Annotated in this window: 52 protein-coding genes (2 of these 52 cut by a window edge); 23 read left to right on the forward strand and 29 right to left on the reverse strand. The window is 60.1% G+C overall.

Features of this window, described 5'->3' with window-relative positions; all coding sequences use genetic code 11:
- Positions 1-502, forward strand: partial view of an HdeD family acid-resistance protein gene (locus V1T76_RS00275; protein ID WP_330558635.1) — the 3' portion only. 62 nt of this gene lie to the left of the window's left edge; 502 of the gene's 564 nt are visible here — the last part of the coding sequence; its start codon lies beyond the left edge, outside the window; its stop codon occupies positions 500-502.
- Positions 503-606: 104 nt separating this feature from the next.
- Here V1T76_RS00275 and V1T76_RS00280 read toward each other — a convergent pair whose 3' ends face one another.
- The 10 genes from V1T76_RS00280 to katG all read right to left on the reverse strand — a co-directional run bounded on the left by V1T76_RS00280 (position 607) and on the right by katG (position 13,197).
- Entirely contained in the window at positions 607-1,344 is a 738-nt protein-coding gene (locus V1T76_RS00280) for an anti-sigma factor (protein ID WP_330558636.1), read from the reverse strand.
- Positions 1,341-1,889 (reverse strand): sigma-70 family RNA polymerase sigma factor, encoded by a 549-nt coding sequence (locus V1T76_RS00285; RefSeq protein WP_330559394.1) that lies wholly within the window; start codon positions 1,887-1,889, stop codon positions 1,341-1,343. The genes V1T76_RS00280 and V1T76_RS00285 overlap by 4 nt, the downstream gene beginning before the upstream one ends.
- Before the next feature lie 232 nt (positions 1,890-2,121).
- Positions 2,122-2,910 (reverse strand): DUF4394 domain-containing protein, encoded by a 789-nt coding sequence (locus V1T76_RS00290; protein WP_330558637.1) that lies wholly within the window; start codon positions 2,908-2,910, stop codon positions 2,122-2,124.
- Between the two features lie 220 nt (positions 2,911-3,130).
- The gene (locus V1T76_RS00295; RefSeq protein WP_330558638.1) at positions 3,131-3,835 is read right to left on the reverse strand and encodes a pseudouridine synthase; all 705 of its coding nucleotides are present in this window, start codon (positions 3,833-3,835) and stop codon (positions 3,131-3,133) included.
- Position 3,836: 1 nt separating this feature from the next.
- On the reverse strand, positions 3,837-4,880 hold the full coding sequence (locus V1T76_RS00300; protein ID WP_330558639.1) for a class I SAM-dependent methyltransferase: 1,044 nt from the start codon (positions 4,878-4,880) through the stop codon (positions 3,837-3,839).
- A 57-nt stretch (positions 4,881-4,937) separates the two neighbouring features.
- A complete protein-coding gene (locus V1T76_RS00305; protein ID WP_330558640.1) occupies positions 4,938-5,510 on the reverse strand; it encodes a GDYXXLXY domain-containing protein in 573 nt (190 codons plus the stop codon).
- Complete coding sequence (locus tag V1T76_RS00310) at positions 5,507-6,868, reverse strand: DUF2157 domain-containing protein (RefSeq protein ID WP_330558641.1); 1,362 nt, start codon at positions 6,866-6,868, stop codon at positions 5,507-5,509. Before V1T76_RS00310 ends, V1T76_RS00305 begins: the two co-directional genes overlap by 4 nt.
- A 468-nt stretch (positions 6,869-7,336) precedes the next feature.
- Positions 7,337-9,979 carry a DUF3141 domain-containing protein gene (locus tag V1T76_RS00315; RefSeq protein ID WP_330558642.1) on the reverse strand — a complete coding sequence of 881 codons (2,643 nt, stop codon included), beginning with the start codon at positions 9,977-9,979 and terminating at the stop codon, positions 7,337-7,339.
- 9 nt (positions 9,980-9,988) lie between these two features.
- Positions 9,989-10,753 carry an enoyl-ACP reductase FabI gene (fabI, locus tag V1T76_RS00320; RefSeq protein WP_330558643.1) on the reverse strand — a complete coding sequence of 255 codons (765 nt, stop codon included), beginning with the start codon at positions 10,751-10,753 and terminating at the stop codon, positions 9,989-9,991.
- Positions 10,754-11,025: 272 nt separating this feature from the next.
- Positions 11,026-13,197 (reverse strand): catalase/peroxidase HPI, encoded by a 2,172-nt coding sequence (gene katG / locus V1T76_RS00325; RefSeq protein ID WP_330558644.1) that lies wholly within the window; start codon positions 13,195-13,197, stop codon positions 11,026-11,028.
- A gap of 252 nt (positions 13,198-13,449) precedes the next feature.
- On the opposite strand from katG, the gene V1T76_RS00330 reads away from it, so the two are divergent.
- Positions 13,450-14,373 carry a hydrogen peroxide-inducible genes activator gene (locus V1T76_RS00330; protein WP_330558645.1) on the forward strand — a complete coding sequence of 308 codons (924 nt, stop codon included), beginning with the start codon at positions 13,450-13,452 and terminating at the stop codon, positions 14,371-14,373.
- A 17-nt stretch (positions 14,374-14,390) separates the two neighbouring features.
- Here the strand turns inward: V1T76_RS00330 and V1T76_RS00335 are convergent, their stop codons facing one another.
- From V1T76_RS00335 to V1T76_RS00345, 3 genes are all read right to left on the reverse strand, one after another.
- On the reverse strand, positions 14,391-15,569 hold the full coding sequence (locus tag V1T76_RS00335; RefSeq protein WP_330558646.1) for an MFS transporter: 1,179 nt from the start codon (positions 15,567-15,569) through the stop codon (positions 14,391-14,393).
- A gap of 402 nt (positions 15,570-15,971) precedes the next feature.
- Positions 15,972-16,637, reverse strand: coding sequence for a class I SAM-dependent methyltransferase (locus tag V1T76_RS00340; RefSeq protein ID WP_330558647.1), 666 nt, complete (start codon positions 16,635-16,637; stop codon positions 15,972-15,974).
- 146 nt (positions 16,638-16,783) lie between these two features.
- Entirely contained in the window at positions 16,784-16,930 is a 147-nt protein-coding gene (locus tag V1T76_RS00345; RefSeq protein ID WP_157140115.1) for a hypothetical protein, read from the reverse strand.
- 85 nt (positions 16,931-17,015) lie between these two features.
- On the opposite strand from V1T76_RS00345, the gene V1T76_RS00350 reads away from it, so the two are divergent.
- Positions 17,016-17,936 (forward strand): LysR family transcriptional regulator, encoded by a 921-nt coding sequence (locus tag V1T76_RS00350; protein WP_330558648.1) that lies wholly within the window; start codon positions 17,016-17,018, stop codon positions 17,934-17,936.
- 73 nt (positions 17,937-18,009) lie between these two features.
- On the opposite strand, the gene V1T76_RS00355 is transcribed toward V1T76_RS00350, so the two are convergent.
- Positions 18,010-18,918, reverse strand: a complete 909-nt coding sequence (locus tag V1T76_RS00355) for an alpha/beta hydrolase (RefSeq protein ID WP_330558649.1) — start codon at positions 18,916-18,918, stop codon at positions 18,010-18,012.
- A gap of 185 nt (positions 18,919-19,103) precedes the next feature.
- Entirely contained in the window at positions 19,104-19,517 is a 414-nt protein-coding gene (locus tag V1T76_RS00360; RefSeq protein ID WP_330558650.1) for a hypothetical protein, read from the reverse strand.
- Here V1T76_RS00360 and V1T76_RS00365 point away from each other — a divergent pair.
- From V1T76_RS00365 to V1T76_RS00380, 4 genes are all read left to right on the forward strand, one after another.
- Positions 19,507-20,211 carry a ParA family protein gene (locus tag V1T76_RS00365; protein ID WP_330558651.1) on the forward strand — a complete coding sequence of 235 codons (705 nt, stop codon included), beginning with the start codon at positions 19,507-19,509 and terminating at the stop codon, positions 20,209-20,211. The two genes, V1T76_RS00360 and V1T76_RS00365, sit on opposite strands and share 11 nt — an antisense overlap.
- Before the next feature lie 248 nt (positions 20,212-20,459).
- Positions 20,460-21,416 carry an HlyD family secretion protein gene (locus V1T76_RS00370; protein ID WP_330558652.1) on the forward strand — a complete coding sequence of 319 codons (957 nt, stop codon included), beginning with the start codon at positions 20,460-20,462 and terminating at the stop codon, positions 21,414-21,416.
- Positions 21,413-22,351, forward strand: a complete 939-nt coding sequence (locus V1T76_RS00375) for an ABC transporter ATP-binding protein (RefSeq protein WP_330558653.1) — start codon at positions 21,413-21,415, stop codon at positions 22,349-22,351. The genes V1T76_RS00370 and V1T76_RS00375 overlap by 4 nt, the downstream gene beginning before the upstream one ends.
- Entirely contained in the window at positions 22,348-23,496 is a 1,149-nt protein-coding gene (locus V1T76_RS00380; RefSeq protein ID WP_330558654.1) for an ABC transporter permease, read from the forward strand. Before V1T76_RS00375 ends, V1T76_RS00380 begins: the two co-directional genes overlap by 4 nt.
- Positions 23,497-23,744: 248 nt before the next feature.
- On the opposite strand, the gene V1T76_RS00385 is transcribed toward V1T76_RS00380, so the two are convergent.
- The 5 genes from V1T76_RS00385 to phnD all read right to left on the reverse strand — a co-directional run bounded on the left by V1T76_RS00385 (position 23,745) and on the right by phnD (position 28,380).
- Entirely contained in the window at positions 23,745-24,665 is a 921-nt protein-coding gene (locus tag V1T76_RS00385; protein WP_330558655.1) for a DMT family transporter, read from the reverse strand.
- Between the two features lie 311 nt (positions 24,666-24,976).
- Positions 24,977-25,774 carry a phosphonate ABC transporter, permease protein PhnE gene (gene phnE / locus V1T76_RS00390; RefSeq protein ID WP_330558656.1) on the reverse strand — a complete coding sequence of 266 codons (798 nt, stop codon included), beginning with the start codon at positions 25,772-25,774 and terminating at the stop codon, positions 24,977-24,979.
- Entirely contained in the window at positions 25,774-26,568 is a 795-nt protein-coding gene (gene phnE, locus V1T76_RS00395; RefSeq protein ID WP_330558657.1) for a phosphonate ABC transporter, permease protein PhnE, read from the reverse strand. The genes phnE (V1T76_RS00390) and phnE (V1T76_RS00395) overlap by 1 nt, the downstream gene beginning before the upstream one ends.
- Positions 26,565-27,338 (reverse strand): phosphonate ABC transporter ATP-binding protein, encoded by a 774-nt coding sequence (gene phnC, locus V1T76_RS00400; protein ID WP_006939395.1) that lies wholly within the window; start codon positions 27,336-27,338, stop codon positions 26,565-26,567. Before phnC ends, phnE (V1T76_RS00395) begins: the two co-directional genes overlap by 4 nt.
- 64 nt (positions 27,339-27,402) lie before the next feature.
- Positions 27,403-28,380 (reverse strand): phosphate/phosphite/phosphonate ABC transporter substrate-binding protein, encoded by a 978-nt coding sequence (gene phnD, locus V1T76_RS00405; protein ID WP_330558658.1) that lies wholly within the window; start codon positions 28,378-28,380, stop codon positions 27,403-27,405.
- A 231-nt stretch (positions 28,381-28,611) separates the two neighbouring features.
- Here phnD and V1T76_RS00410 point away from each other — a divergent pair, with 231 nt between their 5' ends.
- On the forward strand, positions 28,612-29,364 hold the full coding sequence (locus V1T76_RS00410) for a response regulator (RefSeq protein ID WP_330558659.1): 753 nt from the start codon (positions 28,612-28,614) through the stop codon (positions 29,362-29,364).
- Positions 29,361-31,883 carry an ATP-binding protein gene (locus tag V1T76_RS00415; RefSeq protein ID WP_330558660.1) on the forward strand — a complete coding sequence of 841 codons (2,523 nt, stop codon included), beginning with the start codon at positions 29,361-29,363 and terminating at the stop codon, positions 31,881-31,883. The genes V1T76_RS00410 and V1T76_RS00415 overlap by 4 nt, the downstream gene beginning before the upstream one ends.
- 35 nt (positions 31,884-31,918) lie before the next feature.
- On the opposite strand, the gene V1T76_RS00420 is transcribed toward V1T76_RS00415, so the two are convergent.
- Positions 31,919-32,572 carry a hypothetical protein gene (locus tag V1T76_RS00420; RefSeq protein WP_330558661.1) on the reverse strand — a complete coding sequence of 218 codons (654 nt, stop codon included), beginning with the start codon at positions 32,570-32,572 and terminating at the stop codon, positions 31,919-31,921.
- A 20-nt stretch (positions 32,573-32,592) separates the two neighbouring features.
- Here V1T76_RS00420 and minC point away from each other — a divergent pair, with 20 nt between their 5' ends.
- Genes minC through minE form a run of 3 tightly spaced genes read left to right on the forward strand, consistent with a single transcriptional unit; the run spans position 32,593 to position 34,564 of the window.
- Entirely contained in the window at positions 32,593-33,429 is an 837-nt protein-coding gene (minC, locus tag V1T76_RS00425; RefSeq protein ID WP_330558662.1) for a septum site-determining protein MinC, read from the forward strand.
- A 56-nt stretch (positions 33,430-33,485) separates the two neighbouring features.
- Positions 33,486-34,307: a septum site-determining protein MinD gene (gene minD, locus V1T76_RS00430; RefSeq protein ID WP_006939389.1), complete on the forward strand. Its 822-nt coding sequence runs from the start codon at positions 33,486-33,488 to the stop codon at positions 34,305-34,307.
- Entirely contained in the window at positions 34,304-34,564 is a 261-nt protein-coding gene (minE, locus tag V1T76_RS00435; protein WP_148584665.1) for a cell division topological specificity factor MinE, read from the forward strand. The genes minD and minE overlap by 4 nt, the downstream gene beginning before the upstream one ends.
- A gap of 35 nt (positions 34,565-34,599) precedes the next feature.
- Here minE and V1T76_RS00440 read toward each other — a convergent pair whose 3' ends face one another.
- Positions 34,600-36,072: a sensor domain-containing diguanylate cyclase gene (locus V1T76_RS00440; protein WP_330558663.1), complete on the reverse strand. Its 1,473-nt coding sequence runs from the start codon at positions 36,070-36,072 to the stop codon at positions 34,600-34,602.
- A gap of 400 nt (positions 36,073-36,472) precedes the next feature.
- Positions 36,473-38,074, reverse strand: a complete 1,602-nt coding sequence (locus V1T76_RS00445) for a peptide chain release factor 3 (RefSeq protein ID WP_330558664.1) — start codon at positions 38,072-38,074, stop codon at positions 36,473-36,475.
- 178 nt (positions 38,075-38,252) lie between these two features.
- Between V1T76_RS00445 and V1T76_RS00450 the strand changes: the two genes are divergently transcribed.
- Positions 38,253-38,807 (forward strand): DUF2585 domain-containing protein, encoded by a 555-nt coding sequence (locus V1T76_RS00450; RefSeq protein WP_330558666.1) that lies wholly within the window; start codon positions 38,253-38,255, stop codon positions 38,805-38,807.
- A gap of 169 nt (positions 38,808-38,976) precedes the next feature.
- On the opposite strand, the gene V1T76_RS00455 is transcribed toward V1T76_RS00450, so the two are convergent.
- Positions 38,977-40,011: a LacI family DNA-binding transcriptional regulator gene (locus V1T76_RS00455; RefSeq protein ID WP_330558667.1), complete on the reverse strand. Its 1,035-nt coding sequence runs from the start codon at positions 40,009-40,011 to the stop codon at positions 38,977-38,979.
- 202 nt (positions 40,012-40,213) lie between these two features.
- On the opposite strand from V1T76_RS00455, the gene V1T76_RS00460 reads away from it, so the two are divergent.
- The 10 genes from V1T76_RS00460 (at position 40,214) to V1T76_RS00505 (ending at position 52,060) form a co-directional block, all read left to right on the forward strand.
- Entirely contained in the window at positions 40,214-41,737 is a 1,524-nt protein-coding gene (locus V1T76_RS00460; protein WP_330558668.1) for a sugar ABC transporter ATP-binding protein, read from the forward strand.
- A gap of 2 nt (positions 41,738-41,739) precedes the next feature.
- Positions 41,740-42,756, forward strand: a complete 1,017-nt coding sequence (locus V1T76_RS00465; RefSeq protein ID WP_006939382.1) for an ABC transporter permease — start codon at positions 41,740-41,742, stop codon at positions 42,754-42,756.
- A 107-nt stretch (positions 42,757-42,863) separates the two neighbouring features.
- A complete protein-coding gene (locus tag V1T76_RS00470; RefSeq protein WP_040441259.1) occupies positions 42,864-43,820 on the forward strand; it encodes a substrate-binding domain-containing protein in 957 nt (318 codons plus the stop codon).
- Positions 43,821-43,910: 90 nt separating this feature from the next.
- Entirely contained in the window at positions 43,911-44,966 is a 1,056-nt protein-coding gene (locus tag V1T76_RS00475; RefSeq protein ID WP_330558669.1) for a sugar phosphate isomerase/epimerase family protein, read from the forward strand.
- Between the two features lie 236 nt (positions 44,967-45,202).
- Entirely contained in the window at positions 45,203-46,363 is a 1,161-nt protein-coding gene (locus tag V1T76_RS00480; RefSeq protein ID WP_330558670.1) for a Gfo/Idh/MocA family protein, read from the forward strand.
- A 406-nt stretch (positions 46,364-46,769) separates the two neighbouring features.
- Positions 46,770-47,723 carry a galactofuranose ABC transporter, galactofuranose-binding protein YtfQ gene (gene ytfQ / locus V1T76_RS00485; RefSeq protein WP_330558671.1) on the forward strand — a complete coding sequence of 318 codons (954 nt, stop codon included), beginning with the start codon at positions 46,770-46,772 and terminating at the stop codon, positions 47,721-47,723.
- A 77-nt stretch (positions 47,724-47,800) separates the two neighbouring features.
- Positions 47,801-49,315, forward strand: coding sequence for a sugar ABC transporter ATP-binding protein (locus V1T76_RS00490; protein ID WP_330558672.1), 1,515 nt, complete (start codon positions 47,801-47,803; stop codon positions 49,313-49,315).
- Complete coding sequence (locus V1T76_RS00495; protein WP_006939373.1) at positions 49,315-50,355, forward strand: ABC transporter permease; 1,041 nt, start codon at positions 49,315-49,317, stop codon at positions 50,353-50,355. The genes V1T76_RS00490 and V1T76_RS00495 overlap by 1 nt, the downstream gene beginning before the upstream one ends.
- On the forward strand, positions 50,355-51,344 hold the full coding sequence (yjfF, locus tag V1T76_RS00500; protein WP_040441257.1) for a galactofuranose ABC transporter, permease protein YjfF: 990 nt from the start codon (positions 50,355-50,357) through the stop codon (positions 51,342-51,344). Before V1T76_RS00495 ends, yjfF begins: the two co-directional genes overlap by 1 nt.
- Entirely contained in the window at positions 51,290-52,060 is a 771-nt protein-coding gene (locus tag V1T76_RS00505; RefSeq protein WP_208984105.1) for a FadR/GntR family transcriptional regulator, read from the forward strand. Before yjfF ends, V1T76_RS00505 begins: the two co-directional genes overlap by 55 nt.
- 188 nt (positions 52,061-52,248) lie before the next feature.
- Here V1T76_RS00505 and V1T76_RS00510 read toward each other — a convergent pair whose 3' ends face one another.
- The 5 genes in view from V1T76_RS00510 to mmsB are tightly spaced (at most 27 nt apart) and all read right to left on the reverse strand, a layout consistent with a single transcriptional unit that may run on beyond the window.
- Complete coding sequence (locus tag V1T76_RS00510; RefSeq protein WP_330558673.1) at positions 52,249-53,757, reverse strand: aldehyde dehydrogenase (NADP(+)); 1,509 nt, start codon at positions 53,755-53,757, stop codon at positions 52,249-52,251.
- A gap of 27 nt (positions 53,758-53,784) precedes the next feature.
- Positions 53,785-54,708 carry a Gfo/Idh/MocA family protein gene (locus V1T76_RS00515; RefSeq protein WP_330558674.1) on the reverse strand — a complete coding sequence of 308 codons (924 nt, stop codon included), beginning with the start codon at positions 54,706-54,708 and terminating at the stop codon, positions 53,785-53,787.
- Positions 54,708-56,450 (reverse strand): L-arabinonate dehydratase, encoded by a 1,743-nt coding sequence (gene araD, locus V1T76_RS00520; protein ID WP_330558675.1) that lies wholly within the window; start codon positions 56,448-56,450, stop codon positions 54,708-54,710. The genes V1T76_RS00515 and araD overlap by 1 nt, the downstream gene beginning before the upstream one ends.
- Before the next feature lie 3 nt (positions 56,451-56,453).
- Positions 56,454-57,449: an AraD1 family protein gene (araD1, locus tag V1T76_RS00525; protein WP_330558676.1), complete on the reverse strand. Its 996-nt coding sequence runs from the start codon at positions 57,447-57,449 to the stop codon at positions 56,454-56,456.
- Positions 57,450-57,453: 4 nt separating this feature from the next.
- A protein-coding gene (gene mmsB, locus V1T76_RS00530) for a multiple monosaccharide ABC transporter permease (RefSeq protein ID WP_330558677.1) crosses the window boundary here: on the reverse strand, positions 57,454-57,474 show its 3' end. Its footprint extends 1,224 nt past the window's final position; only the last 21 of its 1,245 coding nucleotides appear in the window; its start codon lies off the right edge, out of view; it ends in the stop codon at positions 57,454-57,456.

The raw sequence follows: 57,474 nt of genomic DNA on the forward strand, positions 1-57,474 counted from the left end.
GTTTCTGGCGCTTGGCATTGCGCTGGTCATAGGCGGCATCATCCTGATCGCCGCCCCATTGGCAACCTCGATTGCCGTGACGATCCTGATTGCGGCCGTGCTTTTCATCGGCGGCCTGGTTCAGATCTACCATGCCTTCAAGACTCACGGCACGGCCAGTTTCCTCTGGAACCTGATCACCGGCATCATCGCTGTGGTCGGTGGTATCGTGATTTACGTGAACCCGCTGGCAGGAACACTCGCGCTGACAGTGGTCATCGCAGCGATCTTCGTGGCACAGGGCATCAGCCAGATTCTGCTGGCATTCAAACTGAAGCCGCATGAAGGCTGGGTCTGGGTGCTGATCGCCGGTCTGGTGTCCCTTGCAGCGGGCGTCATGATCTGGCTGGAGCTACCGAGTTCCGCAGCCTGGGCGCTTGGGCTGCTGGCAGGCATTTCGGTGATGCTCAACGGCTGGAGCTACATCGCCATCGCCCTTGCGGCCAAGGCATCCAAGAACTGAAACCGCAAATTTGGCAAACAACCGACACCCGGCAAAAACCCATTTGCCGGGTGTTTTTTTGAAGTCTCTTGAACGCCCTCGGACGAAAGCTCTTGAGCTGAAGATCACCTGGGCTCTTTGGCGAGGCCCTTGCCGAGGATCGGTCCCGTGGGCAAGCCGGTTGGAGACCCGCCGGGCTGTTCGAAGGTGATTTCATAAAGCTGATCAGGCTTTGGCACCGGCAGACCGGCAGCTTGCAGGATCGTTTGTTTCGGCTCATCGAAGATGCCAATGGAAACAGGTGGTCCATCCGGATCGGGCTTGGTCCAGAGCTGCAGGATCGTGCCTGCCGGAACATCGGTCTCGCCGAGCAGTGTGACCTGGGTCGCATTGTTGTCGGCCCCCTCGATCATCGCAACCGGCTGACCGGCATCGTTGACAAGAACGGCGATCACCTGGGGCTCAACGCCCGTCATCACGTTCCAGACCAGCGCAATGGCCAAGAACAGGCTCGCCGCGAGGCTGGCCGCTGCGGTCCAGAGCAGGGGTCTGCTGCGTTTGTCTCTCTCGGATTTGAGATCCACCGGCGCCTCAGCGCGGCTGGCTGTAGCCTTGGTTGCGACAAGGCCGTCTTCCACGGCGTCCAGACGTTTCTCAACGCGGTGCCAGAGGCTGTCGGGCACGGCTTCACGGGGCGTCGCGGCGTCCAGCGCGGCGAACCGCTGACGGGCAAGTTCCACGAGAACGGCCAATTCCGGCTCCTTCATCAAGCGCTCTTCCACTTCGCGCTGTTCCTCCGGGTCACACAGGCCAATGACGAATTCGTCGGCAAGCTCGGCAAGGTCGCGGCGGGCTGTTCTCATGACATGCACTCCCGCAGGGACGAGAGGCCACGGCGCACCCATGCCTTTACCGTTCCAAGGGGGGCCGACAGCCGGCCGGCAATCTCGCCGTGGGTGTAGCCCCAGATATAGGACATCAGCACCGCACTACGCTTTTCGGTTTCCAGCCGCCCCAGACACCGGCGCAGTTCGCTGTCGTGACCCAGCATTTCCCAGGCATCGTTCAGGTCGCTGCCATCGATCTGGCGTTCCAGCTTGTCGTCATCGGTTGCCGTTTCCCGGGCCCCATCGCGCAACATGTTCAGGGTTCTGTTCCGCAGCACCGCATAGATCCAGGCCCGTCCGGATCCCTTGGCCGGATCGAACTGGGAAGCCTTGCGCCAGATCAGGACCAGCGCATCCTGCATTGCGTCTTCAGCAAGGTCCTGCCGGCGCAACATGCGCTTGGCAATGCCCAGCATCTTGGGGCCTTCCAGCTCCAGTATCTGCCGCAGGGCCTGCCGGTCCTTGCGTGCGCAGGCAGCCAGAAGGGCCGCGTGGTTCACTTCGCTTACGCTTTCCGGCATATCCAGCACGTTGGTCTCACTTCTTCATTCTCACCGGTCTCCTGACTGCTACGCATCAACAGCGTTGGCGGACCATATGCCTTGAAAAGGACCGGAGCAGCCCGGGGTGGATGGTCCAGGCTGCTCCGGCAATCGGCTTTGCGGTCCAGGTGGGAAAGGTCCGCAAAGCCCAGAGCATCTTTCTTTATGATTGGGCTGAAGATGCTCCTTTAGCTCGATGTGTGGATGGTCGTTACATTGCGGTCATGAAGGTGATGTCGCGCAGCGGCCATTCCAGACCACCCAGTTCCCAGCTACCCGTCACCTTGCCGTTTTCCAACGAAACGGTGTGCAGCCACGTGCCTGTTGCGAGCCAGGCCTTGTTGTTGCCTTCCGCATCTGTCGCGACATCGAAAGCGTAGGTTTCGGCAGCGTCCACACCCAGCTTGCCAACGGCCGCTAGCGTGCCGTCGTTCGGCGATGTCTGCCGGATAACCGCACCGATGGTCGCATCGATGTCATACATCGCCGTAGTGTCCGGCTGGCCGTAGGAATTGATGTAGGCGGCAGCCACGATGTTGGGCGTCTCCCCCGCATGCATGTCCTTTTCCTCAAAGGCCAGGCTGCCATCGACGGTCACCTTGCCGCTTTCGATATCGACCCGGTGGTTGGTCAGGCCGGTCATGAAGCGCAACTTGTTGGCCTTGGGGTTGAAGTCGACGATAACCGGCTGCCCGTCCTTCAGCGGCAGCATCTTGTCCATTTTTGAGATCACGGTTGCCGCACCGGTCTTCGGATCTATCTCGACGATTTCATGGGCGGCACTGACGCCGATGAGCTGCCCCGTCGCCGGCCGCAGGTCAATGCCGAGCAGGCTGTCGACACCGGAGACTTCCATCGTGTCGGTGACCTTTCCGGAATTGCTGTCGATAACCACCAGGGTCTTTTCACCGGCAAGACCGATCGCAGGGGTCGCGTGCGCAGCGCCAGCGGCAAGAACGAGGGCGGATGCAGTCAGAAGCGTACGTGCAAGAAGGGGCATTTCAGATCTCCGTCTTTCAAAGGCAGGAGGCATCGGATTGGCCTCACATCCCGGGAACACGGCAGATCGAAATTTGGATGCAACAGGAAAAAACTTTTTTGAAAATTCGTCGGTAGCGAGCGATGAATAACCCGCTAAATCTTTGATTTCATGTAACTAAAAGCAGAAACGTATTTTTGAGGAAATTGCGTATCAGGCAGCACAAAGTCCAAATGTGACCTCACCCGCCTTCAAAGATGCGCGTCTTTTCCTGTTCGGACAGCACTTTCCACTGACCCTCTTCAAGGCCTTCCAGACCGAGACCGCCGATATGGCTGCGGCTCAGATCGGTGACATGGTTGCCCGTTGCCGCAAACATGCGGCGGACCTGATGATACCGGCCTTCATGCAGGGTAAGGCGGGCATGGGTCTCGTCAATCACCTCAAGTTCCGCCGGCTTCAGCGGCTTGTCTTCGCTTTCCAGCATCATGTCGCCGGAAGCGAATAACGCCCCTTCGTCGCCCTTCATCGGACGGTCGAGTGCCACTTCGTAGATCTTGGGAACTTCGGACTTCGGCGAGATCACACGATGCAGGAACGTGCCGTCGTCGGTAAACAGCAGGGCACCGGATGTCTCCTTATCGAGACGGCCGATGGAGGACAGCACGGGTTTGCGCATGCGGAACCGGTCCGGCAGCAGGTCGTATACCAGCCGGCCCTGATCCTTGATGGAGCAGGTGTAGCCAAGCGGCTTGTTCATCAGGATAACGACGCCATGTGCGGGGTCGAGCGGCTCATCGTCGAAGAGAATGTCCTCGTGAGCAGTCTTGGCATCCGCTTTCAGCCGGTTGCCCTCGCGGTCGGTGACCCAACCGTTGCGGATGGCGACCTGCATTTCCTTCCGGCTTCCATAGCCGAGATTGGCAAGGAGTTTTACAAGGCGCATATTATCGACCTCCCTTGCCTTTGACCGCACGAATGACCTTGTAGCCGCCTTCATCGGCGAGCTGTTTCACGTCGGCGAAGACCTCGCCCAGCGTATACTCATAGGGAAGATGCCGGTTGGCGACCATGAAGAATTCACCGCCAGGGCGCAGCCCACGGGCCGCAGACCGAATGAAACCCTGACCGACGTCAGCGCGATCAGCTTTGCCGGCCTGGTGAAACGGCGGGTTGGAAACGATGAAGTCGTATGGTCCTTCGATCCCCTGGGTCACGTCCGACCAGATGCCGTTCATCGTTCTGAGGCCCTTGAAGGCGGCCAGGTTCTGTTCGGCCAAATCCAGTGCCCGTTTTTCCGCCTCGTATAGATCCATCGATGTGACCTTGGTGGCCTTCTCGAAGACCGCACGGGTCAGATACCCGAAGCCTGCGCCCAGATCAGCGCCCCTGCCCTTGAGCGTTGCCGGCACATGGTCCGCCAAGAGCTTGGAGGCCGGGTCGATCCTGTCCCAGGCGAAGATGCCAGGACGGCTGACGAATGCTCCGTCAAGCACAGGCCGCGGCACATCAAGCGTCAGCCATTCGGCAAGAAGAGCAGCGTTCAGGCTGTTATCGGACAACTCGCTCCAGACGACACGGCACTTGTTCTTGGTCATTTTCTCGGCGCTGCCCAGAAGATCCTGAACGTCGCTTTCCAGCGTCTTCGCACCTTCGGTGTTCGGCGCACAGGCGATGACGATGCCACCGGGCCGCGCCTTGGAAACCGCGCGGGCAAGCTGTGCTCTTGCTTCCTGCCGCTGGCGCCCCGGCAGAACGAGAACAGCGTCAAATCCGTCGGCTTCCGTTTCCGCATCAACCTTCAGTCCCGCCTTTTGCAGCGCATCCCTGTCTGGCGCGAAGCTCTGCTCGCAAACAAGGTCTGCGTCCGCAAGCGCTGCAAGCGCACGCCCTGCCCTTGCGCGCAGGAACAGGACGCGGCTCTTTTCAGTAAGCTCGACAGCCCCAGTTTCAAGAGGCAAGAGAAGAGTATCGAGCGCGGGATCGGACATGATGGTCTTTCAGACGGGTTTCGGTTGACGCGCTCTTACCGCCAGAATGGCCGGACGTCAAAAGATCGCGTCGGACCGGAAGGCCTTTCCATCGACCAGCAGGTTCACCGGCAAAGACCGGCCATCTTCGGTAACGACAACTTCCAGAAGAATGCGCGACCGATCCATGCTCTCGATCTCAAGCCCTTCGCCTTCCGGCAGGAAAAAGGCGTCAATGCCGTAGTCGACCCTTATCTCGTCCTCAAAAACGGCGCGAACGGTGCCTGCAATGGCCAGATCTCCGGCTTCGGCTCGTTCCTTCGCGATCAGCACCGGCACGGCAGCGCCCGCTTCTTCTGACTTCAGGCCGACGAAGATGCTGTCCCCCGACTTGACCTTGTCGGCGCCGGGCACCGTCCTGGAAAGGGCGCCGATCGCAAGGTTGATCACCACATAGTCGCCCCGCAGCAGGTCCCTGGGATCCACCGGCACCACGGCAAGCGGCACAGCGGTTCCGCTGTGCTGAACGGTTAACCTGTCGACGAGAGGGATTGATATGAGGCCAAGCTGGATCAGGGCCAGGAGAACCCAGAGCAGCCAGTTGCTGCGCGGCCGCTGTTGTGCGGAAGATGATGCGGTTGCCGTACTCATTGCTGCACCTCCCCTGGCACGTCAGGCTGACCAGGCGTTCGACCGCCGCGTCTCATCAGGCGCGCCAGCCAGAGTGCCATCCCAAGCAGCACAACACCGGCAACGAGGAAAAACAGGGACTGCCCCAAGAGGCTGCCGATGGTGACCTGTAGCAGCCAGAGAGCGACCGCTGTCAGGCCCAGGTAGGCACAAAGCATCCAGAACCTGTTGTTGTACCATGTCCCCAATGCACAAAAACCGATCAGCGCTGCCAGAACGAACGCGGCGAGTACGAGGATGTTGGCTGTCAGCACCGGCATTAGCACGGCCACCAGCGCCAGGCCTGTCGCCCCGAAAAGCGCCCCCGATTTGACGGTCTTGTAGGACAGCAACATTCCGGCGACCAGCAGAGCCAGGGCAACGGCGAGCGGCACCAGAGCCGGCAGTGCCGCAAGCCCCTTCAAGGCAGGTTCGTCTGAAACCTCGGGAACGAGAACCAGCGCCAGAACGATCAAGACGGAGAGAACAAGAATACCGACATCCTGAAGCGATCTTGCCATCAGCCAATGCCCATGACCGCGCATCGGCCGGTCGCTGGACCACTTCACAAAGAGATCGGCAACAGGATCGATCAACATCATCGCCGCTGCCATTCCGCCCGTCCCAGCCAGGAGCATGGCGATGATGACGTCGTCACCTGAATTCATGAGATCCGCCGTTTCACCGAACCAGCGGCCATAAGTCACCCAGAGCAGCGAAATCGCGGCCCAGCGCGAAATCCGCGCCGGATGAACGACCGGATGCGCAAAGATTGCCACCAGAAGGAGTAGCCCGATCAGATCTTCCAGGAGTGGCGTCGCTCCGAAATCGGAGCGCATGACCTGCCAGGTAATGGCAGCACCTGCTGCCACGATCAGCGATGTTTTCGAACCTGTCAGCCAGGCTGCGGCCAGCGCCCCCAGACAGACGAGGAAGGCGCCGCCGGGCCAGTCCGTGGGCAGGTGAAAGATCTGCCCGACCAGCGCCATACCTCCAAGGAAGACCAGTGTTGCAAAGCCTGTTGCAAGATCGGCAATGCCCTTGCGCCCTCTTGAGGCGGCTATGGCAGCCAGACCGTTGCTTGCCACGACAAGCAGCGCAATGCCGACAAGCTTCACGGACTTGGGGATCGCGCCCCAGTTTGCGGCAATGAATGCGAGCAGTGCCAGGGCCACGCAGACCATGCCTATTCCGGCAAGAGCCATAGGCAGGCGCGAACGACCGTCGTCCTGGTCCTGCTCCTTCAATATGGCCATTGCGTCGGCGGAACTCACCCAGCCCTTCTCGACCCAAAGTTCGAGGTCGTCCTTCAAGCGTTTCTTATAGGCCCAGTCGAACATGCGGCTCCGCCAATTGTCTTTTTGTTGTCCGGTCGCAGCAGGGTCACCTCTCTCCGGTCCCTTGAAGAAAAGGTCCGGAAGGCGCAGTCATCGGCCGGAATCCGGCACTTCAAACTGCGAACGGCTCTGCTTCTGACAAGAAGTAGGCATCCAGGTGGCGAACAGGAAGTTTCTGTTTCGCCGTCACATCCTGGAGCGTAGCGAAAAATCCAATGAAAACAGAGTTCGAAATTTTATCGCCGAATTTCCAGGCGCAAGCAGCGTTCCGGTACTTGAGAGCTGCCCCGATCTTGCTATGCTCAACGGACGAATTCGGCCGGTTGGAACTCGACTGACAACTGTGACGGATCGCCAGGATCAAGCCTTAGCCTGCTAAGCGAACGATCGCTTCAGATCAGAGCCAAACTCCAAAAAAAATTCCAGGGGGGCTCTGTGGGGGCGTCCGAGAGGCCCGGACGCCCCCTCTTATTATTCAGCCGATTCTTGCAGTTTCTTTGCGGTGCTGCGCGGTTTGCGCGAAACGGCTGTCTTGCGAGCCGGCGCCTTGCGTGTAGCAGGCTTGCGAGGAGACGACTTGCTTGGTGCTGCCGCTGCCGAGGCAGCTTTTGCGGCGGCTGGCCGCTTTGCGGGTGTGTTCGTCGCGGGAGCCTTGCTCGCCGCCTCTTCCTGGGCAGCTCTGGTAACTTCCTTGCCAGGCTCGACAGAGACGTCCGTCACCGCCAGCGGATCATCCAGAATATCTTCTGAAACCGGAGGCAGGCCCAGAACCTCGTGGAACTGCTGCAGGGTTTCCAGCGTATGCGGCGTCATTTCCTCTATGGCGCCGGGGACAAAGCGCACAACCTTGGCGGCAAGCTCCCGTTCTTCTTGCGTTTTCAGCAGCTTGGACAAGGTTTCGATAGCCAGTTCCGGCGCGAATTCGACGATCATCGTCTGTTCCTGGAGAATGAAACTGCGTTCGTCCGCTGTCAGCGATTTGAACGGCTCGTCCTGTGTCAGAACACGCGCAGACCGTTCCAGACGGTCGCGGCGGACATTGCCCCGGCTGTCGGCAAGCAGGATCAGCATGCGGATGACCGCTTCGCAGAAACCACCTTCCTCGATATGCATCAGTGCAGCCTGAACCGGCGGCAGGCTGCGCAGCTCGTCCTTGCGCTTCAATGTCCGGCCCGGTTGCTTGCTGCGGCCGAACCAGCGCATGTAAGGAGTTCCCCAGATCGAATAGAACAGGTTTTCATACGCGGTATCGCGCAGATCCCTGAAGAGATCCATGGATTGCTCGATCAACGCCGCATTGACCTTTTCCAGTTCCACAAACGGGTTGCCGGCACTGGCCGGAGACCTCTCGTTTCTGGCTCGCTCGGCAATGCCCGGCAACCAACCCAGCGCCGGATTGAGGCTGGAGAACAGGGCCCGCTGCATTCTGAGCGGATGGCTCTTGCGGCGCAGGTCCGCGCTCTGCTCCGTCACGAAAGCCTGGACGAAGGGACGCACGCAGACATCGTAGAATTCGGCTTGCTGTTCGGAGGCACGGGCAACGGCCGCGAAGGGAATTTCATCGTCCCGGCCGTCATCGATCTTTGCCAGGTCTTCCATCTTGCGCTCGTGGAAGCTGACCGTGAATTCCCGTTCAAGCAGAGGGCCTTCATAGTCATCGATGGTCATCTCATAAAGACCCGGCGCCAGCGCCTCGATCGTCTTCAGCGTCGAGGTGACCTCCGTGTGTTCCTTCTTGGCGATCTTGGACGACACGAAAATGCCGAGGTGCCCGACCTGTTCGTGGATCATATAGATGATCCGTTGTCCGCGAATGGCGATTTCCCGCTCGTCCGTGTAGGTGTCGATGATCCAGTTGAGGGCCTGTTGCGGCGGGGTGATGTTATCGCCGTAGCTGGCAAAAACGATGATCGGCGCACGAATGTGCTTGATGTCGACGTTTCGGCCGGTTTCAAGCTGCGCTTCGTTCTTGGAAAGACGGTTGCCGACGAAGAGCTGCTCGACGATCCACTTCATCTCCGCTTCGTTGAGAAGGAAATACCCGCCCCACCAGCGTTCGAACTCCAGAAAGCGTTTCGGCTCGGTGTCGACCTTGGCATAAAGATCGTAGTATTTGCCGAAGTAGTTCCGGGCCGGATTGAGCATCTCGAAATTCTGCACAATGTCGGCACCGTCAAAGATGCCGTGGCCAAGGTCGGAAAAATACATGGCGTTCCATGTGCCACCCAGAACACCGGCGTTATAGCGCATCGGATTTTCGCCGACCCGGCCGGACCATGTAGAAACGGGCGCGCCGTTGAGAATGATCGGCCCGGTCAGGTCCGGGTTCATGGCAGCCAGCAGCAGCGTCGCCCAGCCGCCCTGACAGTTGCCGGTCACCACCGGATTTGGCGCCTCCGGGTGCAGTTCCATCACTTTGCGAACGAAAGCCGCTTCGGCGTGGGTCACATCCGCCAGCGTCTGGTCCTTTTCAGGCATGCGTTTGAAGGCCACGAAATAGACCGGGTGGCCGTCATGCAGGGCGACGCCTACCTGACTGTCCGGTTTGAAGCCGCCGATCCCTGCGCCATGCCCCGCGCGCGGATCAATGATGATGTAGGGCCGTTTGAATGGCTTGGGGTCGCGGCAGGGCAGATCAGCCGGCGGGATGATTTTCAGCAGCATGTAGCAGCTTGGGCGTGGCAGGTCGGCGCCATCCAGCACAACTTCGTAGTCATAGATCAGGACCGGCGGACAGCCGGCCTCTTCGTGATCCATGAAATTGTCGCCGCGCTGGCGAAGCACATCCATGGTGAGAACCGTGCGCTGGGCAGCGTCCTGCCAGTATTCCTCCCATGCCTTATAGAGAGAGCCGGCCTCCTGAGCGCCGCCCATGGCTTTCATGGCCTTTCCGAACTCGGCGACGGTCGCCTGCCAACGGCTCTTGTGGTCGTCTGAAATCCTGGTCAGGTGCTTGCTCAGCCCCCTGCCGATCAGTTCTCCCAGGTTGGACAGTTCCGTCGCCTGCGCCTGCAGGGCCGTGAACCGTTCCGATGGCCCCCAGGCGGTGGCGTCGTGCAGCGACTCCAGAAATTCGTTCTGGCCTTTTTCGAGCGCGTCAAAAATGTCCCTCATCAGGACCTCCTATCCAAGAATACTGTAGCCACCGTCGATCGGATGTACGGCGCCGGTGACGTTGAAGGCCTCCCGGCTGGCAAGAAAAGCGGCATAGGCCCCGACATCATCGATCGTGGCCAGGTGATGTGTGGGCGCGCGTTCGGCCGCGTCGTTCAGAAGTGAGTCGAATTCGGCAATCCCGGAAGCGGCCCGTGTCTTGAGAGGGCCAGGGGACAGTGCATGAACCGAGATCCCTTTCGGGCCGAGTTCGGCAGCCGCATAACGGGTTGCCGCTTCCAGAGCGGCCTTGACCGGCCCCATGACGCCGTAGTTTTCAACCACCCTCTGCGCCCCCATGAAGGAGACCGTCATGCAGGTTCCGCCTTGAGGCATCAGAGGTTCGGACCTTTTGATAAGCCGCAAGAAGGAATGAACAGACACATCCATCGCCAGCGCAAAACCGTCGGACGAACAGTCGATCACGCGGCCATGCAGGTCTTCCTTTTTGGAAAAGGCAATGGAATGGAGCAGCGTGTCGAGGCGACCCCACCTGGCCTCAATTTCGGCAAACAGTGCCTCCATCTGGGCCGCGTCGCACACGTCAAGCGGGGCGATAATTTCGGCATCGAGCTCTTCGGCGAGCGGCCGCACATAGGGCTCGGCGCGCTCATTCAGATAAGTGATCGCCAGATCGGCGCCCTGCGCACGGAACGCCTTTGCGCAGCCATAGGCGATGGACTGATCGTTGGCGACGCCGACAACAAGGGCCTTGTGACCCGTCAAATCAAACATATGCGCACTAATCCCGAACCTCAGTTCCGGACGGTCGGAAGAGAACCGGCCGGCCGCCACACGTCGCCGTTTCAAGCACAACCTGAACCGCTTTGCAGTGCAACATAAACCTTGTGACGGAACAATGACCTTTTCAAGGAGATAGGGGTTATTGCTGATGAGATTCTTCTGCTGCGTCGCAACAGAGGCCCTCGAACGAAGGTCCGGAAAAGAAAACGGCACCCCGGATTTCCCGGAGCGCCGCCATCTGTCTTCAAGGGCCGTGACCGGTCTTAGAGCAGGTCGAAACGGTCCGCGTTCATGACCTTGGTCCAGGCTTCAACGAAGTCCTTCACGAACTTCTCGTTGTTGTCGTCCTGAGCGTAGACTTCCGCGTAGGCCCGCAGAATGGAGTTCGAGCCGAAGACGAGGTCTGCGCTGGTTGCGGTCCACTTCAACGTGCCCAACTGCCGGTCGCGCACTTCGTAGGTGCCGTCGGCGGCCGGATGCCAGCTATTGCCCATGTCGGTCAGGTTGACGAAGAAGTCCGTGGTCAGAGCACCTTCCCGGTCGGTGAAGACACCATGCCTGGAGCCGCCATAGTTGGCACCCAGCACGCGCAGGCCACCCACCAGGACAGTCATTTCACGCGCGGTCAGGCCCAGAAGCTGCGCACGGTCGAGCATCATTTCTTCCGGGCTGACAACATATTTTTTCTTCTGCCAGTTGCGGAAGCCGTCTGCGACCGGTTCCAGAACCTCAAAGGATTCCGCATCGGTCTGCTCGTCGGTCGCGTCCCCACGACCCGGAGCAAACGGAACCGAGACGTTGAAGCCACCGGCCTTGATGGCCTGTTCCAGACCGACATTGCCGGCCAGAACGATGACATCGGCAACAGATGCACCGGTCTCTGCGGCAATCGGCTCGAGCTTGGCCAGAACCTTTGCCAGACGGTCCGGCTCATTGCCTTCCCAGTCCTTCTGCGGAGCAAGACGGATGCGCGCACCATTGGCTCCACCACGCTTGTCGGAGCCACGGAAGGTCCGGGCGCTGTCCCAAGCGGTCGCGATCATCTCCGCTGCAGACAGCCCGCATGCGGCAATCTTGGCTTTCACGGCATCCACATCGTAGGAGGTGGAACCTGCCGGGATCGGATCCTGCCAGATCAGATCTTCAGCCGGAACATCCGGACCGAGATAATTGACCTTCGGGCCCATGTCGCGGTGGGTCAGCTTGAACCAGGCGCGGGCAAAGCAATCGCGGAAATAGGCTTCATCAGCCATGAACTTCCGGCAGATCTCGTTGTAGACCGGGTCCATCTTCATGCCCATGTCGGCATCGGTCATCATCGGATTGCGACGGACCGACGGGTCGGATGCATCAACCGGCTTCTTGTCTTCCGGCATGTTGACCGGTTCCCACTGCCATGCACCGGCCGGTGACTTGCGCAGTTCCCAATCGTAATTGAACAGGTAGTCGAAGTAGCCCATGTCAAACTGGATCGGGAATTGCGTCCAGGCACCCTCGATACCGGAGGTGAAGGCATTGGAGGCCTTGCCACCTTGGTCCGGATTTGACCAGCCGAAGCCCTGCGACTCGACGCCGGCAGCTTCCGGCTCGACACCGATACCTTCGGCTGAGTGATTGCCGTGAGCCTTGCCGACGGTGTGACCGCCACAGGTCAGCGCCGCGGTTTCCTCGTCGTTCATCGCCATGCGCTTGAAGGTTTCACGAACATGGGCAGCGGTTCTGACCGGGTCCGGCTGGCCGTTGACGCCTTCCGGGTTGACGTAGATCAGGCCCATGTGGATCGCCGCCAGCGGGTTCTCCAGGGAACTTGCATCGTCGGCGTTCTCAAAACGGTTCTCGACAGGTGCGAGCCATTCCTTTTCCGAACCCCAGTAGACGTCGGTTTCCGGACCCCAGATGTCCTCGCGACCGAAACCGAAGCCGAAGGTTTTGAAGCCCATGGATTCGTAAGCCATGTTGCCGGCCAGAATGATCAGGTCGGCCCAGGACAGCGCGTTGCCGTATTTCTTCTTCACCGGCCACAGCAGGCGGCGGGCCTTGTCGAGGCTGGCATTGTCCGGCCAGGAGTTGAGCGGCGCAAAGCGGATGTTGCCCGAGCCCGCGCCACCGCGGCCGTCCTGCATGCGGTAGGAGCCGGCGGAGTGCCACGCCAGACGGATCATCAGGCCGCCGTAGTGACCCCAGTCGGCCGGCCACCAATCCTGGCTGTCGGTCATCAGTGCGCGGACATCTGCCTTGACCGCTTCGTGGTCCAGGCCCTTGACCGCTTCGCGGTAGTTGAAGTCGGGGTCCATCGGGTTGGTGCGTGCACCGCGCTGGTGCAGGATGTCGAGGTTCAACGCATTCGGCCACCATTTCGTCACCGGCTTGTCCATCGACGTGTTGCCACCGTGCATTACAGGACAACCGCCTGTCTTTTCCACTTTAGCGTCCATAACTCTCTCCACTTAAATCTGAAACGTTCGATTATTCGGGCCGCGTGAGACGCCCGTGATGTCCACAGACCCGCCTGAGCCCGGAACAGATCGGTTTCCTCAAATCTCCCAAAACTTTCGAGCCCAGCAGAAGCCCGGCAATGCAAGGGGGTGTTTGCTCGCCGCCCGCTTCTGTTTGAGCCCCCCTGACGCTAGCAAAGGCAATCCATCAGAGGAAGTTGAATTTTCTGATAAGTTCGATAAGCTTACCTTATGATCAATATCACCCTCAAACAGTTGCGCTATTTCGAGGCTCTCGCCCGTCACGGGCATTTCGGCAAGGCAGCCGAGGCCTGCGCCATTTCGCAGCCGGCGCTGTCCATGCAGATCAAGGAAATGGAGGAAGTGCTCGGCGCTACCTTGTTCGAACGCGGGGCCCGCCAGATTCGGCTGACACATTTTGGTGAGGTCGCCGCCGAACGTGCCCGCGATATCCTGCGGTCGACCGAGGAGTTGGGAGACCTTGCAAGGGCATCACGCGAAAGGCTTGTGGGGCGACTGCGGATCGGCGTCATACCGACGGTCGCACCCTATCTCCTGCCGAGCGTCGTTGGCGCCTTGACCAAAAGCTATCCGGAGCTGGACATTCATGTGCGCGAGACCGTCACGCCAAAGCTGATCGACGAACTGGACGAAGGCCGCCTTGACACGGCAATCGTGGCCTTGCCGGTTTCCGAAGGCACCCTCGCCGAAACTGCTTTGTTCAGCGAGCGCTTCGTCCTTGTGCGTTCGGCGCGCGAGGCCAATGCACCGCTGCCGAATGCCGAAAGCCTGCGCGAGATGCGACTTCTGTTGCTGGAGGAAGGCCATTGCTTCCGCGATCAGGCCCTCTCCTTCTGCAATCTGCAATCCGGTCCGCCGCGCGAAGTTCTGGACGCAAGCTCCCTTTCGACGCTTGTTCAGATGGTGAGCGCGGGAATGGGCGTGACACTGATCCCCGAGATGGCCGTTCCCGTGGAAACCCGGTCCGCATCGGTGGCAATTGCCCGTTTTGAAGCCCCTGAACCGACCCGGACCATCGGTATGGTCTGGCGGCGGAGAAGTCCGTTGGCGGGCCAGCTCACCGAAATAGCCGACATCGTCAGGCGATCAGCCGAAGGGCTGACGGCCCTGCGGGACCAACCTGCGATCAGCTGAACCGCTGCCCGTCTACGTTACGCCTGCGCTGATGCGCGCCGGAACGTCATCACACCCAGCAGTGCCATGGCGACGGCAAGGGCAAGCAGCACGGCCCTGGCATCGTCACCGGCAGCAAACAGGGCAACGATCAGCCCGGCCAGCGGTTGAGATAAGTTGTTGAGGCAGATGATCACGCCGGTTGTCTTGCCGAATTCCTCCGGCGGTATGATTTCCTTGCGCAGGGTGCGCACATAGATGTTGAACATCTTGTCGAACCCGGCAATCAGCAGGAAACCTGCCGTATAGATCAAGGGATGGGCCCCAAGGCCCGTCAGCACCGCCCCTGCGCAAATCAACCCGTAAGCCGTGACGCCAAGTGTCTTGAGGCCGAGCGCCACATGCGCCGTCAACGTCAGAACGGCGAGCGTCGCAAGCGCTCCGCCGACCTGGAGCCAGGCGTAGACCTGTTCGCTCTGACTGAAGAAACCGGTCATCATGGCGGCAGCCGTTGCCAGCGTCGCCCCGATGATCAGGTTGACCCCGGCAGCCTGAAGAATAGCCCGCGACAGCCCCGGCAAAGTCCAGACCAGCGTGAGCGCATGCCTCAGATCCGCGACCGGATGACGGGCTACGCGCGAAACGGGAGCCGCCTCCATGCGCGCCTGGCCGGGCCAGAAGTGGAAGGCAAGGTCGGCCAGCACGAACAGGACCGTTGCCAGCACGACCACCGCCTGCCAGGGCCAGAACGCCATCAGGTAGGCGGCCACCAGTGGCCCCATCACCACGCCCATTTGCGAGGCGAGCTGGCCATAGCTTGCAACTTTCTCGAAGCGCTGATCGGAAAAGGCGCGCACCAGCACCATTTCCAGCGCCAGCATGCCCTGCGTCGTGAAAATGCCGACGAGGGCGGAAAGCCCGATCAGCCACCAGACCCCACCGAAGGCAAGCTGACCGGCAATGCCGGCGATGCAGGCCGCAGCCCGCAGAATGCGGCTGATACGCAGCAGCAGGATCGGCGGGAACCGGTCGCTCAATATGCCCGCGACCGGAAAGGTCAGATAGCGCGGCAAGGTTTCGAAAAAGAAGGCAAGACCGGACCAGCCAACATCACCGGTGATCTGGAAAATCACCAGCGGCACCAGAAACAGAAGAATCTGATCGGCCAGAACCGTCAGGAACATGGACGCGAAAAAGGCGCGGTCGCGGACGAGCATTTTCAACTTTCAAGGGAGCAGTCGTGACGAGGCAGATCACACCTAGCACCCGAAAACCCTCTCCGCAAGTTGCTCTGGCGCTTCATTTCAATCGATTTAATTCCGTGTCTGACGTCCTTTTCGACCGTTGCACCGCACTAGGGTGTGAACCCTTAAAGGAAGACGAAATGGCATGACAAATGGCAAAATCGCGTTAGGAAGTGTGCGCTGGACGGGCTTTCTGCCCGGTCAGGCACGCTGGCGACACGCGGTGAAGCCATTTTCATGTCCTTCGGATTTGACTGGACTGGTCCTCCTCAGCGTTGCGAAAGCTTGAAAATGAGCCACATTTGCTGCGCTTCCGCGCCTTGAGGAAGACCAATCCACCTCAAACCATTTCATCTTCACTTATGGGTCCACACCCTAGAGTTTCCGCGCCACGACAAACCGGCTGTAGGGAGCCGGATAGGTTCCTGTCTCGATGATTTCGAAACCGGCGGACCGGATCTTGTCTTCCAGCATATCAAAGGAAAGGAAACGGACGAACGGTGCCTTGCCGACGAGTTGCATCGCCTTGACAAGGGGCGCGAACAGCCAGGCCCTGCGTTTCAGGCAAACGGTCTTCGAGATGTAGAGACCACCTGGTTTCAGAAGCTGGTGGATACGCGACAGGGTTTCATCGGCGTTTTCCACCAGATGCAGGAAATTGAAAGCAACAACGGCATCATAACCGGTCTCGCCCGGCTCGACCTTGTCACTTAAGACATCGGCGACTGCAAACCTCAAGCCCTGTGGGGCCTCCTTCGCCTCTGCCCCGTCCTTCAGTTTCGCCTCGGCGATTTCGATCATGCCGCTGGCAAAATCCGTGGCGAGGTAGGACCTCACGTTGCCGGCCAGCAGCAGCGCCGTGGTCCCCGTGCCGCAGCCGAGTTCCAGGACGCTGTCCTGAGACCCCAGATGCGCCCTGGTCCGCTCCAGCGTCTTTTCATAGGCGTCCTGGTTGCGGATGGGGGCCGCGGCATATTTGCGTGCAACCTTGCTCCAGAAGCCGGCGGAAGACGGCATGTCCTTGGTCCATGTTGTCGCCATGGTCAATGTTCCATTTCTAACAGATAAGCGGAGACGCAAACGGCCGGCAGAAACCGGAACCGGCGGTGAAGATGACAGCCGGCACACAGGTGCCCGAGCCTCGAAGAAGCTTCGAAACACCGGCTGCTCGAAGCTTCTGGAACCCTCTATTTCTTCTTCTTGCGGCCACCGCGCAGGCCGAGATCTTGAAGAATGTCACGGCCGATATCGCGGCCGCCAGTGGGTGAAGCCAGAAACTCCAGAACCGAAAGAACGATATTTGCCAATTGGATCATCAAAGATGACGGGCTCATTGGCGTCTCCTTTCGACAAGAAATGTACGCCCTTCAGAAATGAATGAGAATTGCCGAAATCTGGCTAGTTGATATACATATTTGCATGAATTGGCAGACCATCACATTTGACTGGAACCAGGCCCGCGCCTTTCTCGTGACGGCGGAGGAAGGGTCCCTCTCCGCTGCGGCCCGCGCGCTCGGGCTGACCCAGCCCACGCTCAGCCGGCAGGTGGCTGCACTTGAGGAGACGCTCGGCGTGACGCTTTTCCAGCGTGTCTCCAAAAGCCTCATCCTCACCGAAGCGGGTATCGAACTGGCCGATCATGTCCGCGCCATGGGGGACGCGGCCAGCAGGGTGTCGCTTGCGGCATCCGGCAAATCACAACAGGTCGAAGGGCTGGTGACCGTTTCAACGACCGATCTCATGGCAGCCCACGTTCTGCCCGGCATTCTGCGTGACTTGCGCGAGAACGCACCGGGCGTGGAAGTGAAGGTCCTGTGCACGAACAGCCTGAGTGACCTGCGCCGACGCGAGGCCGATATCGCCATTCGTCACGTGGAGCCGGATCATCCCGATCTCTATGCCCGCAAGCTGCGGTCCTCCCCGGCGCGCATCTTCGGAGCCAGATCGCTGGTCGAGCAATTCGGCCGTCCGCTGACGAGCGAAGACGCACCTGATCTCGATTTTATCGGTTTCGACAACAACGAGGAACTCGTCGGATACCTGCGCGCCTTCGGACTGAAGGTGACCGAAGCCAATATTCGTCTGGGCTCACCCAGCGGTGTGGTCGCGTGGGAATTTGTCCGCCAGGGCCTCGGTCTTGCTATCATGGCCGACGAAATCGCCGCGCGTTTCCCGGAAATCGTTCCGGCCTTTGCCGACATCGAACCGATTTCCTTCCCGATCTGGCTGGTAACCCACCGCGAGCTCCACACCAGCCGAAGGATCCGCGTCGTGTTCGACCATCTGGCGGAAGGTTTGCTGAAAATGAAGCCTTCACCGGCAACGGCACGCGAGCTCTGACATCGGCTCACCCGCCTGCGGCTGGCCAAGGCAGACGCTCATGACACTTAGTGTTTAGGGAGGCTTTGGACGATCAGCCCAGCATCCAGTTGAGCACGAGGCGCCAGTCGGTCATGCGGATGGGGGTGCCGTGGGTGCCGGTGTCGAACAACGTGAACTTGATCGGGTAATTCGGTGCCTTGGTCTTGATCTGCTTGAAGAAGTTCGCCTGGTCTTCCCAGTTGTAAACCTGGTCGAGTGTCCCCTGGCCCATATAGATCGGCACGTTGCGCCCGAGCGCTCCGGAAGACAAGAAATTGGGATCTTTCGGCGAGCCGAGAAGGAGAATGCCGGACAGCATGCTGGCGTAATTGGCGTCCTTCAGCAGGTTCCAGCAGATGATGCCGCCCATGGAGCCACAGGCAACCACGACCTTGGCGCGGGGGGACAGCTGCTTTTGATACTGGATCAAGGCAGCCACATCCGCGGTGCCGCGGTTGTCGAAGTTCTTTATGTCGACGGTCAGATAAGCGCCGCCGTTTCTGACCATCAGGTTCTGCACACGGTTGAAGTTGCCGCCGAAGGAAACGTCGTTCATGCCCTGAAAGCGGTTGCCGCCCTGCCCGTGTATGTAGATCACGATGGCGTTGGCGCCGCCTTTCCAGTTCCCGGTGCCCATGAACTCGACCACCCGGCCATTGGCTTTCAGTTCGCCACTGCCCCGGCCACGCTTGGGTTTATAGGAAACATAATTTCCGTAGACCCTGCGCTCATCGACTTCGTCGCGGTCGCGCAGGTCCCGCTGCTTGGAGTATTCGACGACGATGAAATCGCCGTTATAAAGCGTTTCGCTGACCTTCTTGTAGCGGAACAGTCCATCCTTGTAGGGCTTCAGGGCCTCTGCCTGGGCGAAACCCGCCATGCCCGCATAGGCCAACACCCCACAAAGCATAAGGTTCCGGATCAAACAGGCCGGGCGGGTGTTGAAAAATCGGTGCAGCATGTGGCGTCCTTCAAGGCGCGGATCGAAGATAGAAGTCTGATCCCAATGCATCTGGCGTGCAATTCATCACTGGCAAGTGCCGATAAGACCATGGGACCTGTCAATCGGCGGCAGGCAGCCGATTCAGCCCCCTTTCCGCATCGACAACCTACGCGGCACCCGGAGCGCATGCAATCGGTGGCCGGTCAAAAACCAGCAAGCTTTCTTGCCGGTCCAGACTGCAAACGCCCAAGTTGGTGTGGAACGATGAATGCCACTTCGAGAGCGTCGCTCGGGGCTGACGGCACGGCCTGACCGAGAACCCTTGCAAATTGTGCCAAGGCATTTTGCGCGTCTTTATCCACAAATCCTAACGCGCGTTGAATAAGTGTGGTGCAAATTGCGAATTTAAGGATTTGGTAACCATAAAAATCCAAGACTGCCAGACAGATAGGCCTGCAAAAGGTCTTCGGCGACACAAGCGGATTCGCATTGGACCAGACGAAAACCCGCTGACGGATCGCCATCAAGGTGTTGGGGCAGCTTTGTGCACGCGCTCGCAAACGCAAGTTGCTCCAGACAATGCTCGGCCAGGTCAGGAGAACCCAGATGCCAGTCATTTCCTTCGCAAACGCAAAGGGCGGCGCCGGAAAAACCACGGCGGCCCTGCTGCTGGCGACAGAAGTCGCGGCACGGGGAAAACGCGTCACCATCTTCGATGCGGACCCGCAGAAATGGATCTCGAAGTGGTACGAGCTGCCGCGCAAGAGCCCAGGCATCAACGTCATCAGCGAAATCTCGCCGGCCTCCATCACAGAGCAGATCATGCTTGCGGCCGAGACCTCCGACTACGTTATCGTTGATCTTGAGGGGACCGAGAACCTGATCGTCGCCAATGCGCTGTCGGTCTCCGACCTGGTGGTGGTTCCGATCCAGGGCTCTTCCATGGACGCACGTGGTGGCGCAAAGATCCTGACGCTGATCAAGAAGCTTGAAAAAATCGTCCGTCACGACATCAAGCATTGTGTGGTTCTGACCCGGACCAACGCTGCCGTGACTACGCGCGCGATGAAAGCGGTGCAGGATTTCCTGTCGGCCCAGAACATCGACGTTCTGATGACCCCGATCGTGGAACGTGCCGCGTTCCGCGATCTCTTCGAATTCGGCGGCGGTCTTTCCGGCCTCGACACATCCCTGGTGTCCGGCGTCCGCAAGGCGCGGGAGAACGCTTCGCTCTATGCAGCTGAAGTTCTGGAACGGGCAATCTGTGTGCCGAAGAAGCGCTGGTACAACGTGTTCAAACGGGCGAGCTGACAGCCCTGATCATGTCCATTTTCTGAAAGGCTGCGTGTCAAACCGCAGCCTTTTTGGGTTCGGTTTGACGACGGTTCCCCCGCCTTTCTGGGGCGTGCAAACCGGCACGTAATGCCGACCCCTGCCTTGAAGACGCCGCCTCTCACCTCTGCCTCAACCAGCCATGGCACAAGCTCACGAAGCAGGTTATGGTTATGGCAAGGCAATGCTCCTCTTGCTGCATGCCGTTGATCCATTGAGAGGAATTCATGTCTACAGCCCGTCCTCAAGCCCTCCTTGCAGCCAGCCTGTCTCTGTTTGTTGCCGGCTGTTACGGCGAAGAGGGGAACGTTGCCCTTGGAAATCTAGAGCGTGATCGGGTTGCCCTGACGGCGACAGCCAACGAGGTTCTGGTAGAGCTGCCCGTACCGCAGGGAACCTTCGTCAAGAAGGGAACCGTGCTGGCTCAATTGGACCCGGCAGAACAGCAGGCTATCGTGGCACAGGCAAAAGCGGAGGTTCAGAAAGCCAAGGCCAATCTGGTGAAGCTTGAAAACGGAGCGCGCCAGGAAGAAATCGCCAAGGCCCGTGCGAGCGTCGCCGGGGCAAAGGCGGAACTTGAGGACGCGCAGGCCACGTTCGAACGCTACAACGACCTGACCGGACGCGGCACCACAAGCCAGGCGCAGCTCGACAGCGCCAAGGCCGCGCGCGATGCCGCCGACGCAACCTTGCAAAGTGCCCAGGAACAGTTGAAAGAGCTTGTCGCTGGAACAAGACCGGAAGACCTCGACATAGCCAAGGCCGAGCTTGAGGCTGCCCAGGCCAGCCTTGCCACACAGGAAAAGATCCTGTCGGATCTCACCATCACCGCTTCACGAGACGGAACTCTCGACAGTCTTCCCTGGAACCTTGGAGAACGGGTGACGGCGGGCAGCCCCGTTGTGGTGATGCTGGCGGGCGATGCCCCCTATGCCCGGGTTTACGTGCCCGAACCGCACCGGGTGAAGGTCAAGCAGGGCGACAAGCTTGAGGTGCGGATCGACGGCCTCGACAAGCCGATCGAAGGCACGGTGCGCTGGATCAGCTCCGAAGCATCCTTCACGCCCTATTACGCGCTCAATCAGTCTGAACGGGCCAGGTTGATGTATGTCGCCGAGGTCCAATTGCCCGACAGTGCCAACGACCTGCCAAACGGCGTTCCCGCCCAGGTCGTCCTGCCGTGAGTTCAACGGGGGGCGACATCGTAATCCGGGCCGAGGGCCTGGTGAAAAGCTTCAAGGGGTTCCGGGCGGTCGACGGACTGGACCTGACCATTGAACGCGGCATGATCTACGGCTTTCTCGGCCCCAATGGCAGTGGCAAGACCACCGCCATGCGCATGCTCACCGGGCTTCTGACACCAACGGAAGGAACCGTCGAAGTGCTGGGGCTCTCCGTGCCCAAGGATGCGGAAACCCTGAAATATAAGATCGGCTACATGACCCAGGCCTTCTCGCTCTATGGCGACCTGACGGTGCTGGAAAACCTCACCTTCATGGCGACGATCTACGGCCTGCCGCCGAAACGAAAGAAACAGCGCATCGCCGAGGTCATGGAGCGCTACGAACTGAGCGACCTCGGGGACCGCTTCGCAGGCAAGATGTCCGGCGGCCAGCGCCAGCGCCTTGCCCTTGCGACCGCGGTTCTGCACGAGCCGCAGCTTCTGTTTCTGGACGAACCGACCTCGGCTGTCGACCCGGAGTCGCGCCGTCATTTCTGGGAACAGCTTTTCGACCTGGTCGATGGAGGCACTTCCATCGTCGTGACCACCCATTTCATGGATGAAGCGGAACGCTGCCACAAGATTGCGATCATGGAAGCAGGCCAGAAGCGTGCTGACGGAGCGCCCAAAGACCTGATGGCGGCAATGGGCGCTAATGTGGTGGAAATCGAAGGGCCGAACCTGCGCGAGATCCGCCGAAAACTGCTGGGAACGGAGGGCATCATTACCGCCGCGCAGCTTGGAGCCCGCCTTCGGGTGCTGGTGCGGGAAGACATTGCCGACCCGGAAGCCTTTCTGAAGAACAAGGACGAAACCAACGGTGCCACGCTGATCGAAAAGGTGCGCCCCAACCTGGAAGACGTCTTCGTGACCGCAACGGGAGAAGGCCGCCAATGATCAGACCGCTCTCCCGCATATCCGCGATTTTCTTCAAGGAACTCGCCCAGTTGCGCCGTGACCGGATGACTTTCGGAATGGTCATCATGATTCCCTTGATCCAGCTCATCCTGTTCGGCTACGCCATCAACACCAACATCCGGGACATTCCCGTTGCGGTCGTCGATCACAGCCAGAGCGGGATCAGCCGCGTCCTGATCCAGATGGTGGAAGCCACGCGGGTGGTGAAGGTGACCGAACGCCTGACGAGCATTGAGGAAGCGGAAACGGCCATCAAGGCAGCGCGTGTGCGCGCCGTCTTCATCCTGCCGGACGATCTGTCCCAGCGGGTTGCCCGCTCTCCTGCCGCCAATCTAGGAACCCCGCCTTCCACGGATGAGGAAACCAGCCGGCCCGTCGCCCAGTGGATCGTCGACGGCTCAGATACAATGATCGCAGGTGCCATCAAGTCACTGCGCAACATGCCGCTGGCCGAATTGAACCGGCAGGCCCCGAACCGGTCGACGCCGACCTTCGAGGTGGCCTTGTTTTTCAACCCGGAACAGCGTACCGCCATCAACATCGTACCCGGCCTGGTCGGCATCATCCTGACCATGACCATGATCATGTTCACCTCCGCGGCAATCGTGCGCGAACGCGAGCGCGGCAACATGGAGATGCTGATAAACACGCCGGTGCGGCCGATCGAGCTGATGATCGGCAAGATCATCCCCTACATTTTCATCGGTCTGGTACAGACAGCGATCATCCTGGGGCTCGGTCACCTGCTGTTCAACGTTCCCTTTGGCGACAAGATACTCGATCTCTTCATCGGAACACTGCTCTTTATCGGCGCCAGCCTGTCACTGGGCCTTGTGCTGTCGACCATTGCCCAGAGCCAGTTGCAGGCAACGCAGTTGACCGTCTTCGTGCTGCTGCCCTCCATCCTGCTGTCGGGCTTCATGTTTCCATATGAAGGCATGCCGTTGATCGCGCAGTATATTGCCGAGGCGTTTCCGGCGACGCATTTCATGCGCATGATCCGCGGTTTCGTCCTGCGTGACGCCGGGCTTATGGAGCTGCACCGTGATGTCCTGTGGATGTGCGGCTTCTTCGTTCTGGGCATGATCGTCGCCGCGTTCAGGTTCAAGAAACGGCTGGACTGAGGACTGGCTGGCGCGGGCACCAGTGCCTGGCTCACCCCTTCGGTCCCAGGCTTCCTTCGCGCTACCTCCCCACGGCCTCATCCTGAAGAGCGCATTTCTGCGCGTCTCGAAGGATGGGCGGCATACTCAGGAGCAAGTGGCCCATCCTTCGAGACAGCGCTGACGCGCTTCCTCAGGATGAGGCTTTCGTGTTGTGGGAAGTCCGGTTAGCGGCCAGTTGGAAGCCAGCCCCCCTCGCCCCCCCCCCCCTACTTCGGCTGCGGGCCCGTATCGAACCGCGGGTTGGCGGTTTTCAGGACCGGGGTCTGCATGGAGACATTCTCGCGGCTCTCGCGCCAGACGACGAAGATGCCCGAGGCGATGATGACGGCGGAGCCGAGGCCGACGTAGAAGTCCGGTGTCTCGGAGAAGAACAGCATGCCGAACAGGCTTGCCCAGAGAATCTGGCTGTATTGCAACGGTGCCACCACTGCGGCCGGCGCGGCCTTGTAGGCGGAAATCGTCAGGAACTGGGCAACGACCGACAGAAAGCCGATGGCCGCCATCAGGCCCAGATCGATAAGCTGCACCGGCACGTAGAAGACCGGCAGCGTCATGGACATGGCGGTCATGGAAAGGATCATCGGGTAGAGGATCAGCACCGCCGGGCGTTCCTTGCCGCCGAGTTTACGCACCAGAATGGTGGAGAGCGAATTGGCGAAGGCCGCCGTCAGAGCCGCGGCATGGCCGAGGGTCAGTTCGGTCACGCCGGGACGTAAAACGATTAAAACGCCGACCAGACCGACGATCACCGCTGCCCAGCGCTGTGCCCGCACGGTTTCGCCAAGCAACGGCACCGACAAAGCGGTGATCAGCAGCGGCATGGCAAAGAGCAGCGCATAGACCTCTGCCAGTGGCAGTGCCGTGAAGGCGTAGAAGCCGCAGGACATGGCGATGATGGCAAGGCCTGCCCGCGTCAGCACCAGCCAGGGATGCCTTGGACGGAAATTGTCGACCGCCTTGTCCGCCAGCATCATCATAGACATCGGCACAAACGCGAAGAGCATCGTGAAAAAGATGATCTGAAAGACCGGATAGCTGGCACCGAGTTCCTTGATGATGGCGTCATGCGTGGAAAACAGGGCAAATGCGAGAAGCGCGGCGGCAAGTCCCTTGAGCGATTCAGTCATAGGCCGGGCCTTAATGGTGTGGTGGCCGCCCGCGGAAACCAGTCAGATGCGGGGCGAGGTTTCAGGCATGACGCATGTTTTCGTCAGCCGAGCGGTGGCGGCAAATCAGCGGTTGGTGGCAGTCTCTTGCTTCGATCATCGCTGAAACGAAGAAAAGTTCAAGAAAGGCGCCTTCGTTTCGGCTGGATTTCGGACAGAATGACCAGGAGTTTCCACAAAGCAAATGGAGCGACAGAGATTTCTCCCTGCCGCTCCATCGTTTTCAGTCTGTCAGACAGGCTTTCAATCCGGTCAACCGGTTCTGGCGCGTTTCAGAGGATCTTGCGCCGCAGGTAGGATGATACGACCTCGCCCATCACCACCAGGGCAATGATGGCCAGGAGCACGGTGGAGACTTCCTGCCAGTTGAAGGTGTCGATGGCCCCTTGCAGGATCACACCAATGCCGCCCGCACCGACCAGGCCGAGAACCGTGGATTCCCGCAGGTTGATGTCCCAGCGCAGGATCGCCACCGCAAAGAAGGTCGGCATGACCTGTGGCACGATGGCATAGAGCACCACCTTGAAATGGCTCGCGCCGCATGCCTTCAGCGCTTCGACGGGTTTCGGATCGATTTCCTCGATGGCCTCGCCCAGCAGCTTGCCCAGGAAGCCGATGGAGCGGAACATGATGGCGACGATACCGGCAACAACACCGGGGCCGAAGATTGCCACGAACAGCAGGGCCCAGATGATCGTGTTGACCGACCGCGAGGAGACCAGGATGAACCGGCCGAGCCAGAGCGTCAGCGCGTTCGGCGTGGTGTTCTGCGCGGCGATATAGGCCACCGGCAGAGCCAGCACGACGGCCATTGCCGTGGCGATGGTGGCCAGGTTCACCGTTTCCCACAACGCGCTCAGGATCTGATCGAGATGGGTCGGATCGGGCGGCACCATTCGGCTGAAGAGATCGCCCATCTGGGTTGGTGCATCCCACACCCAGGCCCAGATGATGTTGACGCTGCCCAGTGCCCAGGCGACGACGAAAGCGGTCAGGGCAAAGTAGCCGTAGCGCTGAAACCGCTGGGCCGGCGTGTAGCGTGCCCAGTCTTGAAGCTGTACCTGTTCCATTATGCGATCCGCTTTCTGATGGCACCGCTGACGGCTTCGGAAATCAGGATGACACCGACGATGACCATCGTGATGGCCAGGGCGAAGTCGTAATCGTAGCGTCCGAAGGCATTGGCCAGGGTGGCACCGATCCCGCCCGCGCCGACGATACCGACGACCGCCGAGGCTCTCAGGTTACTGTCGAGCTGGTAGATGCCGAGGCCGATCTGGCGCTGCATGATCTGCGGAAAAACCGCATAGACCAGTGTCGACAGGAACGGGGCACCGGCTGCCTTCATGGCTTCGACGGGGCCCGGATCGATTTCCTCGATCTTTTCGGCCAGCAGCTTGGCAACAAAGCCGATGGAATAGACTATCAGCGTCAGGATGCCCGCAAACGGACCGAATCCGACGGCCTTCACGAAGATGATGGCAACGATCACCGGATGGAAGCTGCGTGCGATGATGATGACCGCCCGGCCGAAGTAATAGATCGGCAGCGGAGCGATGTTCCTGGCCGCCATGAAGGCGATCGGGATGGACAGCAGAACGCCGCCGACGGTTGCGAGAATTGCGATCTTCAGGCTTTCCATAAACCCGTCGATGAGCAATTCACTGCGCTGGAAGCTGGGTGGAAAAGCCCCGCCGAAGATCCGCCCTGCCCGGCTCAGACCTTGCGCGATGCGGTCCCAGTCGATCGGCAGCGTCGCAACGGTGGTCACGACATAGACCGCGATCGCGGCATAAAGGCCATAGCGCAAAACCGGGTTGGCGATGAAGGGCTGCTTGCGCCAGGTGTCCCTCGCCGTACTCATGCCGCAGCGCCTTCCATCTGCCGGTCCTCATGCGGAACACCGGCATAGATCTCGTGCATCGCATCCTTTGTCAGAGCATCCGGCAGATCATCGAAGATGATGCGTCCATAGCGCATGCCGACGATACGGTCGCTGAATTCCTTGGCTTCATTGACGTTGTGGATGTTGATGATCACCGGAAGCTTCAGTTCGCGCGCAAGGTCCCGAAGCAGGGTCATGATCTGTTCGGAGGTTTTCGGGTCGAGAGAGGCTGTCGGTTCGTCGGCAAGAAGGATTTCCGGCTGCTGCATCAGGGCCCGGATCACACCGACGCGCTGGCGTTCGCCGCCGGACAGTTCATCCGCGCGCTTGTTGGCGTAATGGGCAATCCCGACCCGCTCCATCAGCTCGTAGGCCCGGCGGATGTCTTCCTTCGGGTAACGCCGTGACAGTGCGGCCCAGGTCGAGATGTAGCCGAGACGCCCGCTCTGTACGTTTTCCATGACGGTCAGGCGGTCGACCAGATTGAAACTCTGGAACACCATGCCGATGCGGCGGCGGCCGACGCGCAGCTCGCGCTTGCCCAGGCTGGTGAAGTCGGTACCGTTCAGGAAGATCTTGCCCGAGGTCGGTTCGACCAGGCGGTTGATGCAGCGAAGCAGCGTGCTTTTGCCCGCACCCGAAGAGCCGATCACGGAGACGACCTCTTCACCGGGCACTTCAAGATCCAGGTCTTTGAGCACAGGATCCCCGGCCCCGTAACGCTTCACAAGGCTTGTTATCTTTAGCATATTTTACCCCGATTGAAGCGGCCCGCCGGAGCTGTCTCACGGCGGGCCGTCAAAGCCAGTTGTCTTACTTGGCAAGACCTTGCGGCGTGTATTCAACACCGTTGCTGGACTGGATCTGCCGGATGACGGCCCACTGATCCTTGTAGGTGATTGGGACGAACTTGCTTACGCCCTCGAATTCCTCACCCAGCTTGTTGCCCTTGAAGTCGAAGCTGAAGAACGCTTCCTTGATTTTTTCAACCAGGGCCGGATCCAGGTCGTGTGCGTAGTTGAAAGAGGTTGTCGGGAACGGATCGCTTTCCCAGACGACGCGCACTTCCGCAGGATCGTAGAGGCCGCGTTCCGCCATGCGGTCAACAACTTCGGAGGCGACTGGTGCAGCGTCATAGTCGCCGGCTACCACGCCCAGCATCGACTGGTCGTGAGATCCGGAATAGATGACTTCATAGTCCTGGTCCGGAACCACGCCGAGGGCCGGGAACAGGGCGCGCGGTGCCTGGTTGCCGGAGTTGGATGTCGGCGACGTGTGCGCGATGCGCTTGCCCTTCATGTCGGCAGGCGTTTTGATGTCGCTGTCGGCCTGGGTATAGATCTGAAGGCGATAGCCGAACTGACCGTCTTCGCCGCCCATGATGGCAAACGGAACGGCACCGGCGAGATTGACAGCAAAAGGCGTCGGACCGGTCGAGAAGCCTGCGATATGCAGACGGCCAGACCGCATGGCTTCCACTTCAGCCGAATTCGACTGCACGGCGAAAAACTGCACGTCCTTGCCGGTGACGGTTTCCAGATGCTCGATGAAAGGTGCCCAGATGTCGGCGTAAACAGCCGGATCTTCAACCGGCGTATAGGCAAAGACCAGCGTGTCCGGGTTGCTCAGTTTGGCCGGATCGGACGGCGCGTCGGCGACGAGATCGCCATCGGCATCGCAATAGATGCTGTCGAGCGCACCCTGGTTCGCGCATTCAGCTGCATAAGCGGACGAAACGGCAAAACCGGTCACAAAAGCCACGGAACCGAGCCGGGCCAGCAAATTTCTCATATTTTCCTCCCATTACAGATCGTTCCTGCCTCGCAGCGCATCGCACTGCAAGACCCTTGAAAGATCCACCTGAGCCTAGCGGGAGAAGACGCAGGAAAACGAGCTGTGAAGTGTTAACAGAAGCTGTAGGGCAGGCCTGTTTTGTTAACAGTGTTACAACCGCGCGTAGGCGGGTGAAACATTTGTAACGAGATTCTGGCCTTGCCACCCGGTGCTTGTGTTAGACAGCTCATGAAGGTGCAAGAGAGCGACAGCATGGATGCAAGCGCGACAAGACCGGTGATTGCCATCATTGATGACGACGCGGACGTGCGCGATACTCTGTCTGCACTGATGGAGGCAAGCGGGTTCGAACCGATTGCGTTTCAGGACAGTAACGGCTTCAAGGCCGCCGGCAGCCTCCAGGACTTCGACCTCGCCCTGATAGACCTGCGCCTCAAGGGAGAATCGGGTCTTTCCCTTGCCATTCACATCCGCGAGACCAGCGAGCTTCCCATCGTCATGCTGACCGGTGTCGGCGACGAGATCGACAAGATCATCGGCCTTGAGACAGGCGCCGACGACTATCTGATGAAGCCGTTCAATCCGCGCGAACTCGTCGCCCGCATCCGCGCAGTTCTGCGACGCTACGGGCATGGCGTTTCGGCCGCAAAAGCCGGCAAGGATCAGGAAATCATCTTCGGCGACAAGAGGGTGAACCTGAAACGCCGGGAACTGCTTGACGAAAATGGCGACGAGATCCCGCTGACCAACGCGGAATATGTCCTGCTGGAATATTTCGTGAAGAACCCGGATCGGATCATTCCCCGCACGGACCTGATGCGCGAGATCGGCAGCGACATGCAGCGCTATGTCGACCGGACAATCGATGTCCTGATCCTGAGGCTGCGCCGCAAGATCGAGAATGTCCCCTCCAAACCCGTTCATCTGCAAACCCGCCGGGCGCAGGGATACATCTTCGTCCTTCAGGCGGACGGACCATGAGCACGTCCCGGCTCCGCCAGCCCAGCATCCGCTCGCTGCTGCTTGCGTCCATCGGTCTGCTTCTTGTCGTGGTCATGGTGGTCGGGGCCATTGCTCTCATCACGCTCAACAGCGCCGAAGAGCGGCTCGGTACCTTTCACGACCAGACCTTGAGCGACGTTTCCGACGCTCTGGAGCTTTCCGGCAACGCATCGAAACTGGCCGCCTCTGCGCCTTTTCTGATGACGCTCAGCCCGAGCTTCCAGCTTGAAAGCGAAGCTGAACGCATTCTCGCAACGCTCGATCACATCGAATCTTTGGGTGGCGGCGATCCTGATCTCGTAAGGCCTCTTGCCCGTATCCGGGTGGCGATCAACGATCTTGCCCGCGCAATGGTTCCGCAAAGCAGAACCGCAGCAGAACTCGCACTGATCGACCAGGATCTGGAACGCCTGCAAAAACGCTTCCGCAGGCTGGCGCAGTCGCGGGGCCAGTCGCCGGAGGACCGCCAGAACTGGTCTGCCTTGCAGCAACTGGTCATGGCCGCCATTGGCGCGCTGCGCAGTCAGGAGCTGATCAAGGTGGGGGAGCAGCAAAGCAGTTTCCGGCGCATCCGTCAGGACATTGCAGCCTCTGCCACCGCCCCTGTCCGCGCGGCCCTGGCAGAGGTCGACGAGGCAGTGATGCGGCGCGGTGACCTGTTCTCGCTGCGCTATTCCAGCCTCGCAGCCAAGCTTGATGCCGAAAACGCACTCTTCCGCATTCGCACCGAGCTTGCGCAGGTCAACGCCTACGCCCTGCAGAAGGTCACGGACACAAAGCTGAGGCTTCGCGATTCACGCGACAAGACAACAACCAGCATTACCTTTGCAAAGGCCGTCATTCTGGTCCTGACCGTCATCAGTCTGGTTGTCGCCATCGGCTCCACCCTGTTTGTCTCCCGCTATGTGGTGCGCAACCTGCACCAGATCACCGCTGTCATGCGGCGGCTGGCGGCGGGAGACCTGAAGGCACGGCTGCCCAAGAAGGCAAGCGCGTCGGACGAGATCGGGCAGTTGTCCGAGGCGTTCCGCAAGTTCCGGTCCAATGCCCTGCGGCTGGAACGGAAAACCCGGGAAGTCTGGCGCCGCAACGAGCTTTTCATCACCGTTTTCCAGAATATCAGTGACGGCGTTGCGGTGCTTTCGCCGACCGGGCAGATCCTCGCCGAAAACGACCGCGTGCGGGAATTGCTGCGTCTGGAAAAAGCAGGACGCGGCAAGCGCATGACGCTGCCGGAGCTTCTGGAAAGGTCACCGTTCGAACGCCGGGCCAACGAAAACGACAGGGCCGGGTTTGGCGAATACGCCGACCCCACCGGCCGAGTCCTGGAAGTGCGCCAGTCGGCATTGCCCGACGGCGGATCCGTATGGCTGTTTTCCGAAACGACGGAGCGCAAGCGGATCGACGAGCGGCTGGAGGAAATCCGGCGGGTGGAAAGTCTCGGCAAGGTGACGGGCGAAGTCGCCCACGACTTCGGCAACATCCTGTCCACGATCTCCGGCAATCTTCACATGCTGGAGGGCGAGCTTACGCCCAAGGCCTCGGTGATGAAGGCAAGGATCAATGATGCGGTCGAACTGGGTGTTTCCCTGATCGAACGGCTTCTGGCCTTCGCCCGCAAACAGCACCTTGCCCCTATCGAAACCGATATCGCCGTGATCGCGGAAGGCATGGAAGACCTGTTGTCGATGGCCCTGCCCGAAACCGTAACACTGTCGATCAGGTGCGACGAAGGCCCGATGTATGCACGGATCGACCCCGGCCAATTGGAAAGCGCCATCTTGAACCTGTGCGTCAACGCCGGACAGGCCATTGAAGAGGAAGGATACATCGAAATCGCCGTTACGCAACAGGCAGACGGGACGATATCGCTGTCGGTGAAGGACGATGGCTGCGGGATGGATGCGGACACGTTGCGCCAGGCTGCAGAGCCGTTCTTCAGTGCGCGCGCAAACGGCGAAGGCACTGGTCTGGGCCTGTCCATGGTGCACGGGTTCGTGCATCAGTCAGGCGGCACCATCCACATTGCGTCGCAGCCCGGCCACGGAACCTGCGTGACGTTGACCTTTCCCCGGCAATCCGGCGAGAAAATCCCTCGTTCTTCCGAAACCGTTGCCAGCAATGGTATCCGGCAAGCGCTGGTGGTCGATGACGACCGGCGGTCGGCGGCGGCGATTTCGGACCTGATGGCAAGGTTCGGATACAGTGTGACGACGGAGCATTGCTTCGAGAGTGCAAGTGCCAGGATCAGCACAGACATGCCCTATTCGGTCGTGGTGACGGATCTGCAGCTCGACAATGGGCATTCGGGCTGGGATCTTGCAGGGCAGGCTCTTGAAGCGCACGCAGATTGCCGGGTCGTTGCCGTTTCGGGGCATCTGCCAAGCGACGATCCGTTTTCAGACCGATATGCCGAGCGTTTTTCGAAACTGCCCAAGCCGGTGGATGCCGAAGCGCTGGCCGGCAAGATCGGCGTGAAGCTGACCGAGCCTGCCTGAGCAAGGCCCCAGCGGTCCCCGATTACCGCTTCACGTCAGACGAAGACCCGGGCCAATGTCGCCACGGCGAGCGCGGTTGCCGCACGTTTCGGGCCCGCCAGATCCGACGTGGTGCCGCCGGGCACCATCAGATTGATGCGATTGAGATCCGTTGCATCCAGATGGTCGAGATCAGCTGATTTGGCGGCTTCTTCGGCAGACAGCCGGATTTCATCGAGCATGCGCACGAGGCCCTGCCAGATGTGGATAGGCGGTGCTTCGCTCGTATTGCACCAGCGAAGAATTTCATCTTCAGATACATTGAGCACCATCGCAGCCTCACTCGTATCGAGACCGAGATATGTCATCATATCACTGAAGTTACTCATTCTTTTCCCCAAGACGCTCTGCGCCCCAAACACCAGATCCTCTATTTTGCACTGCAATATGGCAAAAATCCAGTTTTTTACGGGAATTGAGTTAACCAATGCGCCGGCAAAGCAGGCGCCTCCGGCCGCAATGTTGCGATTCTTGGCGGTTCTCTTGGCATTTTTGGCAGGTAGGGCCTCCGGCGTCTGTGCCAGAGACTTGGTGGAAGAGCCAATTATCTGAAATATCTGATGAAAATTGATATCGGTGGAAAACGGCTGCCTGCCCGATTGTCCGGTTCGGTTAATGATAGGTTTACCGAACCAAATCAACCTGACCAATTGTGCCGCCGGACTCTTTGATGAAGTTCAAGGGAAAATCCTTCATTGCCATCGTTCTGAGCCCGGAGCCGCCCTTTGCGGACTGGTTCCGTGAAATCGACAGGATCATCGAACGCTCGCCGGGTTTCTTTATCGACCGGCCCATCATTCTGGATGTTCGGGGCACCAAGATACCGATCGAGGAGCTTGAGCAGCTTCTTGCGCAGCTTGGCGACCGCTCGATCCGCGTCATGGGCATCGACGGTGTCGCCGGTACACGGCTGAAGCCTGGCATGCCGCCAAGCTTTTCCGGTGGCCGCCTGGCGTCCGATGTGGACGTGCCGACACCTGCGAACGCTCCGGCTGAGGCCAGCGATGGCCCTGAAGCAAAACAGGCGGACGCCAGCGACGCTGACAGTGCCACGAAAGGTGCTTCCGGCAAGGCCAAGAAGGCATCCAGCACTGCAAAGGCCAAGACCAGCAAGGCCAATGGCGACAGCGCGCCTGAAACAGATGCATGGGAAGCCTCGCCCGCAAGCATTGCGAGCGGGTCCTCCATCGTGATTACCGAACCGGTGCGCTCGGGTCAGAGCATTCTGCATCCGGAAGGCGACGTGACGGTGATCGGCTCGGTCAGTTCCGGCGCTGAAATCATCGCCGGCGGTTCGATACACGTCTATGGCGCTCTGCGCGGGCGTGCATTGGCCGGTGTCTCTGGGAAAGACAGTGCCCGCATCTTCTGCTCCAAGCTGGATGCGGAGCTGGTTTCCATCAACGGGCTCTACAAGGTAGCGGACGATTTCGATACCGCCCTGCGCAACGCACCTGCGCAGATACGCTTCGAAAACGAAACCCTCGTCTTTGAAGAGCTGAACTAACCACAGAACCGGCAGCCGAGCGCGGCCGGTCTGACAACAAAAACAGGACGAACACCATGAGCAACGCTACTGTCGTTGTGGTCACGTCAGGCAAGGGCGGCGTGGGCAAAACCACCACCACCGCAGCCATCGCCTCGGCGCTTGCCAAAGAAGGCTACCAGGTCTGCGCCATCGACTTCGACGTCGGGCTGCGCAACCTCGACCTGATCATGGGTGCGGAACGGCGGGTCGTGTTCGACCTCGTCAACGTGGTGCGCGGCGAAGCTTCGATCAAACAGGCGCTGGTACGCGACAAGAAGCTGAACAACCTCTACCTGCTGCCGGCCTCCCAGACCCGGGACAAGGATGCACTGACCGAAGAGGGCGTTGCCAGCGTCATTAGCGAATTGCGGATGTATTTCGACTGGGTGATCTGCGACAGCCCGGCAGGCATCGAGCGCGGCGCGACGCTGGCCATGCGCCATGCGGATGAGGCGATCATCGTATCCAACCCGGAAGTGTCGTCCGTGCGCGACTGCGACCGGATCATCGGCCTGCTTGACGCAAAGACCAAGATTGCCGAAGACGGCGGCCGCATGCCGAAGCACCTGATGATCACGCGCTACGACACCGAGCGCGCCAAGACCGGCGACATGCTGGCGACCGACGACGTCGTCGACATTCTGTCCGTTCCGCTCATCGGCGTCGTTCCGGAAAGCAAGGACGTCCTGAAGGCCTCCAACGTCGGCCTACCGATCACGCTGTCGGACGAGAACTCACCGGCTGCGAAGGCTTATACCGAGGCTGTCCGCCGCCTCCTGGGCGAAAACATCCCTGTCACGATCCCGGAAGAGAAGAAGGGCCTGTTCGGCAAATTCTTCAAAGGGAGGGCCGCATGAACATCCTGAGCCTCTTCGGCAAAAGAGGTGAAAGTGCCTCGGTTGCGAAGAACCGGCTGCAAATTCTGCTGGCGCACGAACGGGCCGACGACGGTTCCGACGCGGTGCTGATTTCAAGTCTGCGGGAAGACATTCTGGCCGTCGTTGCGAAGCGTGTGAACATTGATCCGGATTCGGTACGTCTCGAGATGGACAGAACCGGCGATGTCACAACCCTTGGCATCGACATAGAGTTGCCTTCCGCCAAGGCATCCTGACCTGAGAGACCGGCCTTAGGGCCGGTCTTTTTTTGTCAGCTTGGCTGTGCCGCCGATTGAATGGGAAGGTTCCGGAAATCCAGGAGGTCGGCGGAGTAGACTGCCACCTGCGCCCTGCCCCGCCGTTTTGCCGAATACAGCGCAACGTCGGCTTTGCGCAGCAGCTCCGATGGCTTGTCGGAAAAAGCGACGCCAACACTGGCCCCGAACGTGTAGGTGGCTCCATCCAGGTTGACCGGACGGCTGAGCTGTTCCACGATCGCACGGCTTGTTGAAAGCACCCTCTCCCGCCGCGCCCTGCCGAACACAATGACGAATTCGTCTCCGCCCAGACGGACAACCGTATCGTCCACGTTGGCGAGACCCGTCAAAGCTTCCGCAACATAGAGCAGCACGACATCTCCGGTTTCGTGTCCGTAAGTGTCGTTAATGTCCTTGAACCGGTCGAGGTCGACGTAGAGCAAGGCGTGACCGTCCGCCAACGGCTTGACGTCCTGTAAAAGCGCAAGCTTCTCATCAAGCAGCCGCCTGTTGCCAAGACCCGTCAGAGGGTCGCTTCTGACCTGGTTGGCCAGCAGGTCCTTGACCTTTTCCGCCTGGTGCTTGGCTTGAGCAAGAGCCCGGACCGTTTCCGATGCGCGGTGGAAGAACGCGCGCGCCGAAAAGAACATGCCGAGATAGACCGCCAGCACACCGATGGCGAGCAGAGGCAATATCCGGAAGCCCGCGAGTTCGGGGTTCCACACGAAAAACCCGAGATGCCGCCTGTCGACGGTCTCAATGTCGAAGCCGGCCTGCCAGAAGGCCGGCGGGAAACTTGAAAGACCTAGCCCAGGCAAGTGATATTTCTCAGCCATTTCGGCCAGGATCAAGGCGTTGACCGGCCGCGCGAAAACCAGGACGTGATCGGTGTTGGTGTCATTGTTGTCCTTGTAGGATGTCATCAGGACTGCGCTGGCGAGATATATTTTCTCGATGGTTCCAACCAGACCCGTTGCCGGTACCGGCGGCTTGTCCTTCGGCGTGCTGCGGGCATCGGCAATCAGTACACTCATTGAGGGGCCGTAGCGGGCATGCAGATCCGCATCGGCAACCTTGCCTTCAACGACATGAACCTTGGGCTGGTTCCTGCCATCGAACAGATGAACCCCCTCGATCTGCAGTTCGTCCTGCATGTAGTCGACAAAGGTCTCGCGGACCCACTCTAGATCCAGTGTTTCGACAAGGTTGTCGACCGCCTCGTTCCAGTAGCCATACTCAAGAGTGATCTCTGCCAGATGATCGGCTCGGTCGCCAAGCATGGCCGTGAAAATACTTTCCGACGATCGGATGGAGTGGCGATCGAGCATCCAGGAGAGAAACGACACAAAAGCCAACAGGCTCACCGCGCTGATGATCACGGTTATCCAGAAAGGTTTGGACAGACGGCGGATCTCTACCGCTTGCGCTTCACCCTTGGCTTTCTGAAGCGGCGGCGAACGATGCCCGAGTGGAGGCTTGTATCGCACTTGCTTGTTCGCTCTCTAAGCTGCATTGCCTAAGGAAATACCAGTATTCCGACAGCCTAAAATATCCTAGACAAGCCTTCACGCGCGATCAACTGAAGAAAAATTATTTAGAATCAACACTTAGCAGACTATTGGACAATTCCGTAATGGCAAAAGCGCTCATCCTAAAAATTTACAATGTTTTTAAATGAAAAAAGCTTTGCTGTATGCGCAATTGTCCTGAGAGCCTCTACGTAATCCAAATTCGTTTCTTTTGTGAATAAACGGCCCGGCGTCCTCCGAAACGACTAGATGGGTGGCCCATGCCCTTTTTTTTGCACGTCCCTTTCCTTGCCCCGCGGACCGCAGGAGCCAGGAAACGTTCGAAGACCAAGCACACGTCCGGGCCGGATATTCCGGGTTACGCCTCGTAGACGATCTCTCGCGTTTCCCGGAATTTCACGTCCGGGAATTTTTCGGTGACGTGACCGATCTCCCAGGCGTTCTTGAACAGGAACACCGGCTTGTCATCCCGATCGTTGGCAATCGACATTCGGTGGCCTTCCAGCATCTTCTGCAAGGTCTGGCTGTCGGTTTCGATCCAGCGGGCTGTGGTATAGGGCACGGCTTCAAAGCCGATTTCCGTTCCGTATTCCGCCTTGAGCCGGTCCACCACAACATCGAGCTGTAGTGCGCCGACCACGCCAACAATCCAGTTTGAGCCGAGATCCGGCTTGAAGATCTGCACAAGACCCTCTTCCGCCAGATCCTGAAGGCCCTGGCGCATCTGCTTGACGCGCATGGTGTCGGACAGGCGCACGCGGCGCAGGATTTCCGGCGCAAAGGCCGGCAGGCCGGTGACGTGAATGTTTTCGCCTTCGGTGAGGGTATCGCCGACGCGCAACTGGCCATGGTTGGGCACACCGATGACGTCGCCCGGATAGGCAAGATCGGCGATTTCGCGTTCCTCGGCAAAGAAGAAGATCGGCGCGGAGACGGCAATCTGCTTGTCGGCGCGCACGTGCTTCAGCTTCATGCCGCGCTTGAAGGTGCCGGAACACAGGCGCACGAAGGCAATGCGGTCGCGGTGCTTGGGGTCCATGTTGGCCTGCACCTTGAAGACGAAGCCGGTGACCTTGTCTTCCTGCGGCATGATGGTGCGTCCACCGGTGGCCGGCTGGGAGTGCGGCGGCGGAGCGAAGTCGGCGATGAAATCGAGCACTTCCTCGATGCCGTAGTCACGCAACGCCGAGCCGAAGAACACCGGCGTCAGGTGCCCTTCCAGGAAGCTTTCCTTGTCGAATTCGGCGTAGCCTTCCGCGCCGAGTTCGACGTTCTCGGTCAGTTCATCCATGATCCGGTCAAACACCGTGCCGGTCAGGATCTCGTCGTCTAGACCGGAAACGTCCTTCGTCTGGGTATAGGCACCGCCGCGCTCGCCGGCGGAGGTGTGAAACTTCTTCTTCTGCCAGTCATAAACGCCGAAGAAGTCCGAGCCCATGCCGACCGGCCAGGTCTGCGGAGACACGTCGAGAGCAAGGGCTTCCTGCACCTCGTCCAGGATTTCAAGCGCATGACGGCCTTCACGGTCGATCTTGTTGACGAACGTGATGATCGGAATGTCGCGCAACCGGCAGACTTCGAACAGTTTGCGGGTCTGGGTTTCGATACCTTTGGCGGCGTCGATCACCATGATGGCCGCATCGACGGCAGTCAGTGTGCGGTAGGTATCCTCGGAGAAGTCCTCGTGGCCTGGCGTGTCGAGCAGATTGTAGACGATGCCCTTGCGCTCGAACGTCATGACGGAAGACGAGACGGAAATGCCGCGTTCCTGCTCGATCTTCATCCAGTCGGACCTTGCGCGGCGGCGCTCGCCGCGAGCACGCACCTGACCGGCTGCCCGGATCGCGCCGCCCGAAAGCAGCAGCTTTTCGGTCAAGGTCGTCTTACCGGCATCCGGGTGAGAAATGATCGCAAAGGTGCGCCGGGACTGATAGGGCGCCGTGCCGTTGAGGCCAGTCATGAAGATCTCCTGATCCCAAATCCGGCGGGGCCGCGCGAACACGCCGGAAAAACCGGGGCGCAACCTTCCACTCAGAGCCGGACGGATTGATGTTTCGTTGGCGGAAGGTCATAGAGAGAATTCTTGAAGATTTCCAGTAGAGAATCGCCAATCTGCCCCGACAGTCCGAGGAGACCCCGTGAGCAAACGCAAATGCCTGATCGTCGGTGTGGTGATGATCGCAGCCACAGCGGCCATTCTCCTGGCCATGGGACGGATCCCGATCTGTGATTGCGGCTATGTTCTGTTGTGGACACCGGCCAGCGACACCGCCGGTTCCTCGCAACATATTGCCGACTGGTACACGCCCTCGCATATCATCCACGGCTTCCTGTTCTATCTGTTCCTGTGGCTGATCTTCAGGCGCAGTTCCGTCGGGGAGCGTGCGCTCGGCGCAATCTTCATCGAGGCGGCCTGGGAAATCATCGAGAACAGCCCCTGGATCATCGACCGGTACCGCGAAGCCACTATCGCGGCCGGCTACACCGGCGACAGCGTCCTGAATTCCGTCTTCGATATTCTCTGGATGCTCGCCGGCTTCTTCTTCGCCTGGCGCATGCCCGTCTGGGTCGCGGTACTGGTCGGGATAGGCTTTGAACTGCTGGCGCTCTGGGTGATCAAGGACAACCTGACGCTGAACGTGCTGATGCTGGTTTACCCGGTCGAGGCCATAAAGACCTGGCAAGGCGGGTAGGCACTGACGCGGCTGAACATGCCCTCAACGCCAAAGTTGGCAATGTTCTGCAGCGTCTGGCGTTCGGAACAACTGGTTTGAACGTGCCCGCGTGGTGGATCGTCACCCCTTCCCCTTCTCAAACAGGGCAGCGCTGAACGAGCGCACCAAATTCATCAGTTGCAGGTCGTCACTTCAGCTTGCGGGAAATACCACCGCAGCTCTCGCGCACGATCAGGTCGCCGTGGAGCAGATGGGTCTGTGTTTCCAGCGACCGGTTCGCCAGGCGGTCCAGAAGGATCGTCATGGCTTTTTCGCCGATATGCTGGCGGGGCTGGCGGATTGTCGTCAGACCGGGCGTAAAATTGTTAGCAAAGGGAATGTCGTCAAAGCCGAGGACGGAGAAGTCCTCCGGCACGCGGTAGCCGCGCAGTTGCAGCGCGGAGATCACGCCGATGGCGGTGTTGTCGTTGAAACAGAAAAAGGCGGTCGGCAGATCGTCCTTGATGAACAGCCGCTCAACGGCGGCCCGCCCGCTCTCGCTGGAGCCGTCGCCCTCCACCCGCCAGTCCCGCAATGCCTCGGGCGATTCCTTCAAACCTTGCAAGTAACCGGAATGGCGCAGATCGCTGCGTATGTCAGCCGGCCCGCCAGAGATGTAAGTGATCCTGCGGTGCCCGAGCGAGATCAGGTATTCGGTCGCGACTTTGGAGGCCGCAACATCATCCACTCCGACATAGCTGATTTCCGGGTTGGAGACCGGACGCTCCGTCGCAACGATCGGCGGCAGATTGGTTAGCGGCGTCTGCGGCTGCCCGGCAACCGGGATATGCCCCGTCAGCAGCACAACTCCGTCGGCCATGCCCGTCGACAGGAACCGCAGGTAATTCTGCTCCAGCCCGGTTGTGCCTTCCGTGTTGCCGATCAGAACACCGTAACCCCGGTCATTTGCCGCCTTTTCCAGCCCTGTCAAAATGCCGGCGAAATTGGGATCAGCAATGGAGGATGCCAGAACCAGCACCATCTGGGAGCGCTGCATGCGCAGGTTCTGCGCCATGGCATTGGCGGTGTAGCCGGTCCGGGCAATGGCAGCCGTAACCTTCTTGCGCGTGCTCTCGGCAACCTTCTCCGGCGAACGCAAGGCCCTGCTGACGGTCGCGATGGATACGCCCGCCAGTTTCGCTACGTCTTCAATGGTCGCCGGCCGCTCGCCCGGTTCGCTCATTTCCCGTTTCCAGACATGTTGCGGTGCGGCCTTCGGATAAGTCCATGAATCGCAACGCCATCTACGCTGTATAGAACGCAATGCACACGATGAAAAGGTTTACAGCGGCCAATGTAAAGGTTTACACGCCCCATGAAAACGTTTACATGAGGCAAATGGCGCTCGAGAGGCAGAATGCTCTGGCGCCTTGGGAGGAAAAAGAATGAGCGTGGACACCACTGCTCCGGCAGCGGTCATCGAGGCCGTGAACATCAGTAAATCCTTCGGGCCGGTTCCCGTGCTGTTCAGTGTCAGCATGGACGTCCGCCCGGGTGAGGTTCACGCGCTCATCGGCGAAAACGGCGCCGGCAAGTCGACGCTGATGAAAATCCTCTCCGGCTTCCATGATCCCACCTCCGGTCAGATCCGTCTCGACGGCAAGCAGACCGACCTGCCCCCGAATGGCGGTGCGGAAAGGCTGGGCGTCGTCCTGATCCACCAAGAGCTCAACCTCGCCGAACAGATGACGGTGGAGGAAAACGTCTTCCTCGGCCGCGAACTCAAATCCAACGGCTTCCTGGACAAGGCGGCCATGCAGGCAACCGTCCGCAAGTATCTGGACGAAATCGGCCTCGATATTTCCCCGACCGACCGAATTTCCGACCTCACCATTGCCCAGAAGCAGATGGTCGAGATCGTCAAGGCCGTCAGCCGGAATGCCCGCATCCTGATCATGGACGAGCCGACCGCCGTTTTGACCGAGGAGGAAACGCAAGTCTTCTTCCGTCAGGTGGAAAAGCTGAAAGAAAGCGGTGTCGGCATCGTGTTCGTGTCGCACAAGCTGAATGAGGTCAAGGAGATTGCCGACCGGGTGACCATCCTGCGTGATGGCCAGTGGATCGATACGCGTGCCTCCAGCGACCTGACACCGGACATGATGGCCCAGATGATGGTGGGCCGGGAGCTTTCTGACCTTTACCCGCCCATGCATGAGGCGGATGTCGATGCGGAACTTGTGCTGGAGGTCCAGAACCTGCGAGCACCGTCCGTGAACAACGTCAGCTTCAGCCTGCGTAAGGGTGAAATCCTGGGTTTTTCAGGCCTGATCGGCTCCGGCAGAACCGCCGTGTTCGAGGCCATTTGCGGCCTTACGCCGATCGAGGCAGGAACCATCAGGCTTTTTGGACGCGACATCGGCCCCATGACCGTCGCGCAAGCGCGGGACCTCGGTCTCGCCTATCTCACCAAGGACAGGAAGGAAAAGGGATTGCTTCTCGACAAGAAGATGCGACCCAACCTCACCCTGTTCGCCCTGCCGAAGTTCGTTCGCAATTTCAGGCTCGACAGCAAGGCGGAAGAAGATGCGCTCAACCGTGCCATCCGCCGCTTCGACGTTCGATCCCGCGACAAGGAGATCACGGTCGGCAAACTGTCGGGCGGCAACCAGCAGAAACTGCTTCTGGCGAAGATCATGGAATGCGATCCGAAGATCGTCATCATCGATGAACCCACAAGGGGCATCGATGTCGGCACCAAGCAGCAGATATACCATTTCATCGCCGCCCTTGCCGCAGAAGGCGTCTCCGTCGTGGTCATCTCGTCGGAAATGCCTGAAATCATCGGCATCTGCCACCGGGTGGTGGTGATGCGCGAAGGTCATATCACCGGCGTTCTGACCGGCGATCACATCAACGAAAACGAAATCATGCGCTACGCCGCCGGGCTGAAACGGGAGGAACTCCATTGACCATGATGACCGCGTCCGACGATACAGCGGCCAAGCCGGCCAAACGGTCTTCCATAGACTTCAAGACAATCGGCCCCGCAGTTGCGCTTTTGATCCTGTGCATCATCGGCTTTCTGCTGAACCCTGCCTTCGTCAGCGAAGGCAACCTGACCAACCTGCTGACGCGTTCGGCCTTCATCGGCATCATCGCGGTCGGGGCGACCTTCGTCATCACCGCAGGCGGCATCGATCTCTCGGTCGGCTCCATGGCCGCCGCCATCTCCGGTGTCATGATCATCATCATGAACAATGCGGTGGAGACCATGGGCAGCGGGGTTCCGACGGTCCTGCTCGGCTGCGGCCTTGCCATCGTGCTCGGCATCGGTGCCGGCTGGGTGAACGGCGCCCTGACGACCAAGGGCAAGATCGAAGCCTTCATCGTGACGCTTGGCACCATGGGCATTTACCGCTCTCTGGTGACCTATTTCGCCGATGGCGGCACCCTGTCGCTCAACTTCGATATCCGTGGGACCTACCGACCCGTCTATTACGACACGTTTCTAGGTCTGCCTTTCCCTGTCTGGGTGTTCATCGCCGTTGCCATCTGCGGCTGGCTGCTGTTGAACCGCACCGCATTTGGTCGCTACTGCACCGCGATCGGCTCGAATGAAGCCGTCGCCAGATACTCGGCCATCAACGTGGACCGGGTGAAGACGCTTACCTATGTCATCCAGGGCCTGTGCGTTTCCTTTGCCACCATCATCTACGTGCCCCGCCTCGGCTCAGCATCCGCCTCCACCGGCGTCTTGTGGGAACTTGAGGCGATTGCCGCGGTGATCATCGGCGGCACGGTTCTGAAAGGTGGCTATGGCCGGATCGGCGGCACCATCCTGGGCGCGCTGATCCTCACCACCATCGGCAACATTCTGAACTTCACCGATGTGATCTCGAACTACCTGAATGGAACCATGCAGGGCCTGATCATCATCGTCGCAGTGTTTCTTCAGCGCAGTGACTGGAAGCTCGGCAAGAGCAAGTAAGCCCCTGATCTGATTTCAACCGAACCGGGACCCGTCCCCAAATTTAATGACCGGATCGCACCGGACGGGAGAGGTGCGTCCAGATGGCAGCATTGAAGGAGGAAGCAATGCTCATGAAGAAAGCTTTGGGAGTGATCGCGGTAACCGGTGCACTGGCTTTTGCAGGCGCTGCGGTTGCGCAGGAAAAGATCAAGATCGGCGTCAGCTATCCGACCCCGACCCATGCCTGGGCCGCCGGCATGAACTGGCATGCGGAACAGGCGGAAAAGCGTCTTGAGGCACTTTATCCGGATGTCGATCTGATCCTGGTGAACTCGCCGGATCCGGAAGCCCAGGCAAGCGCCCTGGAAGATCTCGTCTCCGTTCACCAGATCGACGCTCTGGTGGTTCTGCCGTTCGAATCCGAACCGCTGACGGACCCGGTGCTGAACGTCAAGAAGTCCGGCGCATGGATCACGGTTGTTGACCGCGGTCTCAGCCAGCCAGGCATCGAAGATCTTTATGTGGCCGGCAACAACCCGGAACTGGGCCGTGTTTCCGCCCAGTACATGAAGACCCGTCTGAAGGAAGGCGACAACATCGTCATCCTGCGCGGCATTCCGACGGTGATCGACAATGAGCGCTTCGACGCGTTCATGGCCGAGATCGAAGGCTCCGGCATCAACGTGCTCGACCACAAGCACGCCAACTGGAACCGCGACGACGGCTTTGAAGTGATGCAGGACTTCCTGTCCCGCTTCCCGGACATCGACGCAGTCTGGGCCCAGGACGACGACATTGCCATTGGCGTGGTCGCTGCCCTGAAACAGGCCGGCCGTGACGGCGACGGCATGTTCGTCGTTGGAGGTGCCGGCATGAAGGAAACCATCAAGGCCATCATGGACGGCGAAACGCTGATCCCGGTCGATGTTCTCTATCCGCCGGCGATGATCGCCACCGCCATGGATCAGACGGTTGCGGCCTTCAAGTCCAACGGTCCGGTTGCCGGCCGCTACATTCTGGGTGCGACGCTGATCACGCCGGAGAATGCTGAAAACTACTACTTCCCGGATTCGCCGTTCTAAGGCATCGGGACGTAGCGGGCCGGGGTCTTTCGCGATGGGACCCCGGCCCTTCCCGCCTCAACTCACCTTCCCCGATTTCTGGAGATTGTCATGAAAACCATCAAGGGACCGGCGTTGTTTCTCGCCCAGTTTGCCGGGGACGAAGCGCCGTTCAACTCCTGGGCCTCGATCACCAAATGGGCTGCGGACTGCGGCTACCTCGGTGTTCAGGTGCCCAGTTGGGACAACCGGCTGATCGACCTTGAAAAGGCGGCCAGCTCCAAAACCTATTGCGACGAATTCATTGGAACGGCGCGCGAGAACGGCGTCGAGATCACCGAGCTTTCCACCCACCTTCAGGGCCAGCTCGTTGCCGTGCATCCGGCCTATGACACGGCCTTCGACGGCTTTGCCGCGCCGCACGTCCATGGCAATCCGGCCGCCCGGCAGGCCTGGGCCGTCGACCAGGTGAAACTGGCGCTCGCCGCCAGCCGCAATCTCGGCATTACGGCCCACGCGACCTTTTCGGGCGCGCTTGCCTGGCCGTATGTCTATCCGTGGCCGCAGCGGCCCGCCGGCCTGATCGAAACCGCTTTTGACGAACTTGCCAGACGCTGGCGCCCGATCCTCGACTATGCCGAGGAAATGGGGGTCGATGTCTGCTATGAAATCCACCCCGGCGAAGACCTGCACGACGGCATCACCTTCGAGATGTTCCTGGAGCGCGTCAACGATCACGAGCGCTGCAAGATGCTCTACGATCCGTCCCACTACGTGCTGCAATGCCTGGACTATCTCGACAACATCGACATCTACAAGGACCGGATCGGCATGTTCCACGTCAAGGATGCCGAGTTCAATCCGACCGGACGCCAGGGCGTCTATGGCGGCTACCAGTCCTGGGTCGACCGCGCCGGCCGCTTCCGCTCTCTGGGCGACGGCCAGGTCGATTTCGGCGCCGTCTTTTCCAAGATGGCGGCGAATGACTTCGACGGCTGGGCCGTGGTCGAGTGGGAATGCTGCCTGAAACACCCCGAAGATGGCGCCCGGGAAGGCGCGGACTTCGTCAAGGCGCACATCATTCGCGTGACCGAAAAGGCCTTTGATGATTTTGCCGATGGCGGTAGTGATGAAGCAGCCAACCGGAAGATGTTGGGGATCGGGTAACGGGACCACTCAGGAGCCGGCTCGTGCCCTCGGCCCCTGCCCCACTCGATCTCGCCCGAGCAGAACCGTCAGGGCCGTCTCAAAGGATGGGCGGCCTCCGCACCTGCACGCGGCCCATGCTTCGAGACAGCGCATTCGCGCTTTCTCGGAAGATGGATTCCAAATATGTAAACAGGGCGTGTAATCGATTACAGTACCCGGCACGATAGAGCAGAAACAGTTTCAGGAGGAGCGACATGGCAATCGAAGGAAAAGACACGGCGCAGACACGCCCGATCAGGCTCGGCATGGTCGGCGGCGGCAAGGATGCCTTTATCGGAGCCGTTCACCGGATTGCCGCGCGCATCGACGGGGCTTACGAGCTGGTGGCGGGCGCCCTGTCTTCCACCCCGGAGAAGGCTCTCGAATCGGGCCGGGCGCTGGGGCTCAAGGAAGACCGCATCTACGGCTCCTTTGAGGACATGGCCAAGCGGGAAGCCAGGCTGAAGGACGGCATCGAGGCCGTCGCCATCGTCACGCCGAACCACATGCACTTTCCGGCGGCGAAGGAGTTCCTGAAGCGCGGAATCCATGTCATCTGCGACAAGCCGCTGACCTCGACCCTGGCCGATGCCAAGAAATTCGTGAAGGCAGCGGAAAGCTCCGATGCGCTGTTCTTCCTGACCCACAATTACACCGGCTATCCGATGGTTCGCCAGGCTCGTGAGATGGTGGCAAATGGCGATCTCGGCACCGTCCGCGTCGTGCAGGTGGAATACCCCCAGGACTGGCTGACCGTGGAACAGCATAACAAGCAGGCCGAATGGCGCACCGACCCGGCGCGTACGGGGCTTGGCGGCTCCACAGGCGATATCGGCACCCATGCCTATAACCTTGCCTGCTTCATCACCGGCGAGCCTGCGGAAAGCCTTGCTGCCGACCTGCAGTCCTTCGTTCCCGGCCGACAGGTGGATGACAACGGCCATGTGATGCTGCGCTACGCCAGCGGAGCGCGCGGCATGTTGTGGTGTTCGCAGGTGGCCCCGGGAAACGAAAACAACCTCAAGATTCGTGTCTATGGCGACAAGGGCGGGCTCGAGTGGCATCAGGAAGACCCGAACTATCTTCACTTCACAGCGTTCGGTAAGCCGAAGCAACTTCTGACCCGTGGTGGCGCCGGCATGCTCGACAGCGTTGCCTCCGCCACCCGCATTCCTCCCGGTCACCCGGAAGGTTATCTGGAAGGCTTTGCCAACCTCTACAAGGACGCCGCCGAGGCAATCCGGGCCCATCAGGCCGGCAAAGATGCAGCCTCACTGGTGCCGGGCATCTCCGACGGACTTGCCGGCGTGCGTTTTGTCGATGCCTGCGTTCGCTCCTCGGCGAGAAACGCTGCCTGGGTGAAGCTGGACGGCTAACCGTGCTCCTGGCCGCACTCCCTGAAGCCCGGGTCCTTGCACCCGGGCTTTTGCCGTTTCTCAAGGGGGCCTCTCCGCTGTGGCGGCGCTTCCTGATGCTTCGTCTTTGTCCGAGGTGTCAAATGGTGAGCTTCAATCCGTCCTCGCCATGTCATGTTCACCCGTGACATCGATGCTGTTTCCCGACATATGGCGAGGACTCGGGAAATACAACCGGAACGGTAGGAAACGCCGTTTCAAGCCCGGGAACAACGACGGAACGAGGCCATGCAGATTTCATTTTTCTGCATATTTACAAACACTTAAATCTTCTATTTGCACCGCACAACGTTCCTCGCTTTACAAAAGTAATAAAGTATTACTTAATGCCGAATGTGAGGATAATACACCTTGTGGAGGAGACCCTATGAAACTCAAGGCAATGCTAATTGCCGGGGCACTGTCGTTTGTCCCGATGACCGTCATGGCTGCCGATCTGACCATCGGTTTTTCGCAGATCGGATCGGAATCCGGTTGGCGTGCTGCTGAGACAACCGTCACCAAACAGGAAGCTGAAAAGCGCGGCATCGATTTGAAATTTGCCGATGCCCAGCAAAAACAGGAAAACCAGATCAAGGCGATCCGGTCCTTCATCGCGCAAGGCGTCGATGCGATCCTGCTCGCTCCTGTGGTCGCGACCGGCTGGGACGAAGTTCTGGAAGAAGCCAAGGACGCGGAAATCCCGGTCGTTCTGCTTGACCGGACTGTCGACGCACCGGACGATCTCTACATGACCGCCGTTACGTCTGACCTCGTTCACGAAGGCAGTGTTGCCGGCCAGTGGCTGGTTGACGAAACCGCGGGCGAGAAGTGCGACATCGTCGAACTTCAGGGCACGACCGGTTCCAGCCCGGCCATCGACCGCAAGAAAGGCTTCGAGCAGGCGATTTCCGGCCATGACAACCTGAACATCGTCCGCAGCCAGACCGGCGACTTCACGCGCAGCCAGGGCAAGGTCGTGATGGAAAGCTTCCTGAAAGCCGTCGGCGGCGAGAACATCTGCGCTCTCTACGCCCATAACGACGATATGGCCGTCGGCGCGATCCAGGCGATCAAGGAAGCGGGCCTGAAGCCGGGTGAAGACATCAAGATCGTTTCGATCGACAGTGTTCCGGACATCCATCTGGCGATGGCAAACGGCGAAGCCAATGCCACCATCGAACTGACCCCGAACATGGCAGGGCCGGCGCTGGACGCCCTTGAAGCCTACCTTGCCGACGGCACCATGCCGCCGAAATGGATCCAGACCGAGTCCAAACTCTATACGCTCAAAGATGATAACATGGCCATCTACGAGATGAAGAAAGACCTGGGATACTAAGAATGATCCCGATGCCGGGCGGTTCGCTGCCCGGCATCTCAAGGTTCAGGTAGACTGACTTCGGGGGAAGCCGATACATGGCGAGCGTAACCGACCCTGTGCTCGAATGCCGGGGCATATCCAAATTCTTTCCGGGGGCCATAGCGCTGGATGCGGTGGACCTGACCCTGTATCCGGGTGAGGTGCATGCACTGCTCGGTGAAAACGGGGCCGGAAAATCCACCCTCATCAAGTGCCTGACCGGAGCCTACCGGCGCGACGCCGGCACCATCGTCCTGAACAATCAGGAAATCTCGCCCAACAGCACCCAGGACAGCCAGAAACTGGGGATCGGCACCGTCTATCAGGAAGTGAACCTGCTGCCGAACCTGACTGTTGCGGAGAACCTCTTTCTCGGCCGCCAGCCGATGTGGCACGGCTTCATTTCCCAGCGCAAGATGATGACCATGGCGCGGGACCTGCTTGCCGAATTCGGCCTGTCCGTCAATCCGGCAGAACCGCTGTCGGCCTATTCCGTTGCCGTGCAGCAGGTGGTTGCGATTGCGCGCGCCGTCGAGCTTTCGGGCAAGGTTCTGATCCTGGACGAACCGACCGCCAGTCTTGACCGGGACGAGGTCGACCTTGTTTTCTCCGTCATCGAAAAGCTGAAGGCACGCGGCCTTGCCATCGTCTTCATCACCCACTTTCTCGATCAGGTCTTCGAGATATCCGACCGGGCGACCGTGCTGCGAAATGGCCGTGTCGTGGGCACACGGCGCCTTGCAGACGCGAGCCAGACCGACATCGTGACGCTGATGCTCGGCCGGCAACTGGAAGACCGCATCCACGACCGCGCTCCGCCGGCAACCGGCGACACATTGATAGAACTCACCAATTTCGGCAAACGCGGCATGATCACGCCATTTGACCTGACCGTTCGCAAGGGCGAAGTCGTCGGTCTTGCCGGTCTATTGGGGTCCGGACGCACGGAAACTGCCGAAATCATCTTCGGTGCCGTACAGGCTGACCAGGGCGACGCGCGTCTGGAAGGCAAGAAGATCAGCATCCGGAACCCGCGCGAGGCTGTCACGCACCGGTTTGCCCTTTGCCCGGAGGACCGCAAGAGCGACGGTATCGTCGGCGACCTTTCGGTGCGGGAGAATATCATTCTGGCCCTGCAGGCCCGCCAGGGCTGGTTCCGCCCCCTGCCGAAGGCCAAGGTCAACGAACTGGCGGAAGCCTATGTAAAGGCGCTCGACATTCGCCTTGCCAGCCTGGACATGCCGATCCGCCTGCTCTCGGGTGGCAATCAGCAGAAGGCACTGCTTGCCAGATGGCTGGCGACCAATCCGGCGTTTCTGATCCTGGACGAGCCGACACGCGGCATCGATGTGGGCGCCCACGCGGAAATCATCGCGCTTATCGAAAAACTCCGAGAGGACGGCATGGCCCTTCTTGTGGCCTCGTCCGAGCTGGAAGAGCTCGTGGCCTATTCCACCCGGGTGATCGTGCTGCGCGACCGGCGCCAGGTCAGCGAACTCACCGGTGACGACATCACCACCTCCAACATTGTCGCGGCCATTGCCGACGAACCCATGGCGGAGGCCGTGTGATGACCGCACATGTTCACAACACCCTCCGGCGGATCACGCCGCAGCTGATCATTCTGGCTGCCGTGCTGATGCTGAATTTCATGGTCTTTCCGGATTTCTTCCGGATCGAGTTCCAGAACGGCCGTCTTTTCGGCAACCTGATCGACGTGCTCAATCGTGGCGCGCCGACAGCCCTCCTGTGCATCGGCATGACCCTGGTCATCGCGACCAGAGGCATCGATCTGTCAGTGGGGGCCGTCATGGCTATTGCCGGCGCGGTCGCCGCCTCCCTCGCCGTCGATGGTCACGGCTGGCAGGTCGCCCTGACCGGCGCACTCGCCGTCGGCGCGATCTGCGGCCTGTGGAACGGCGTGCTGGTTGCCGTCCTGCGCATTCAGCCGATCGTCGCGACGCTGGTGCTGATGGTGGCCGGACGAGGCATTGCCCAGCTGGTGACGGAAGGAACGATCCTGACCTTCCTGGATCCGGGGCTTATTCACCTGGGAGCCGGAACAATCCTCGGCATTCCGACGCCGATCCTGATCTGGATTGCGCTCGGCCTGGCGGTTACGGCCGCGGTTCGCAAGACGGCGCTCGGCATGCTGATCGAGGCCATCGGCATCAACGAGAGTTCTTCTCGTCTTGCCGGCATCAACAGCCGCGTGCTGATCATCTCGGTCTATCTGATTTCCGGTGTCTGTGCGGCGCTGGCCGGCGTCATCGTCGCAGCCGACATCAAAGGGGCGGACGCCAACAATGCCGGTCTCTGGCTGGAGCTTGATGCCATCCTGGCCGTCGTTATCGGCGGCAACTCCCTCCTTGGCGGACGCTTTTCCATCATCGCGTCGCTGTTGGGCGCGTTGATCATCCAGTCGGTCAATTCGGTGATCCTGCTGTCCGGCATGCCGCCCGAATTCAACCTGGTCATCAAGGCGCTGATCATCATCGCGATCCTGGTCATTCAGTCTCCGACCGTGAAACACGCGCTTTACATCTTGCGGGCTTCTGCGGAGCCCCAGCCTGCCGAGCCCATCAAGGAAGCGAAAGAAAGCCCGCAATGATCCGCTCCACCCATCTTCCGCTTCTCATAACCATCGCCACCTTCCTGCTGGCCTTCACGCTGTGCGCTTCGCAATACCCGGCGATGCTGTCGACACGGGTCGTGGCAAACCTTCTGACGGACAATGCCTTTCTCGGAATTGCCGCCGTCGGCATGACCTTCGTGATCCTTTCCGGGGGCATCGACCTGTCGGTCGGCTCGGTGATCGCCTTTACCGGCGTCTTTCTGGCTGTGATCCTGAGGGACACCTCGATCCATCCGCTGGTCGCCTTTGTCCTGGTCCTGGCGATCACCATTTCCTTCGGCGCGGCGATGGGGGCGATGATCCATTATCTGGAGATGCCGCCCTTCATCGTGACGCTGGCAGGCATGTTTCTGGCGCGTGGCGCGGCCTATGTGCTGTCGACCGACAGCGTGCCGATCACACACGAGTTCTACGACACGCTGCAGTCGCTTTACTGGAAAGCCCCTGGCGGCGGGCGGTTCCGGCTCACCGGCATCATCATGCTGCTGACGTTCCTTGCCGGCATCATCGTCGCCCACCGCACCCGCTTCGGCCAGAATGTCTATGCTCTTGGCGGCGGGCTGTCGACGGCACGGCTGATGGGCGTTCCCCTCGCCCGGACCACCATCGGCATCTACGCCACATCCGGCGGCCTTGCCGGCCTCGCCGGAATCATCTTCTCGCTCTATACCTCTGCAGGCTATTCGCTGGCGACGGTCGGGGTCGAACTTGACGCAATCGCCGCAGTGGTGATCGGTGGCACTCTGCTCACCGGAGGCACGGGTTTTGTCGCAGGCACATTTTTTGGCATTTTGATCATGGGGTTGATACAAACCTTTATCGTGTTCGACGGAACGCTCTCGAGCTGGTGGACAAAGATCGTGATCGGCGGCTTGCTCTTCGGCTTCATCTTGCTTCAGAAGGGACTCACTTGGGCAACGACACTGCGCAGAAAACCAGCGACAGAGTTCGCCGCGCAATCATGACCTTCGTCGCCACCGGCGGGTTGGGAAGCCAGATCGGAAACCACACCGATCAGGTTGTCGAGCAACTGGGCAGGGCCATCGTTGCAGGTGAGTATCCACCGGAAACGATGATTCCTCTGGATCCGGACATTTCGGAAATGTTCGACGTCTCGCGCACGGTGGTGCGGGAAGCAAAGAAGACGCTGATTGCCAAGGGGCTGATCCAGTCAAAGGCCAAGGTTGGAACACACGTCCGGCCGGCATCCGAGTGGAACATGTTCGATCCGGACGTCCTGCGCTGGCATGCCGCCCTCAACAACCAGCGTCCGTTCCTGGAAGACCTCTTCGAGATCCGCCTGATTTTCGAACCGGCGGCCGCAGGCAGCGCCGCCAAGCGCGCCACCGATGCGGAATGCGTGACCCTGGCCAAGCTTTGCGACAACCTTGCCACCGGCAAGGACAGAGCGGCCGTTGCGGTGGCCGATCTGGAATTTCACAAGATGATCCTGAAGCTCTCCGGAAACCGCTTCCTGCAATCGCTCGGAGATCTCGTTCAGGCCGCGCTCTATTCCCTGTTCATTGCCGAAGCCAACGAACGCAACGACCAGGAAACCTACGAATTCGTCGAGCGCCACCGGGCCATCGTCACGGCCATCAAGGCCGGAGACGCAAAGGCCGCCCATGACGCCATGGTCGCCGTCATTCTGGCCGGCCGGAAGATCGAACTGAATATCTGAGACTCATCGCCGAATTCGCGCGCTGCCAGCCTAGCTCCCTGGACTCACAAACAAAAAAACCTCGTCCTGAGCAAGGCCGCAGGCCTGTCTCGAAGGATGGGCACCTTGCTCGGAGCAAGTGGCCCATCCTTCGAGACGCACACAGGTGCGCTCCTCAGGATGAGGTCTTTATCTAATTACTCGCCGGTTCAGTTGGCCGGCAGCAGGTCGTCCGGCAGGTTCTGGTAGCAGACCGGACGCAGGAAGCGACGGATGGCCAGGGTGCCGACGGAAGTGGCGCCGAAGTTGGTCGATGCCGGGTAAGGACCGCCGTGAACCATGCTGTCGGCAACTTCCACACCGGTCGGGAAACCATTGGCAAGCACGCGGCCAGCCTTGCGTTCCAGCACCGGCATCAGCTTACGGGCAAGGTCCATGTCGCCCGCGTCCATCTGCAGCGTGCAGGTGAGCTGGCCTTCCAGGCTCTTGGCAATATCCAGAAGCTGCGCTTCATCCTTGACGCGCACCACGATGCCGAGCGGGCCGAAGACTTCCTCGCCCAGTTCCTCGTTGGCGAGCCAGTTGTCACCGGTGGTTTCAAAGACGTAAGGCGCGGCTTCACGGGTTTCGCACGAGGTGCCGATCAGTTCACGGACACCGCTGGACGCGGCGACCCGTTTGGAACCGGCTCGGAAGGCTTCCGCAATGCCGTCTGTCAGCATGGTCTGCTTGCCCATGCCGCTGAGAGCTTCGGTGGCAGCTTTGACGAAAGCGTCGGCGTCCGCACCGTCGAGCATCAGAAGGACGCCCGGGTTGGTGCAGAACTGACCGGCGCCCATGGTCAGCGACCCGGCCCAGCCCTTGGCGATATCCGCACCGCGCGCGGAAAGGGCCTTGGGAAGCACGAACATCGGATTGACCGATCCGAGTTCACCGAAGAAGGGGATCGGCACAGGGCGCTGTGCGCAAAGGTCGAACAGGGCACGGCCGCCGCGCAGTGAACCGGTGAAGCCGACAGCGCTGATCAGCGGGTGCTGCACGAGGGCCTGCCCCACTTCGTGGCCATTGCCCTGGATGAAGGAAAAGACGCCCGGATGCAGGCCGCAGGACTTTATGGCCGCGGCAATTGCCTCAGCGACGATCTCGCCCGTGCCCGGGTGAGCCGGATGGCCGCGCACAACCACGGGACAGCCCGCAGCCAGTGCCGATGCCGTGTCGCCACCGGCCGTCGAGAATGCCAGCGGGAAGTTGGAAGCGCCGAAAACCGCGACCGGCCCAATCGGGCGCTGCACCATTTTCAGGTCCGGGCGCGGCAGAGGCTGGCGGTCCGGCAGGGCTTCGTCATGACGCTTGTCGAGATAGTCGCCTTTCAGAATATGCGAGGCAAAAAGACGAAGCTGGCCGGTTGTGCGGCCGCGTTCGCCCTGAAGGCGTGCTTCCGGCAGGCCGGTTTCGGACGTGCCGATTTCAGTGATAGCGTCCGCCCGTGCCTCGATCTCGTCGGCAATGGCGTTCAGAAACTTCGCCCGGTCCTCGCTGCTGGAATAGCCAAAACTCCAGAAAGCTTCTTCCGCGGCCCGGCAGGCAGCGTCGACCTGATCGACGGTTCCCACGGAAAAGGAGTGAGACGCGCCATGCGCCGGTTCGGAGGTGAATGTTGCATCGCTGGCAACCCATTGCCCTGCAACAAGCTGCTTACCGTGAGGCATAAATGTCATGTCAAACCTTCTGGTTTTGAAGATGGATTAAAATTCGAACGGATCGGTGATGACGCGCCGCCCGAGTGAGAAGGCGTCGCAAACATGGATCATGGGCGAGAGATCAACGTCACTCGCACCTGATTTCACCAGATCCGCCATGCGGACGTAGAGGTTGGCATATTCATGGTTCGCCCCCTGTATAACGGGCTCGCCGTCGATTTCCAGCCTCTCACCGCCAAGTGACAGCTTTGCGGCGCCCCGGTCGGTTTCCACGTCGATGTCCCACGTCTGGGGTCCTTCCTGACGCCAATCGAAATCGGCGGACATCTGTGCACCTGCCGGGTCGGCAAAGGTCAGCGCGGCGGCGATCGGTGTTGCCCGGTTCTGCGGAAACTCCAACGTCGCCGCGGTAATGTGAACCGGGTAAGGCAGAATTTCCGTCAGTATCGACAGTGCATTGATACCCGGATCGAAGACACCCATGCCGCCCGGTTCCCAGATCCATTCCTGGCCGGGATGCCAGCGGCGGACATCTTCCTTCCAGGTGATCTTGAGCCGTTTCAACGTGCGTTCGGCCAGAAAGGCTTTCAACGCCGGCACGCTATCGGCGTAGCGCGAATGCCAGGTCGCGAACAGCGTCACCCCGTTTTCCTTTGCCAGGGCCTCCAGGGCGTAGCATTCGGCCAGGCTTTGGCCCGGGGGCTTTTCCAGCATCACGTGCTTGCCGGCTTTCAAAGCCTTGGCCGCATATTCGAACCGCGGTTGCGGCGGAATGGCCAGCGACACCGTCGTAATGTCCGGCCGGTTTTCCAACAGTGCATCGATCGTTTCGAAATGATCGATGCCATCGACCCCGGCGTGCCGGCTAACCGCTGCTTCCAGTTGCCAGTCGGAATTGCCGGCAATTGCCGGAATATGCTGATCGCGGGCGATCTTGCCGATACCCACCAGCGCCAGTTTTTCTGCCATCAATGTGAATCCTTCGGCACGGCCGAGCCGCGGCAGCCTTTCAGAAAGTCAAAGTCGGCGCCTGTGTCGGCCCCCTGGACGTGGTCATGGAACAACCGCGCGTAGCCACTGTCCGGAACATGGTGGGACGGTTTCCAGTCTGCAAGCCGCGCGGACAGTTCCTCTTCGGAGATATCCAGATGAATTTTCCGGTTCGGGACATCCAGTTCGATCATGTCGCCGTTTTGCACGACCGCCAGCGGGCCGCCGGCGGCGGCTTCCGGAGACGTGTGCAGAACAACAGTGCCATAGGCCGTGCCGGACATGCGTGCATCCGAGATGCGGACCATGTCGGTGATGCCTTTCTTCAGCACCTTCGGCGGCAGGCCCATGTTGCCGACTTCCGACATGCCGGGATACCCCTTGGGGCCGCAGTTCTTCAGCACCATGACGCAGGTCTCGTCTATATCGAGGGCGTCGTCGTTGATCTTGGCCTTGTAGTCGTCGATATCCTCAAAGACCACTGCCCTGCCCTTGTGCTGCATCAGATGCGGCGACGCGGCGGACGGTTTCAGAACAGCGCCATTGGGTGCAAGGTTGCCCCTCAAAACCGCGATGCCGCCCTGGCTGGTCAGCGCCTTGTCCGCCGGCAGAATGACATCCTCGTTCCAGTTCTTCACGTCCTTGACCTGATCCCACATGGTCTCGCCGGAAACGGTAATAACATCCTTGTTGAGCATGCCCGCCTCGCCGAGGCGCTTGATCACCACCGGCAGGCCGCCCGCGTAGAAGAACTCTTCCATGAGGTATTTGCCTGACGGCATCAGGTTGACGATGGTCGGAATGTCCCGGCCGGCCTTGTCCCAGTCATCGAGCGAGAGGTCGATGCCGACACGGCCGGCGATGGCCAGAAGATGGATGACCGCATTGGTCGACCCGCCGATGGCGCCATTGGTGCGGATCGCGTTCTCGAAGGCTTCCCGGGTCAGGATGTCGGACGGTTTCAGATCGTCCTTGACCATCTGAACGATCCGCCGGCCGGAGAGATGCGCGATCACCCGGCGGCGGCTGTCGACGGCCGGGATGGCGGCATTGCCGGACAAGGCCATGCCCAGCGCTTCGGCCATTGAGGCCATGGTGGACGCGGTGCCCATGGTGTTGCAGCTTCCCGGAGACCGGCTCATGGCGGCCTCGGCCTCCAGAAACTCCTCCTGGGTCATCTCACCCGCCTTCACGGCCTCGGAGAATTTCCAAAGATGCGTGCCGGACCCAACGCGCTCGCCCTGGAACCAGCCGTTCAGCATCGGCCCGCCGGTGACGACAATTGCCGGAATATCAACGGAAGCGGCGCCCATCAGCAACGAGGGTGTGGTCTTGTCACAGCCGACAAGCAAGACGACGCCATCCAGCGGCGTGCCCCGGATCGCCTCTTCCACATCCATGCTGGCAAGGTTGCGGAACATCATCGCTGTTGGACGCAGCGTGCTTTCACCCGTCGAGAACACGGGGAACTCGACCGGGAAACCACCGGCCTCATAAATCCCGTGTTTGACCCGCTCCGCCAGATCGCGCAGATGCGCGTTGCAGGGTGTCAGCTGCGACCAGGTGTTGCAGATGCCGATGACCGGGCGGCCGTCGAAGAGATCGTCCGGCAGTCCCTGGTTCTTCATCCAGCTACGGTGATAGATATGGTCGCGGCTGGTGCCGCCGAACCATTCGGCCGACCGCAGCTTGCGCGGCCATTTTGCCGGTTTGAATGCCATGATCTAAAGAACCTTCACTTGAGCTGCCCCAGCCTCCGCGGCCTTGAAGGCAAGACGGTTTTTCAGGGGAACGCCGAAGCCCGGCGCGGAAATCTCCACCTCGTCCCCTTCCCGGCAGGCAATGCCATCGGCAAAGGAAAGCGTTGCCGTGCCGAACATGTGCACATGCAGATCGCCCGGCTGACGGAAAACGTCATATTTGAAATGATGGTGTTCCAGGTTCGCCAGCGTGTGGGACATGTTGGCTTCACCCGACAGGAACGGCTTTTCCCACAGCACGGCACCGTCGCGGTAAATCCGGCTGGTGCCCTCGACCTTCTCCGGAAGCGGACCGACCAGGAGTTCCGGACCGAAGGAAGCCGGACGCAGCTTGGAATGCGCCAGATAGAGATAGTTCTGGCGTTCCATCACGTGATCGGAGAACTCGTTGGCGAGCGCGAAGCCGACACGGAACGGCGTTCCGTCATCCGCGATCACATAGATGCCGGCAACTTCCGGCTCTTCGCCGCCATCCTCACAGAAACCGGGGCTGACAAGATCGCCGCCCGGCGCCACGGCGCAAGACCCGTTGCCCTTGTAGAACCACTCCGGCTGAACGCCGACCTGCCCGGCTTCCGGACGTCCCCCTTCCAGACCCAGCTGAAACATCTTCATGCTGTCGGTCATGCTGGCTTCGTCGTTCTTGGCCTTGGCATGCATGGCATCGCGGGTCGCGGCCGACCCGAGATGGGTCAGCCCCGTGCCGGTCAGATGCATATGGGCCGCATCCGGATGATCGATCGGCAGCAGCAGGCGGCCCTTTGAAGCAAGCTGCTCCAGATCGACAGCCGCACCAAGTTCATGACCACGGATGCATTCGGTCAGGCTCTGGCCTTTTCCAATGGCCTCCTGAACCAGGTCATAGGTGGAGGCAACGCCCTTCAGGACAGAGGCTTCGCTGCCATTGCGAACGACCACGGCCCGATTGCCGGCATCGTCCAGGATCTGGGAAATCAGCATAGAGTTACCCCTGCTTGTTCTTGTT

Origin of the sequence: Roseibium sp. FZY0029 (genome assembly GCF_036350355.1) — a bacterium.
In the GTDB taxonomy this organism is placed as follows: domain Bacteria; phylum Pseudomonadota; class Alphaproteobacteria; order Rhizobiales; family Stappiaceae; genus Roseibium.

Excerpts from the sequence above, each read along its gene's own strand:
- V1T76_RS00280 (WP_330558636.1), bottom strand. The coding sequence starts at position 1,344 with ATGAGAACAGCCCGCCGCGACCTTGCCGAGCTTGCCGACGAATTCGTC.
- V1T76_RS00285 (WP_330559394.1), bottom strand. The coding sequence starts at position 1,889 with ATGCCGGAAAGCGTAAGCGAAGTGAACCACGCGGCCCTTCTGGCTGCC.
- V1T76_RS00290 (WP_330558637.1), bottom strand. The coding sequence starts at position 2,910 with ATGCCCCTTCTTGCACGTACGCTTCTGACTGCATCCGCCCTCGTTCTT.
- V1T76_RS00295 (WP_330558638.1), bottom strand. The coding sequence starts at position 3,835 with ATGCGCCTTGTAAAACTCCTTGCCAATCTCGGCTATGGAAGCCGGAAG.
- V1T76_RS00300 (WP_330558639.1), bottom strand. The coding sequence starts at position 4,880 with ATGTCCGATCCCGCGCTCGATACTCTTCTCTTGCCTCTTGAAACTGGG.
- V1T76_RS00305 (WP_330558640.1), bottom strand. The coding sequence starts at position 5,510 with ATGAGTACGGCAACCGCATCATCTTCCGCACAACAGCGGCCGCGCAGC.
- V1T76_RS00310 (WP_330558641.1), bottom strand. The coding sequence starts at position 6,868 with ATGTTCGACTGGGCCTATAAGAAACGCTTGAAGGACGACCTCGAACTT.
- V1T76_RS00315 (WP_330558642.1), bottom strand. The coding sequence starts at position 9,979 with ATGAGGGACATTTTTGACGCGCTCGAAAAAGGCCAGAACGAATTTCTG.
- fabI (WP_330558643.1), bottom strand. The coding sequence starts at position 10,753 with ATGTTTGATTTGACGGGTCACAAGGCCCTTGTTGTCGGCGTCGCCAAC.
- katG (WP_330558644.1), bottom strand. The coding sequence starts at position 13,197 with ATGGACGCTAAAGTGGAAAAGACAGGCGGTTGTCCTGTAATGCACGGT.
- V1T76_RS00330 (WP_330558645.1), top strand. The coding sequence starts at position 13,450 with ATGATCAATATCACCCTCAAACAGTTGCGCTATTTCGAGGCTCTCGCC.
- V1T76_RS00335 (WP_330558646.1), bottom strand. The coding sequence starts at position 15,569 with ATGCTCGTCCGCGACCGCGCCTTTTTCGCGTCCATGTTCCTGACGGTT.
- V1T76_RS00340 (WP_330558647.1), bottom strand. The coding sequence starts at position 16,637 with ATGGCGACAACATGGACCAAGGACATGCCGTCTTCCGCCGGCTTCTGG.
- V1T76_RS00345 (WP_157140115.1), bottom strand. The coding sequence starts at position 16,930 with ATGAGCCCGTCATCTTTGATGATCCAATTGGCAAATATCGTTCTTTCG.
- V1T76_RS00350 (WP_330558648.1), top strand. The coding sequence starts at position 17,016 with ATGAATTGGCAGACCATCACATTTGACTGGAACCAGGCCCGCGCCTTT.
- V1T76_RS00355 (WP_330558649.1), bottom strand. The coding sequence starts at position 18,918 with ATGCTGCACCGATTTTTCAACACCCGCCCGGCCTGTTTGATCCGGAAC.
- V1T76_RS00365 (WP_330558651.1), top strand. The coding sequence starts at position 19,507 with ATGCCAGTCATTTCCTTCGCAAACGCAAAGGGCGGCGCCGGAAAAACC.
- V1T76_RS00360 (WP_330558650.1), bottom strand. The coding sequence starts at position 19,517 with ATGACTGGCATCTGGGTTCTCCTGACCTGGCCGAGCATTGTCTGGAGC.
- V1T76_RS00370 (WP_330558652.1), top strand. The coding sequence starts at position 20,460 with ATGTCTACAGCCCGTCCTCAAGCCCTCCTTGCAGCCAGCCTGTCTCTG.
- V1T76_RS00380 (WP_330558654.1), top strand. The coding sequence starts at position 22,348 with ATGATCAGACCGCTCTCCCGCATATCCGCGATTTTCTTCAAGGAACTC.
- V1T76_RS00385 (WP_330558655.1), bottom strand. The coding sequence starts at position 24,665 with ATGACTGAATCGCTCAAGGGACTTGCCGCCGCGCTTCTCGCATTTGCC.
- phnE (WP_330558656.1), bottom strand. The coding sequence starts at position 25,774 with ATGGAACAGGTACAGCTTCAAGACTGGGCACGCTACACGCCGGCCCAG.
- phnE (WP_330558657.1), bottom strand. The coding sequence starts at position 26,568 with ATGAGTACGGCGAGGGACACCTGGCGCAAGCAGCCCTTCATCGCCAAC.
- phnC (WP_006939395.1), bottom strand. The coding sequence starts at position 27,338 with ATGCTAAAGATAACAAGCCTTGTGAAGCGTTACGGGGCCGGGGATCCT.
- phnD (WP_330558658.1), bottom strand. The coding sequence starts at position 28,380 with ATGAGAAATTTGCTGGCCCGGCTCGGTTCCGTGGCTTTTGTGACCGGT.
- V1T76_RS00410 (WP_330558659.1), top strand. The coding sequence starts at position 28,612 with ATGAAGGTGCAAGAGAGCGACAGCATGGATGCAAGCGCGACAAGACCG.
- V1T76_RS00415 (WP_330558660.1), top strand. The coding sequence starts at position 29,361 with ATGAGCACGTCCCGGCTCCGCCAGCCCAGCATCCGCTCGCTGCTGCTT.
- minC (WP_330558662.1), top strand. The coding sequence starts at position 32,593 with ATGAAGTTCAAGGGAAAATCCTTCATTGCCATCGTTCTGAGCCCGGAG.
- minD (WP_006939389.1), top strand. The coding sequence starts at position 33,486 with ATGAGCAACGCTACTGTCGTTGTGGTCACGTCAGGCAAGGGCGGCGTG.
- minE (WP_148584665.1), top strand. The coding sequence starts at position 34,304 with ATGAACATCCTGAGCCTCTTCGGCAAAAGAGGTGAAAGTGCCTCGGTT.
- V1T76_RS00445 (WP_330558664.1), bottom strand. The coding sequence starts at position 38,074 with ATGACTGGCCTCAACGGCACGGCGCCCTATCAGTCCCGGCGCACCTTT.
- V1T76_RS00455 (WP_330558667.1), bottom strand. The coding sequence starts at position 40,011 with ATGAGCGAACCGGGCGAGCGGCCGGCGACCATTGAAGACGTAGCGAAA.
- V1T76_RS00460 (WP_330558668.1), top strand. The coding sequence starts at position 40,214 with ATGAGCGTGGACACCACTGCTCCGGCAGCGGTCATCGAGGCCGTGAAC.
- V1T76_RS00465 (WP_006939382.1), top strand. The coding sequence starts at position 41,740 with ATGATGACCGCGTCCGACGATACAGCGGCCAAGCCGGCCAAACGGTCT.
- V1T76_RS00470 (WP_040441259.1), top strand. The coding sequence starts at position 42,864 with ATGCTCATGAAGAAAGCTTTGGGAGTGATCGCGGTAACCGGTGCACTG.
- V1T76_RS00475 (WP_330558669.1), top strand. The coding sequence starts at position 43,911 with ATGAAAACCATCAAGGGACCGGCGTTGTTTCTCGCCCAGTTTGCCGGG.
- V1T76_RS00480 (WP_330558670.1), top strand. The coding sequence starts at position 45,203 with ATGGCAATCGAAGGAAAAGACACGGCGCAGACACGCCCGATCAGGCTC.
- ytfQ (WP_330558671.1), top strand. The coding sequence starts at position 46,770 with ATGAAACTCAAGGCAATGCTAATTGCCGGGGCACTGTCGTTTGTCCCG.
- V1T76_RS00490 (WP_330558672.1), top strand. The coding sequence starts at position 47,801 with ATGGCGAGCGTAACCGACCCTGTGCTCGAATGCCGGGGCATATCCAAA.
- V1T76_RS00495 (WP_006939373.1), top strand. The coding sequence starts at position 49,315 with ATGACCGCACATGTTCACAACACCCTCCGGCGGATCACGCCGCAGCTG.
- V1T76_RS00510 (WP_330558673.1), bottom strand. The coding sequence starts at position 53,757 with ATGACATTTATGCCTCACGGTAAGCAGCTTGTTGCAGGGCAATGGGTT.
- V1T76_RS00515 (WP_330558674.1), bottom strand. The coding sequence starts at position 54,708 with ATGGCAGAAAAACTGGCGCTGGTGGGTATCGGCAAGATCGCCCGCGAT.
- araD (WP_330558675.1), bottom strand. The coding sequence starts at position 56,450 with ATGGCATTCAAACCGGCAAAATGGCCGCGCAAGCTGCGGTCGGCCGAA.
- araD1 (WP_330558676.1), bottom strand. The coding sequence starts at position 57,449 with ATGCTGATTTCCCAGATCCTGGACGATGCCGGCAATCGGGCCGTGGTC.